Raw genomic sequence first — 57,671 nt, 5'->3', positions numbered from 1 at the left:
GCTTGAGGTTGCCCATCGGGTCTTTGAACTGCGGAGCGGACAGGGTGTTGTCCTGCCAGATTTCAGCCGTTGGGCAGTCGTGCAGGATCATGTTCATCTTGGCCAAGGCGCAGGTGGCGTTGTCCATTTCTTGGCCGTAGATGGCCAAGTCGAGGCCAGTGGTGCTCTTGGCTTCGTCGTGGGCTTTGAGCAGCAGCGAGCCCGAGCCGCAGGTAGGGTCGTAGATGCTCTGTTTGCTGTCGATGGCACCGGCCAGGCCGATCACCTGGGCCATGATCCGTGACACCTCGGCAGGGGTGTAGAATTGCCCCTTGCTCTTGCCGGACTCGGTGGCGAAGTGGCGCATCAGGTATTCATAGGCGTCACCGAGGATGTCGTCGCCTTGGGCGCGGTTATTGCGGAAATCCAGGCCGGGCGATTGGAAGATCGAGACCAGATTGGACAGGCGGTCAACCATGTCCCTGCCCTTGCCGAGCTTCTCCTGATCGTCGAAATCAGCCACGTCGATGACGCCGGTGAGGTTGTTGGCCTCTGCCAGCTTGGCGATGATCTCGTTGAGCCTCTCCCCGACATTAGTTTTGCCTTTTGCCGCCACCATATCGGCGAAGCTGCCACCTTCCGGCACCTCGATCAGCGAGTTGGGGTCAGCGGCGTACTTGTCCGACACGTACTTTACGAACAGCAGCACGAGGACGTAGTCCTTGTACTGCGAGGCATCCATCCCCCCACGCAGCTCGTCGCAGGATTTCCAAAGGGAGGAATAGAGTTCGGATTTCTTGATGGCCATATGGTTCGTTGCGTCCGTTTTTAATAATAAGTTTGTAAGTTCGGCACTACAGCTGCTCCGCAGCAGGAAGAGTGTTCCCGCTTGTCGGGCGCGAATCAGAGTGACCAGAAGTCGCTAGATAACTCAGTCTGCCGGGTGCGCAGCCGCTCTATTTCAGCCTGGATTTCAGCCTCCTCGTCGAACGCCCGAACCATCGGCTGCATAACCTCAACTGAGGGCATGGGAATTTCCAATTCCTTGAGTGCCGAGAGCTGAAGTGATGGAATCGAGGCACCGACTGCCATGCGGCTCAGTAGCCCTTGGCCCATGGCTGACCGCAGATAAATTAACAGTGCTTTTGGCGGATAGATTTCGGGGAATCGGCTGCGCAAAATCACCAGAGACTGACCTGTTATCCAGCCATCCTTCCCTGAGTCTGGGACAATGCCGGCGATGCTTGTTTTGCCAACGACCCCTTTGAATGTCATCAGGACATCATTAGGCCTGATGAAGTATGAATTTGCCTTGGGGGAATCGAGGTCAAATTGCGTTTCTTTGCTGGCGTGTTGGATGTAGCCGTACTGCGGGATGTCTTGAGCCTGTACTTCCCACACCTGCACACCGCGTGAAGCAGTCGTGTGCTGGCGCGGACGGATGATGTCAAACAGTTCGCCCAGTTTACGGGTTTCATAACGTGTCAGTGTCTCGTTTAGCTTGCGCGCCGACTCATCTAATACATAACGGTTGACCTCAAGGCTGAAGTCATTATCAGCAATCTGGCTGATCGGAATGCTGGCCGAAATAGCAGAAGTGTTCTGGTTCGCGATCAATGCCAGCAGATCAGGAATATTCTTCAGCGCACAACGCTTTTTCGCCGAAAGCTCACGGAATTCGTCAGTGTCCGCGTTGACGAAGCGGATGACGTCAGTCCGACGACTTTTACTCAATACAAGAATGGTTAGTGGGATTGAGATATGGCTACAGAGGCCGCCAGGTAATGCGATGACGGCGTCTAGATAGCCATGCTTAAGCAGATACTCGCGCAGTTGTTTTTCCGCACCTTTACCGAACAGCACGGAATTTGGAACAGTGACCACGATACGGCCCTTGGTCTGAGCCAAGAGGTGTTGGATATGAAGAACGTTACCAATCGGCGTTTTCTCTTCAAACCGTCCCCATAGGTCATTTCCTGCAACCTCTGGTGGATAGCGAAGCCCCATGGGGGGAGCACAGACTGCCGCTTCAAACTGGATCAGCTTGCCTTTTTCAAGAGCAGCGGGCGCTTGTATTGGGTTGGTGGGGTGCAGCTTCCAGCCAGTTGTGTTGATCAGACTAAGTATTTGCGCAGCCGTTGTGGGCATCTGGGACTCAACCCAAACCATGGCGTTACGTCGTACAACACGTGCCGCAATCTGCCCAGCCCCTTCCCAAGGAACGTACACGGTTTGCTGTGGGGTGAGTTCCAAAAGAGCGACCAGCAGGTCACACAGTGTAGGGTTGTACCCAAAAAACTCTGTGTGAACGTCAGCTGCCCAGAAAGAAATGTCATCCATCATCAGGGTATCGAGTAAACCTTGAGTCTCCAAAGCGCGAATCTTTTGTATCAGGGGTGAAAGATCACGCACCCCATGTATCTGCCAGGCACTTTCGTCCAGGAACGGAAACGGCGCATCTGGCTGTAATTGACGCAGTGCCGCGATTTGTTCGACGAGCCCTTGATCCGCCACTGTCTCGAAGCGGAGTTGCACTGGAACAGTTGGGTCTTTGGACAGCTTTTGCCAGCACAGCAGTTGAAGAATCAGCGATAGGGAGGCATGAGACGTCAACGCCAGTCCACGTATCGAGTTCATCAGCTGGGTGAAAATCTTTTCGTTCATACTGCTTCCTGAAAGAGGTCGAGTAGGCGTTTAGGCGCGTTGTGTGCAGTTGTAGGTGGTAATCAGCGCATCTCCTTCCGCCACTACCACGACACCTCCCTTATCTTGGATCTTCATCAGTAAGCGCTTTACGTTCTCTAAATCAGCCAGGCGTTGCTTGGCTTCCTTGGTACCGATGATGAACTTGTCCTGATCCACAGTGCCGTTAGCAAGCACGCAATCAATCATTTTGAGCGGAATGCCACTCTGAGCTTGGTGGGCTTTGCAGTGGTGAGTGGCGTGCATGCAGAGTGCTCTTGGTGGCTGACCATGAGCCTAATGTAGTAAAAAGTTCTTCATGTGTCAATAAAGCAATTATTGCTTTTTTTGTTGTTGTGTTGCTTACTCTGTCTGTACGTTTAGGCCGTCACTGGTTGTGTAGGCACAGGAATAGTCAGTACGTCAGAAATACGCTGGCGCCATACCTTTAGAGTTCCACCGTCAACACCTTGATCCCCAATGTTTCACAGAATCGCCTGACGGCGGTCAGTGAGCGCCAGAGTCTGACCGGTTCACGCCTTGACCGCACCGGTAGCCACTTGCTGCCAAGGCGCAATTCCAGCCGCCAGGCCTCGCCATTGCGCAGCACGCGAAACTCCCGCGCCGCGCCGGTCTCGACCAACGTAGTCAGGCCTTCCTGCTCGATGGCTTTCCTCATCAGTCGCTCCTCCCATTCCAGCGTGACGCCAGACCACACCTTTCTGGTATCGCGTAGGTCTGGGTTTCGGTCGCCAGTAGCGTTGCTACGGTCGACCGCACCCGCCCACCTTATGGGGGCAGATTTAACGTAATTGCCAATTACACGCAGCCTGCCGACTCGACGAAATGCCCGCGTGGCGGAAAACGCAGTTCAAAATTACTGCCGATTAACTTCAATTCGTGCGCATCGGCCACCGACGTTTCCCAGCCAGGGAAGTAACTGTGGTCAAAGGCCAAAGCCCGGTGCTTCAGACGTTTATACAGGGGTAGCTCGCCCAGAAAGGCCGCCAGCAGCAGGGCCTCTCGGATAATGTCCTTCTGCGTGGGCCCCGAGCGGTACAGCGCGAGGTCAGCGGCGTGTTCATAATGGACTTTGGCCGACTCCAGTTGCCCGGCGAGTACATGCCAGCGTCCTTCCAACCATTCCATATAGTAGCTGCTGCTCTCCACCATAGCGGTGGCATTCAAGAGTTGCCTAAACTCATCCAGGGCGCGTCGAGTACTGGCCATGGCGCCGGGTGGCTTATTGGACGTGCGTTGCAAGGTAGCTTGCAGCAACAACCCGCTTTCAACCACCGGGCGTTGCTGCTTGGCCGCTTGGATATTTTGCATCGACAGAAGCTTGCCAATATCCACCGTGGGGAAATTGCTGAGCACCGCTCGCAACATGAGGTCGCGCAAATTGCCGTAAGGCTCAGCCTCCCCGGCCAGATAGCTCAGCATTCGCGCGGTGATCAACCATTCACGACCCGCGTGTATAAACTGCGTTCGGTGGGGGTAGCGCCTCAACAGTTTTTGAGTGATCAGGGCGATGCTGTTGAGCGAGGGCAGCTGTGTCCCGGCTCGCCAACGCTGTAGGTCCTGACGACCATTTTTGTTGATGCCGATTGAGTCCGGGTATACATGATGGCCGAGCTGCTTTGGCTGGATACCCAACTCGCTTTCAAACCAATCAAATACCACATCGACTACTTGCCGCTGACTGTCCAGCAAGGCCACCATCGGCGGACTGGGCAGGGCTTTATGCATCGCGAGCAGGCAGGAAGCGGCATAGGGCGCATACAGGTGGATCATTAACGTGGGCAAACTTTGTTGCCGGGTCAGCGCGTCCAAGGGGATTGACTTGACCAAATGGACATAGCGGTCGTGAAGGGTCTCTACCGCTGCCATGATGAAGTGGGCAAAGGTGTCACCGGCCCGTTTTGACAGGGGGTCCCAGATGAACGCTTCACGTAGCTGCGGAATAAGCTGCCAGTCAAAATCTCCTTCCCTGGCCAGCCGGTCTATCTGGCGGTTGCTGGATTTGGTATCCAGGGCTCGGGCCAGTAAGCGGTAGCATTCGCCCAGTCGTGGGTAAGGAGGTATTGGGAAGGTGGGGCTGATCATGGGCAAAGGCTCCAGAAGACGCATGGGCGGTTCGCATCCCTGCGAAAGACGATCCTTAAAGCGTTTATGCCTTGGGTCCCTGCCCACGATTGCCACCGGATTTTCCACCAGGGACCTTGCTGGGCCAGTTTCCTCCTGGGAACCGGTTGGCGTCCGTCGGCCGTGGACCACCTTTCGCACCGCCACTGGCTGGTTTATTGCTGTTGCCCTTTGCCATGTGGCGGTTAATCACGAGTGAGTGCTTTTGCATGGTGTGTCTCCTACAGAAGTAGCAGGATGGCTACGGCTACGAATATAGGAATTACCGCCACAGAAGACCGCGCGCGACTGGTCAAATTTTTGCGGCGAGGGTTGAGGCGCGGACGCCCATGCGTGTCAGATAGCGTGCCCCCGCCAGGATGACGGGGGTTAACCGTACAGTGCATCGCTGGCGGATTCACACCCACCGGCACTCACAGCGACCAAAGCGCCGAGGCGATTTGCGATTGCTTCTGACGCAATCGGTCAATCTCCCCTTGCACGGCCGACTCTTCCTCCAGCGCTTCGCTGGCCATGCCCTGTTGCACGATGTTCAGCATCGGGATTACCAATTCTTTAAGCGCCGAACCCTGAAGGGTGGGCGTGCTACTACCCACTACCAGTCGGCTGAGTTGGGCTTGTCCTATGGGCGAGCGTAAGTAGACCATCAGCGCCCCAGGATCGTACTTTCCCGGGGATCGCGCGCGCAAAATAACCAGCGACTGGCCGGCGACCCAGCCTCCGGCAGCGCTGTCCGGTGCGGAGTTCACGATGCCGACCTTCCCCACCGCGCCTTTGATGCAGAGCAGAACGTCGTGGCGCTGAATAAAATAGCTCAATGCTTTAGGCGTGCTCAGATCGAACAATGAGTCTTTGCTGGCACCCTGCACATGGCCGTAGTCCGGAAGATCCGCCGCCTGAATTTCTTTGACCGGTACGCCTTGTAGGGTCGTGGCGTACTGGCGGGCGCGAACGATTTCGAAATGATCGAGCAAATTGGTCGTGGGTTGAGTGGCCAGCAGGACGTCCAGTTTGTGCGTCTGCTCGTCAAGTAAGTAGCGACTCACTTCCAGGTTGCATTCGTCCCGTGGAATGTCGTTGACGGCCATTTTCACTGCCATGGCATTGTTGTCGCGATCTCTCACCGTTCGCAGCAGCTCCGGCAGTCTGACCAGCTCAGTGCGTTTTTTAGGCGCGCTGGCCGTGAACTCATCCGTTACTTTCACGAATCGAATGGTGTTGGACGGTGTCACGGTATCGAGAATCAGCACTGAAGCGGCGGCGGCAGATCCGGCAAACAACCCGCCCGGCAAAGCAATGACCGAGTGGATCATGCGCTTCTGAAGCAAATCAGCTCGAAGCAACCGTTCAGCGCCCGCATTGAAGAGCACACTGTTGGGAACGACCGCAATGATTTTGCCACTGGTCTGCGCGAGGAGATGCCGCAAGTTCAACACAATGCTCGACTGCGTCTTTTCCGGAAATCGCGCGTGTGGATCATGTTCCACATCCGTGGCGGTGTAACGCCGTCCGTGTTCGAGGATGCACAGGCTGACCGGGAAAGTTTTGAGTTGGCCCTGCTCAGTCAAGGTGGGCATTAACACGGGGTCGTTCCGGTGAACATCAGGACGCGCACCATTCAATTGTGCCAGCACCAGTTCTGCCGCCACTGGCGCGGAGGATTCCGTCCAGCAATCAATGTTTTTCCGGATACAGCGCGCCGCCAGTTGGCCGGAATTTTCCCACGGTAGGTAGACCTGGGCCGGTGAGTCTGAGGTCGCGAGTGAAACCAGGAACCTGGCAAGACTGGGGTCGTAAGCGCTGTGTGCCAAGTTCCGATCGGACGACCAGTACAGCACATCATCCGCATTCCACTCGCGCAGCTGCCCTTGCTCCTCCAGCCGCATGGCCTGTTCGATCAGCCGCGGCAGGGGCTGTGAGAGCGTGGGTTCGGTCTTCGCAAGCGTGTGACCCAGTTGCGGGGAAATCAACGGTTGCACACGTCTGAAGTTGTCTGCTTGCGCGTTCGGGGACAGCTCACGTTGACTGGACAAGCTGAGATCGGCGGGCAATTGACCGAGCCGCGACAAACGCGCCCATGCCGTGATTTGCAGAGCCAGTAGGGTCGCGTCGGCCGCCGGGAACGCCGTAGCTCCGCCGACCAATGTGTTGAAAATTTGCTCGTCCCGGGTCATAGACGTCACATGCGTGTAGAGAAGATAGACGCACAAGGCTAGTCGCAATCGCTTCGCCAGTCAAAAAGTATTGACTACTTTTTATGAGATGGTTACACTTCTCGCCATCGGGGAAGGATCGGCTAGCGTTTTCCAGTGGGGTGTAGGTGCTTTTCCCGACTTGAATGGCGCCCTTTCTAACGCTGTTATTCAGTGCATCTTTGCGAAGTGCTGAGTTTTATATCAGCGGACGCATGACCGCTGGTCTTAAAGATTTTAGTGGTTTTGGTTTTATTATATTGCATTGATATTTAAGGATTTTTTCAATCAGTTGAAATGCCTATAGAAATTTTGTTTGATTGTTTTTGTATGTATTACAGTATTCAAATTTTATAGTTACTTAGATATTAAGTCATTTGACTTTCTCCTACGGCGATTAACACTTTGTGCATCGTAGGAGCACCCGCATGATCCGAGATACCGATAGTCCAACTTTCGCCAGAGATGTTGCCCGCAGAGTTCGGCGCGGCCGACGTGCACTTGTGCTCAAGTCCATGAAGAGTAAGGGTGGCGATTTGCGCGTTGAGAGCGCGCTTGAACGCGACATTGGCCTGATGCTGGATATTGATCCACGTGTAACCGAACTTGCCGCGCAACCCTTCACGCTCGAATTGCAGAGCAACACCGTACTGCCTTCTCGCCAGCATTATCGCCCACGGCCAGGCGTCAAACCGCGCTTCTACACCCCCGATTTCCTGTGTCGGCTGGATGATGGAAGCGTATTGGCCATTGAGGCCAAGCACTCTCGATTCCTCGAAGCGTTCGAAGCTAAGCGTGAGGCGATCGAGAACTGCCTGAATTCGTACGGTATTGGCTTCATGCTCGTGTTGGACACCGCCGTTTCTCCTACGGTCATGCAGGCGCTGCCTAGCCTGCACTTGCTCCGAGCGGGCTATCTTGAGCCACTTCGTGCCACAGCGGAGAGAGAGATCAGCGCCCTGCTCAACTCCGCAACCTGCTGGTCGGTTGAGGAGCTTGCCCTGCGCTTGACGTCTGGCCGCGTCGGCGTGCTTGCGGGCCTTCTGGCGGGCCTGTTGAGCGCCGACTTTTCCAAATCGCTCTTCTCGCCCACCAGCGAGGTGCACGCGGCCTATGGCGATCTGTCGCACTTTCAGCTTTTGCAGGTGCGCCCATGAGTCGCGCGCTGGCGGTCGATAGCATCATCTTGGAGCGCGACCAAGTGCGCCGGGTGGTGTCCATTCGCCCCGAAATTTCCCAGATCGTTTTGCAAGGGTCGCTAGGCGAAGAGTTCGTGTTGAGAATCGACGATTTTCAGCAACGGTTCGCACAGGGTCAGTATCGCCGCAGCTACGGTCCAACAGTATCCGCTGTCCAGCCCATGCCGGTGCGCAACCTAACGCAGACGGAGCGTGGTGGACTCGACCAACGACTAAAGCTGCTCGAATACATTAAAGAGGCGCGTCGTGATGGCTGTTCTTGGACGGCAACGATTGAGCGTCTTCAAGCCCACTGTGTCGAGCAGAACCTGCCCCTACCCTCCATACGGACGATTCAGCGCTGGCGCAAATCGTCCGCGCTTGCTGGTTCAACGGACCAACTGGCACCCCGTTTCAGTGCCCGTGGTAACAAACGTCGGATGCAGACCCCGGATGATCTGGATTTCGAAGAAACTGTGGTCGATGAAATCATGCGGTCGTATTTTCACACCGACAAGTTCAACGTCACCCAGATCACCAAGTTGGTGAATGATCAATGTCGGGCACGCGCAGCCCAACGCAATACTCGATTTCGTGGGATTTCGCGCCGCAGTGTTTCTCGTCGTATTCGTGAGTTGGAGCAGACGCTTATTGCCCCTGGCCGCGTTTCGAAAGCCACATACGATCAGGAGATGCGAGCGGCCATCCGCAAGTTGTTGGTGGAACGCCCCTACGAACGGGTGGAAGTCGATGCTACGCCCCTGGACATTTTTTGCTGTGATGTTCACGGCAAGCTGATTGGCAGGGCTAACTGTTATGTGGGTATCGACGTGGCCTCCGGTGGGGTAGTCATGGTGAAATGTTGCATCGCGAAACCCTCGCAGGACTTTGTGCTGTCGGCGTTGGAGTTTTGCTTTTCGCCTAAAGGCGAGGCATTCAGCCAGCGCTACGACCTGAATCACCCGTGGTTGGTTCCGGCGGCGATCGAGACGATGGTGCTCGACAATGCACAAGAGCATCACGGCGGTCTGGTGTTGAGCGCACTGCGCTACTTGAATACCACCATCGACTATCCGATGGCTGGAAAGCCCCAAGCCAAGCCCTTCATTGAGCGGTTCTTCGGCACGCTGAAAGCCGGCCTGATCAATACGCTGCCAGGCTCCACCAAGTCCCAGTCGAAATTCGAGCGTGATCCGATTGGCCGTGCGATGAAGGAGCGCTTGTATACCGTCCAGGAGTTGGAGGCCTTGATCATCAAGTGGGTCGCAGACGTGTATATGCAGACGCCTTCTCAACGTCTGGAGTACCGCTTTGAACCGGGCTGTTCGCCGGCACGGGCCATGGAGTTGTTGAAACAACGCTACGTCCTGATACCACCACCGGATCCTGAAGAGTTTAGGAATGCTTGCTTGCGCTACAACGTGGATGAACTAACGCTTAGCCGAGAGGGTGTCTGTTACCAAACCATGACGTACAACAGCCCTGAATTGAGCAAGCTGTACCAACGCAGGGGGCAAAAAACCAAGGTCAAGGTGCGATTCAATCCGCTCGACTGCCGCTCGGTTTTTGTGGTCGACCCCAGCGATGCTGGCGTATTGATCGAAGCCCACAACCGCCTAACGGGCATGCCTCTAATTAGCTTTGAAGAGGCTCGAAAGATCCGCCGTGCACTTAGGAAGTCCGATGCCGAACTGTCGGGCGAGAACTATCAGATCGAGCATATGCAAATGCTCCGGGGAATACGTGAACGGGCAGCTGGGGGGCGCATGAAGGATCAGAATCGCGCTGCCCGAAGTCTGGAGCGCGAAGAAAAGCGGCTTGAGGCGCAGCGTCAAGAACCGCCCCGGCCAGTTGTTGAGGCGATCACTGAAACACCGTCATCGGTGGCCACGCTCACGGCTGCGCCGCGCCGTAAGAAATCAGGCCAAGGAGACGCCGAATGAATGCGCTGGTGAAGTACGAGTTGATCGAGCACGCCACATTCAGTCAGGCATTGGACCGTTTGGAGTCGACGGTCAGGCGCGGCCTGGCCGGCGAATCGTTGATTCTGCCGATCTTCGGCCCGACTCGGGTGGGTAAGAGTGAATTGGTCAAAACAGTGTTGGCAGACCATCCACCAAATGTTGTTGGGGGGATTCGGCAGATGCCGATCGTGCGGGTGGTGACGCCGGTTAATCCGACCCGTCGCTCGTTGCCTATCGCCTTGCTGGAGGGCTTGGGTTCCCCCCGCTACAGCCGTTCCAGCTCGGAGGAGCTGACCCGGATGGCCTGCGAGCTGATCAAGATCACCCAGACGAGAGTCCTGGTCTTCGACGAAATGCAGCATTTTGCCGAGCGTGGTTCTCGCACCGCCGCCCGGGAAGCGGCGGACTGGTTGAAGGTGCTGGGCGAAGAAATGAACCTGACCTTGGTACTCACCGGATTGCCCTTGGCAAACGAGGTTTTGACGCGCAATGAACAATTGCGCGACCGCGCTGAAGCCGTGTTCGAGTTTCGGCCTTACAACTGGAACGATAGCAGTGAGCAATTGGCATTTCGTGGTGCTCTGTTGTCGCTGAGTGAAGCCTTTAGCGACGCAGGCTGGAGCGTGCCCGATGCCAGGGATCTGGACTATGCCAAACGTGTGTATGCGGCCTGCCTCGGTCGGATTGGCATGTTGGTGAAGTTGTTTCACGCTGCGGAGCACTTGGCCAAAGATCACTGCATCACTCTGAAGACCCTGGTTCGCGCCTATGCCGAAGCGGTGAATACCCGGTTTCTTGAGTTCAACCCGTTTGAAGGCAACCCGCCTGTAGAAAGCCTCCTCGGACAGGGCTTCGCCAAGATGCTGATCGAGTCGCACATGGCCATGCCTAAAGGCGTACTTCAAGGAGTGAAGCCATGAGTTTGATCGTTCGCCTTCAACCACATTCTGACGAGTCCCTGCATGGCTTCCTGAGGCGTGTGAGTGAGCATAATTGGGCGCCAGGGGTTAAGTCGCTCTTGGCCAGCTTCGGGATGAAATTCCGTTTGACCTACAGTGAGACTGAGCTTGCCCGACTCGCAGCGGAGTTGGACGTCGATGCCGTGGATTTGGCTATTCGCCAACTGGCTCCAGACAGCAGCAACGTGATGCTCCGACCGAAATACCAGTGTCGCAATGGCGACAAAGTCTGTCCCCAGTGTATGGCGGACAAGCCTTATCAACGCCTCGGGTGGAACCATGTACTGGTGACCGCTTGCCCACGTCACAACATCCAACTTGTGGCCAGTTGCATGGCCTGTGGCCAAGGTATCAATGCTGACAGTCCGCTTGATCGCTGTGCGTGTGGTCAGGCCTACGCCCTGGGCCCAACCGTCGCGGCCAGTGAGGAGTCGCTGGCGCTGTCAGCCTTCCTGCTGGGCATTGAGCACCCGGCACGGCACTCGCTACCACCGGCATGGCGCACGGGCTCACCGCCCGCCGATCTGGTCGACCTCCTTTACCTGCTTGGTAAGCACTTCACGGCTAAGAGCGATGAGGTTTCCGTGACCAAATCCTCGCGCGGCAAAGCGTCGGTCGGTGCATTGATCGTATCGGTGCAAATCGGCTTTGGCCTCCTTTGGTCATGGCCGACGCGCTTTGATGAGGCCCTGGGCGCTCGCCTGGCTAGTACCGAAGGCCCCGGTCTGGCCAAGCGCTTGGGCGGTTGGTACCGCGAGCTGCATCAGCGCTATACCGATCCCGCGTATGACTGCCTACGGCAAGCGTTGGTCCAGCACCTGTCGCTCAACTTTGACGGGCACCTTAACCTGAGAATCAGCACCATCGATCCCCAGCACCTACAGGACAAGTGCTGGCTGTCTTCGGAAGAAGCTGGACGCCTGATCGGCATAGGCTCGGAGCTGGTGCGATCTGCCGTCACCACAGGAGAGATCAAGGGCAAAGTGACCGTTAAGGGCAAGAATCGATTCGTGTCGATTCACCGCGAGGTGGTGCAGAAAGTGCGCCAAGACCGCCTGCGGTTTCTGGCCACCACTGAAGTCCGTCGTCGGCTAGGTGTCAGCAAGCTGGTTTTTGAACGGCTCATGCAATCTGGAGCCTTGGACAGACAAACCAAGTCTCAACGTCCGCCACTGGTTTCCGCAGAATTTCTGGCGGCGGATGTCGAGGCGCTGGTGGTTCGTCTTCATCAGGGTATTCAGCACCGGGAGGTTGATCAGTCGGCGTGGACTGGGCTCCAAGATATTTCAATCCGACGTGGTATCCCGGATCGAGCTATTTGCCTGGTCCTGCAAAAAATACTGCATCAAGAGATCCTCCCCGTGGCGGTCATCGCCGGAGTACCCGGCATCTCTGGGCTTCGCTTCGACCTGGCTGAACTCAAAGCCTGCTTTGAAGAGGAACAGCCAGAGCTGCTGTTGAGCATCACCCAGCTCGCACGTCTGCAAGGTTGGAAGCATGAGTCGATCAAGGAATGGATTGAGACCGGCCTTCTGGGCGCTCGCCAAGAGTCACTCAACGGCAAACCGCATTGGGTGATTCCCCTGGCTGATCTGTTGAAGTTCATGTCGGAGTTCGCAGTGCTCGCCGATCTTGCCCGCCGAACCAACACCCGGTCGATTTGGCTGTTGAATCGATTGAAGCCCGTAGGGGTTCAGCCTGCGCTGGCCCCCAGAACGGGTCAGGGAACTCGCCGTGGCATGTTGCTTCGCATCGACGATCTGGTAAGCGCTGCGCAGTCCAGCAAACGCGCGCAACCCAGTGTTTGTACCGGGTCAGCGTAACGCGATGGTGGGCGTCGGGCGCAACGGGTTGCGCAACATCGCCCAGCCTGTGATCGCTGAGGCCTGGGTTAAACCGGTCGTTCAGGAGGCAAGCAATGTTCAGCACCAGCCGTTATGCCTTACGCCAGTTGGCACGCGCTACGCGTACTGAATTCGAGGGGCCGGTCACGGGTTACATCATCAATGCGCGGATTGTCGCCTGTTGCTGTGTGGGGCAGGTATACGGTCATGTCAGAGCGAGAGCCGATGGCTGGTTTCAAGATGGGCATACCATCCGCACCTCCGATATTTTCCGCCTCGAAGAATGCCGACGTCATTGGATTTGTGAAACGGAAAGTGGCAGCCGGTATGTGATTGCCAGTTTTGCCCCAGCGGGTGGCCGTCGATCGTTGGGTGTGTTCATCCAGATCTTGCAGAAGGGGTTTCATCCGACCGCTCGCCACCGTCATTGAGGGCGAAGGTTTGAAGGTTCAAGGCCGTTCCCACGTCAGTATCGCCGTGTATGGCTGATTCGGCGGTGGGAAGCCGCCTTGAGGGTAGTGCGCCGCGCCGTGATAGGTCGATTATCAGGTCAGGGGACAGCATGAAAGGGTTGCGTAAGTTGACGCCGCATAAAAAAAGCCTGTTGCTCACCGCCCTGCTGGAGAACTACCCCGAAGCGCTCATTACGGGGTACGTGCTGGACGCCTACATCAGCAGCTATTGCGTGGTCGGACGGGTGTATAAAAGCCCTACCTACCCCGACGGGACCTTGATCCTGTCCGAGCCAATCACTCAGGTCGTTGAGTACACACGCCGGTACCTGATCGAAACCTGTGAACACGAATGTTTTTTGGTGGTGAGCTTTCACTCTCATGGCGGGCGACAATCGTTGGAGCATTTGCTGACTTTGTTCAAAACGGCCGCGAGGCTCGGCTCGCGTTACTGCCTGCATTGACGCGGCCTATCCAGGCAGGGGGTGAACATGCGCTATTGGAGCGTTGACGGCTGTGCCGAGGAAGCAGGCTGGGTACGCTTGGGAATCCCTGCACAAGGCGATGCACTGCTGAGCCTGATTCGAGCAGGTTTTCCCTTCTGCATCCTTGAGCGTGTGGGCCATGAGTTCCAGCTGACGCCGAAGCAGCTACGCGAGCGACTGGCGATACCCGCTTCAACGCTGCGACGTCGACGTCAATCGGGACGGTTTACGCCCGGCGAAAGTGATCAGCTCTTTCAATTGGTTGTGGTCCTCACGCGCGTCTACGCCCTATTTGAAGGCAATGTAGCTCAAGCCCAGGAATGGATGGGCAAGCCGATGTATGGCCTCGGTGGCCGTTGCGCAAACGACCTGCTCGGCACTGAGGTGGAGCGACACGCGCTACTCACGTTGGTGGGGCAAATCGAGCACGGGGTTTTCAGCTGAAGTCGGTGATTTCATGTTGCGCCTGCCTCGCCTTGGGTCGTTGCGGCGAGTGGACCTGAAGGCACCGGATGGAATGGCGCCTGACGGCGTTCACCCCTGTTGAGGATTAAATCATGAGCACAGTTGTTCTTCGTCGTTGGTACGGGGCGCTGGTTTTTACCGTGCCAAAAGCGTTTGTGTTGGAAAACAACCTGGTGGCCGGTTCAGCCATGCACTGCGCCGTGTTCGAGCACGACACCTTGGTGCTCAGGTCGGTACGCCAGCAGCTGACGCTGGGTGAGCTGATCGCAGATACCCCGGCAGATGCACGGGTGCCAGGTTGGTCGTCCTAGGCCCATGCCACGAGCGGGGGAAGAACTAACGCTGCGGGGTCTGGTGATGAGGCTTCGCAGCGGTTTGGCTCCTCTAGCGGGTGGCGACGGCGGCGTCGAAGGCACGCTGAAGATCCGTAGATGAAAACGGTTGGGAAATGTGTTCCCGGTTAAAGGCGCCTAGCGGCATAAAGGGTTTGTGATTGGCGCCGCGATAGGTGTTCACGTTGCCATTGGGGAAACACACCTGGTAGTTGGGTTGTATGCCCTGCCCCATTGTCCCGAACTGTACGGTCGCGCCTTTGTCTGGTGGCAGGTTCTGCATAACACGGCCCAACCAAATTTTGCCAAGTAAAGTGAGGGCGTCAACAGTCCATTGGAGCGTGTTCATCGCGGAGTTCCTCTTCAGGGGGTAACAGGTGTGGGAAGCGGATTTAGACGGCAAAAAGTGCGAGGCTTCACGCCTGGGTTGACGGCGTCAGCAGTTGCGCTTCGATGTGAAATGCCTCCTCCACCGATAGGCCGTTCATGATGTTTTCGATAATGGCTTCGCGCAGGGCGCGAATGTCGCTCGGGTAATGGTGTGCCGGGTCGTGGTAGTGGGCGGCCATCAGCTGTTTCGCTTGCTCACGGGGGACACGGCGCAGAGGCGTGACCGCTTTTTCACTGTGTTGGCCGTACAGGTCAAACGCTTGATCGACCGTCGACCAGTCAAAGGCAAAACAGCGTTGTTGTTCGGCGAGGCAATCGTGCTGCCACATGGCACTGCCGGGGTACTGGTCCCCGGCGCTGACGATGATCAAGGTCAAACGCGGCAGCTCGCGCGCTGCCACAAAGTCGTAGATCACCCACAGAATTCGTCCCATGCGCACCGGAATCAGATTGGCTACGCGTTGATCATCCGGGTAGCGACGCTGGGCGCGCTCGATCAGTTGCTTGTAGGTTAGGGTTTGGCGAGCGGTGGCCAGTTCGATGAGCAGCGGGTACAGCAGGCGGGCGAGTTGGACATCCAGCAAGGTACGAGCCATGGTGCATTCCTTTAGGGGCGTAACGTGAGGCGCTACGGGGCGGTAGGGCGCCATCGCCGTCGCCTCGAATTAAACGGTAGGGGCTGGTGAGGCCGAGGATTATTCCAGCGCCAGCTCTATGGTGACTTTACCGTTGTGGGTCTCAAGCTTTACGATAGTGCACGCGCTGAGGCCGATGCCCAACAGCGTCTCCAGCCCCTCTTTGATGCAGGTTTGGACCGCCAGCGGGGTGACCGCGCGCAGGGCATCGGCGGCGTTGCCAGCCGCGGGTCGTACGGCCGCCCCCGCCGGTGCAGTGAGGAGGCTCTGGGCAAAGTTCACCAGGGCTTGAACCCGTGAGGCTTGGCCCGAGTTGTTTTCGCGCCAGCGGCGCACGCCCTGTTCGGTCACATCGGCCGCTTCACCAATTTTTTTATAGGACAGGTGGGTGTGGGCTTTGATGCTCTCGACCAAGGCGGCGGTGCCGTGGGTCAGGTCACCCTCGGTGGTGAGTTGGTTTAGAGCGGCTTGGATGGTGTCGACCATGGGGGATGTCCTGTTGGGTAAACGGTTGATATAGTCAGTACGGTACGTGATCCATGTACGGCTGTCAACGTCTGTTTATCAACACTTTGGTTTACAGATATACGAGCTTTCCCCTGTGACGGGCGAGGTAGGCTTGGGCCCGCTTACAGGAGCCGAGGGGGCCTGACGGCCGCCCGGGTGCGTGGCTAGGCGCGGAACAGGGGGATTCGAACCGCACTGCGCATAATCGGATTTCGGTTCAATCAGCTGTAGGTTCATCCACTGGGGGGATCAGCGAATGGGGCAACTGTATGATCGCGAGCAGCTGCTGGCGGAGGTCTGGGCCGAACCCCTGACCGTGATCGCTCACCGCTACGGCCTGTCGAATGTGGGTCTTGCCAAACTGTGTACCCGTTTAAACATTCCGCGCCCCGCCCAAGGGCATTGGGCCAAGCGGGCGGCGGGTAAACCGGTGCCGGCTGTCCCCGCTTTGCCGGCGTACACCGGTGCACCCAGTGCCTTGCGACGCCCCACTCGCCCATCGACTCCGTATTCCCCTCCTGCCGTCGATCCTCGGTTGGCGGCGGTGATTGAATATGAGGCGCGAGCGGAAAACCGCATCCGCGTAGTGACGTCGGTGCAGGGGTGGCACCCCGTGGTGGCGGCCGCCCAGGCGTCGCTGCAACGCCCCAGAATTGATGCGCGGGGGTTGCCGCAAACCACCGCGGGCACCTTGGATATTTCCGTCTCGCCGGCGTTGCTGCCGCGCACCTTGTGCGTGGCCAATGCCCTGTTGCAAGCCCTGGACGTGCGGGGTTATGCGCTGTCATCGGGGCGGCAGCGAATAGAAGTGAAAGTCTTGGGGGTGGCGTTGACCGTCCGTTTTTATGAGCCCACACATCGCCTGGACTATCAGCCCAGCGCCACAGAACAGGCGGAAGCCGCCGCTGGTGAGGCGGGGTATTGGCCGAAGTGGCAGTTTCAGCCCACGGGCAAATTGCAGGTGATTGTTAGCGACGGTTTCGGCGGAAAAGTCAGTGATTCCAGCGCCCGTTCGGTCGACGATCAGCTCAATCACGTGATCGTGCTGATGGTGACCCGAGCGGTCGAGGCCCTTGTGCGCGAAGAGCGGTACGCGGTGGAGGCAGTTGAGCGCGAGGCAGTCCGACAAGCTCATGTGCAACGCCAGCACGTGCAAGCATTGGAGCGGGCGCGCTTAGCCGAATTGGAAGACCAGGCGCTACGCTGGCAGCGCGCCGCACGTATTCGGGAGTACCTTACGGCGCTGGAACACCACCAGGGTGACGAGATTGATGCTGAGCAGCGGTCGTTGCTGCACTGGGGACGAAGTATGGCCGATTGGTTGGATCCGCTCACGCCCAGCGCCACGTCTTTCCTGGATGAAGACACGCCGCCGCCGTCTTGAGGAAAACAGGGCCATGACGGACCTGCCCCCTGTCGAACGAACCTCGAGCGGCATCGGCCTTTGCGCAAATGTTCCCGCGCAATCAGGCGCTGCATGTTGAGCAGGCGGCGGCGAGGCGCCACTGGAACACGTGGTATCAGAAGTTGGATGCGTTGCAAAAGGCCGAAGTAGGCGCTGCGCTAGCCACTCGCGCCCAGCAGATTGCGGCGCAAGTGGCCGATCTTGGCGGTTTATCCTCCTTCCACCGGAGGATTGGGAAATTGCACGGACGTGACCACCCATTTGCATTCGAACTGACCAGGACGCATCGTAGCCATGACAGGCCGACACCGACACTGAGCAATCGGCGGTGATAGGCGGCCAAGAGCGGACGCTCGTACACCAGGTAATGCACTGAAGAGAAAAGCAAGAATGACTGCACTTCTGGCCAGTAGACTAGCCACCCAGCCTGTGCCTGGGCTTACGTTTAATCCTGATCGCATGATGCGAATAGCTGATTAAGTCTCTTCGCGATGTTGTCATTGCTGGCCAGCTTACTCCCGACCTTGCTGGCCAGGAGAATCACGGCACCATTCACGATCAATCCAATGGCATTCAAAATGGTCGCAAATGCGGAATACAGCCAGCGACCAGAGGTCAGAATAAACAGGGGCAAGGGCGAATATATGCTAAACCCTAGGTAGATCCATAAAGGCCCACAGCCGATACAAGGCTATTGCTGCTGAGTAGGTAGGGGAATATTCTCCCTGCCTCGCGACATCGACAATTGTCGGCTGGGCTCGGGCTCCTAGGAGCTATCTCCTATGTTGCGTTCAATAAGGAAGCTGTTTTTATGTCAAAACGGATGACGAATTTGCTAGAGGAGAATGGCAGGTGAGCAAACATCGCGAACATAAAACTTTGATGGATAGACTGAAAAGCTATTACCAAGGTGCCGAGCGTGAAGCAGCAAAAACAACGCCTTTCTACGTCACGGGAGATGGCGTAATGTTTGCTGACCCAAAAGAGGTGATTCGCTCGCAAGCTGTGCAAAATCAGCTTTCAGCATTCGAATCTTTGAGGACGGAGATTCAAGACAAGAAGAGCGATCCTAGAAAGTGCGGTGCACAAGGCGATTAAATCAGGCGTTAATCGCCTCCTAAGGATAGGTTGATGCTCAAAGCAGCGCTGGCGTTTTTCCCCTTGATAGCTGGCTATCTTTTTGTAAGCACATGGCATCAAACTAGATACCTTATAAAACGTGAAGACTCTCAGAAGGTCTATATCAGGGCCGCATTCTGGGGTATTTGGCTATTCCTTCTCGCTTTCGCTTTTCTCACCTCGGTCAAACAAAAGATAGAGCCATATCTGGCATTCGTAAGGGAGTGGGCAGACCTGGCAATACTTCAGGAGCCCAGTGACCGGCCGACAGATACAGCGTTTTGGCTCCTCGTTCTGTTTTCCACATTGTTTCTAGGGATGATTGGTGGCTATTTCCTCAACTGGCTGTTAGCGCTCAAAACCATTTCTGGACAAGAATTTTTCCGACTGCTCGTACGTCGGATCAAAAACCGTGATCACCAGTTTTTTGGGCTGATTTATGCCTATTCCAACCGGACTGCGCTCAAGACAGCAGTGCGTGTGCTGAATGCTGATCTTGAGATTATCTTGATGAGGTCATTAGAGTTGACCATTCCAGTATCCGTGACCTTGGGGAACGGTAAGGTATACATAGGCTATGTGACCGGAGCGATTGATCCGGGTGACAAACGCGACATGCTTAGGATCTTGCCTGTGGTGAGCGGCTATCGTGCTGGAGAGGAAATGAAGCTTTGTTTCACCACCTGGTACATAAATGTGTATCAGCGATTCAAGAAGGATGAGTCACTTAACCATTTGAACCCCGAGTTGTTTGAGGTGGCCTTTCCTTTAAGCGAAATTAAAACCATCAACCTGTTCGATATCAAGGCATACCAAGCCTTCCAGCAGGAAAATGATTCGCCCGCTTGATCTACCTCACTCTCTGGCGTCCTGAGCCGTCATCTGCGCCGATTTTACTGGTTTGTCGGAGGGGCTTCGACACGATTGACTATCGGCAGAGAACGGCCAAAAGCGACCCTTCGTAACAGGCAGAAACCGGCCAATTCAGTCGCTGACGAACGTTAACCTAAAGGGACAGCTTCGCCCTCTTAAGGAGGCGAAGCGAATGACTTTAACCACAATTATACGCTTCCGAATAGTTGGCTATATAACTCATGTATGGTTTTCAACTCAACAAAGCTACCTTTGTTCAATATGCGGATATTTGGCCTTTCTAATTTTAACCCGGTAGCATCACCTTTTGTATGCTTGGCGGTTTTTAGATTTTCTAGGCTAGCTAGTGGCTGGCCGGGGCTAGCTCCAAAATAATAATATGGCCCGAGATCAAGTGTTTCTTTATTGAAGTAAACTAAAACTACGCAGCCAGATGGTTTCTTTGCCAGCGAAATATGGATTTTATGTGTTGCCGTAGTCGACCCTATAAATGTGGCTTTGAGTTGAATGTGTCTAATAATGCCATTTGCTTCGGCAATAATATCGTAGCCAGATCTGTCGACCTCGGGTTTAGATATTTCGAGACTCAAATTTTTGGTTTTCCATGAAAATTTCAGTAACTCACCAATGAGCAAATGCTCGATTAGCTTTTCACGATATGAAGAGTGCAGCGAGTGCTCAGTCATTTGGGGGAGCCTGTGATCGAGTAGGGCCTAATGGTTAAGCTAGGTGCCGGCTTCGTCAATAGCAGCCCTGTGTGAGGGGCAGCTTTGGGTCGTTATGAGTCTCTCAGCTTCGATCTTTGGTTGGTCAAATCCCCTGCAATCGGCGGTCAAGTCCAAAGCAAATGACCGGTCAGGTCGATTGCAAGCGCTTGGTCTGGTCAATTGCGCCGCAATTACGCAAGGATTAACAAACACGATTCGACACTCGCCTGAATCGGTCACTCCCGTTCAGGCTTTCTGGCGTCGGAGCTGACCGCGTCCATGATTGCAGTCAACTCAACCAGGAGTTCGCCGTGGCAACGGTTTAAGTAGCCCGATAGGGTTTCATTGCGCAGCAGACGGGCGAGATAACCCTTGGCAACCACCAAAAACAGCATCGTCTCCCCCAGCGTGTCCTCCACGACCTTGTAATCGTGAAAGAGCTTTTCCATCTCTCGCTCCATCCTCGCCAGTTCTTCGACGCTGACCTCGGCGGCGAGCTTGGTTTTTTTTTCGATCAACATGTCCGGGCGTGAAGCGGCAAGTACCATGTCGGCGTAGGTCTGGGTGAAGCAGTTGGCGGACACCATCAGCTCCACGGTTTCAATTTGGCGTATGGGTTTCATTTTTCTTAATGTGCGGAATACGCCTTGGCTGACCATTTTGACTTTGAGCATTTCCACCACTTCGGGCGCAATGCCATCGAGCAAGCGCTGCCGTTCATGGATGCGCTCAATGTTGATGCCCAAGACCTTGGCGATCAGGGCGGGGGAAATGCCTTTACGCACAGCGGTGAGAATCATCTTGTGCTCTTGCACGGGAGTTAGGCGGTTGATCTGCCGGTTGTAGGTGAAGCCTTCGTCATCGATGGACAGCAGGCACAGTGCCTCCGTGGCGCCCAGCGCTTTAAGTGCGTGCAGGCGAAGATGACCGTCGAGCAACACGAAGGCTGCCGCCCCTTCCACATTGGTCTGCTGCCGATGCACTGCCAACGGTTCAATGACGCCTAACTCCCGAATCGAGGTCAGGATCGTTAAGTATTTTTTGGTCTGTTCGATATCCTTGTCCACAGCTCGGGTCGGCAGAATTCGGTCGAGGGGGACCGGGATGATCTGCCGCTCAAAACCTTGTTTCACCTGACCCATGATCACCCTTCCCCTTGAATACGGTCAGCCAGCGACTTAGGCATGTCCGCGATATTTTCGCTGCGCAGCAGCGTGCAGAAATAGTCGTCGGCCAGCAGGCGGCGCATGGCGGTGACGATGATCAAGACTCGCTGTTCATTGATGTCGGCTTTTTTGAGCATGACTCGCTGACGCCTGACTTCGGTCTGGTAGGTACTCAGAAGTTTTTGCGGCGTTGTCGGTTGCTCGGCGGCTGATCGTCGTTGACCGTAGTGTTTTCCTAGAAATCGACGCCTATCGATCAGACGTCTGACCTTAATCAACTGCTCGCCTTTTAAGACACCGGTTTCATAGGCTTCCACCATCGCGACCTGTACTTCGGTATCACTCGACCTGGCCACCATTGTCGCGAGTGTGATGGGTAACCAGCCCTTTTCGACTGCGGCGATGAGCCGCTCCTCTCCCTGACGCAAGAGCAGGAGAATGGCGTTGATGTAGGTGGGGTCCAGACTTGTCTTCATGCTGATCTGTTTGGTGGTGTAGCCACGGTCAGACAAGATTTGAATGGAGTAGAGCAAGTCTTTGTTCGTGTGCTTACGGCGAGCGAGGTTTTCGACCAGGCTGATGAGAAACCGGTCGGCTTCACTGGCACTGACGACGACACAGGGAATTTCTCGCTCGCCCAGCGCACAAAAGGCTTCGTATCGGCCTTGTCCGCAGACCAGTTCGAAAAACCCAGTATTGTCTTGATCGCTGCTGGGGGTGACTGTAATCGGTCGCTTCAGGCCCAAGCTCGCGATGTTTTCGACCAGCTTGGCAAACACCTGTTTGTTGCGCGCACGGGGATTGAGGACGCGGATACGATCCAGGCTGACCATTTGGACGGTTGTCGCTTCGCCTACATGGTGTGGGCTTCGAGGGTGTTGCGGCATATTCATGCGGCTCTCCCCACGACAGTGCGACGAGACAGTTGCGCGAGTGCTTCGAGGCTGTCGTAGCGATAGATTTCCAGGTTGGAGGCGTTGGACTCACTCAGACGAATGTTGGGCTGTTGAATATCGAGGGTTGGCAGGATGTAGTAATCGCGGGCGATCTCTTCCCCCGGCTCCATACGGACGGCAACGGTGATATCCGGTGAGAGGCCAAGATCAAAGCGTATTTTCCAACGATTAGCTCCCGAGCCACTGCGCTGGCAGCGGCACAGGACAAGAGAAATCAGCAGTTCTTCGTTGACTTGGAGCAGGTCGCTTATGGGGTCGATGGCGACTCGTCCTCCGACTTGCTGTATGTGCTCCACCGTTCGAGCCAGCAGCAGGGGGTGCATCAGTCGAAGTTGATGGTTGGCGGCGACGTAGTCGTAGTCCCGCGAAGGGGTGTAACCAATGAGCGAATACGTACGCAGAAGACTGCCAAATCGATATTGATACGCCGTGCTGGAGGGGCAGTCGTCAGACTCATTGATGATCAGGCCGGATAAATACCCGGCTTTTTCGTACAGTTTTTTAAGCCGCTCCAGCATTTCGGCGTCGGGCATGCGGTAGCTGCGTGACTGGATGATTTCATGGGCGGCGGCGAACAGTATGTGATCGACTAAAGCAGGAAATACACCGTCCGCGCGTATCCACTGGTCTGGATCGTTCCGCACATGTTCTTGTTTAAGTTTGAAGGAGGACCGGTTCCAGACATTGTTGCCGATGTACTTCTCGTTGGTCAGGACCTGATGGACGCCCCCTTTGGTCCACGGCCTGGCTAATTCATTCTGGAGTCCTCGACTGTTCAGTTGTTGAGCGATCTCCGTTTCTGAGTAACCGGCTTCAACAAACCGTTGGTAGATCCAATGAACGGTTGCAACCTCCTCCGGCGGTCCGGGAACAAGTCTTACGCGGTCGGTTTGGATGCTTTTGTGTTCGCCAATCGCAAGTTCTGCTTTGGGGTTGCCAACCGCATCCACCAACTGACGCCTGAGCCCGTAGCCTGCCATCCCCCCTTGCCGATAGCCCAACTGGATAAGCCGGGATTGTCCCGCAAAGACTTTGACGGACAGCTCCCGACTGTACTCGCCAGCCATCATTCGCTTCAGGCTTTTGACGATGTTAGAAACGGGTGAGCCGTCATTGGAAAACTGTTCCGCGCAGTAGTGGACCGAGACACCTGCTTGTCGGCAACGGACTTCGAAGCTGGCAGCTAAATCCGGATCTTGAAAGCGGCCCCAGCGGCTGACGTCATAAACAAGAATGGTCGAATAACCGCCTACTCCGCTCTCAACATCACTGAACAGTTGAATCAACGCATCACGTCCTTCCAAGCGAAGACCACTTTTTCCAGCGTCGGTATAAATTCTGACGATTTCGAGAGAATGCGCCGCTGCGTAAAGCTTGATGGTGTCGAGCTGGTTTTCAGTTGAGTACTGCTGATGTTCTGTGGACATCCGGACATAAGCCGCTGCCAAACCTGGGTCTTGGTGTGAGTTTTCTGAGTGAGCACTTTTACGACTGCGCATACGCAATAGCCCCTGCGTGCATCCACACTGGACGTGCGCCGTTGGGGCGTACCCGTTCTGCTGCTACTCAAGCAAGCGGTGTGTCTTTCAACCATAGAGGATCAAAGGGGGAAAAATGTTTCCTAAAAAGGGCAAAACTTTTCCGAACAGACAAGAGTATGCGTCGGGGTTGGCGGTAGCGTTACAAGGTGAGTTGGGTTCGACGCACCAGGCCGTGAAGACACTCATGAGGTGGACGAACGCAAACGAACGAACGGCCAAAAACTGGTTAAAAGGAACTTGCGGCCCTCGTGGCGAACACTTGGCGCGTCTTGTTCAACACTCCGATGCCGCCTTGGCTAGCTTCCTAGAGATGGCCGAGCGTAACAGTGTTGTAATGCGCACCACGCTTCCGTCACTGAGGATTGATCTGATGCGGGCAGTGGATGCGATTGACTGCTGCTTGTCGGTGGTGACCGAACCTGAGCCGGACTGAAGTGATTGTGTTTTGGACTTTAATGGAGGCCTGCTCATCTAAGCTCTCCGAGCATGCCATCAACCAACTCACGACAAGATGTTGTTGAGCACTAGCCGTCGTCCTTCTCAAATATAAGTGGCAGCTACGAAGCGCTATCGCGAGCATTCCCGCTGCTATGCTGAATTTTTTCGAAGGAGTCGAAACCATGGCAGCTGAGTATTCGTTACAGGAAGTTCTAGAAAGGATTTACCACAACCAGTTGGCCTTGGAGGCGGCTGTGATGGAGCTAACGCTCTGGGTGGAGCAGCGTGGCTCAGCGGAGGTTGGAGGGAATGTTCGAGGTGCGCTGGAGGCGATAGGTGAAAACGCCGGTCATATCAAGCAGGGCCTGGCCCGACTGAAGAATCTCAACATTGGCTAACAGCCATTTGCTTCGGAATTGACCAGCTCATCTCGTGATCATGACCGTCTGAGAACTCTCCGAAGCTCGACTACGAATCCGGGTTGATAGAGCGGTTTACCGATGCGACGTTGGTTACCCTTGGGGTTGTGGACTCATCGAGTAAGGAGGCCCTGATGCAGTTGTTCAGCTACAAGATGACTCATGACACTGGATTCGCACCTAACCCGTTTGGTTGGACACTTACCCTTGCGACCTGTAAACCCATGATGCGTCGGGCCAAGCATGTAGGTCAATGGATTGCAGGTTTCACGTCAATGGCACTGACCGGTGATCGCGTCGGTGAAGAGCGATTGATTTACCTTATGCGGGTTGGCGAGAAGCGTCATTTGCGTGATTACTTCAACGATCCTCGTTTTCAAGACAAGATTCCGGACATGCAATTGTCTGGGCCTGTACCCAAGGCAGGAGACAATATCTACCGTCCCTTAGTAACTGGCGCATGCGAGTTTTCACACTTCGAACAACTCAAGAATCCAAACCACTGGGCCGATTCTGGGCCTAGCGTATTCGACCTAAAACGAGATATTTCAGGTCAGTACGTTTTGGTGGCAGATACGTTTTACTACTTTGGCGCTCACGCAATTAGCATTCCCGCCGAGTGTCGGCCATGGTTACCGAAGGGGCAGTCAGCACACGGGCGTTTGACGCCACCTGAACAGGCCTTGCGTTTCATCCAATACATTAAAGACTGCTATCAGCCAGGGCGACATAGCAACCCGACGAATTGGCCGGAAGACGAAGTGCTGACCAGAACTCCCTGTGGAGAACGTCGATGCGGATCATCTTAAGTCGAAAGGGTTTTGATTCAGCTGCCGGTGGTTGCCCCAGTCCAATCCTACCGGATGGACGCTTGTTTTCCCTACCTATTCCAGACAAAGCTTCGTCTATTGGATATTCCGATATCCAGTTCGATGGGCTTGATGTGGGCGAGCTGGTTGCGCAATTAACAGATGATCCGAAGCGTATGCGACATTTCGCCCATCTGGATCCCGATTTGCGTCACACAGCGTTGAAACGGCGGCCTGGATGGCGGCCTCTACTCGGTCAGACTGGTAGTGCACAGGGGCACCTGCTCAATCAAAAGGTACAAGCTGGGGATATCTTCATTTTTTTTGGTTCTTTCCGAACCGTCGAAAAAATTGATGGTGTCTGGCGATTCATTAGAAGTGAACCCGCTCGGCACGTTATTTGGGGATGGCTTCAAATCGGAGAAGTTTTGAAAGTGGATGATTTAGCTGATACGGCCATTCCCTGGGCGCGCTATCACCCCCATTTCTCTTATGGTAAAGACAAGGCGAACACACTGTATTTGGCAGCTGACCGTTTGGTTTTTGATGGGCAGCTGACGAATACTCCTGGTGCAGGGGTGTTTCCCCGTATTCATGAAGCCCTGATGCTCACAGCACCAGGTGCCAAGAATCCAACTCGATGGCGGTTGCCGTCTTGGTTGTTCCCTAGTGACGGAATATCTATGTTGAGCTTCCATCCAGACCTGAATCGTTGGACTTCCGATGGGGAATTCTGTCTTCTCAAAAGCGCAGCGCGAGGGCAAGAGTTTGTGTTTGACTCCAAAGGAAAGCCGGAGCCCATCGCGTGGATTAAGGGACTGCTTGAAGTCGTTGGACATTAGAGACGCCGCTCAAGCATCGTGGATGCGAGATCAGAATCTTGGACTTTTGATAACCGCTATGTTTCTGTTGGATTGAGGTCAGCAGCGCTGGGTTGTGCGCTGGTTCTGCATGGTAGAGGTGGAAAGCTGTGACAGACGCCAATCTGCTGGCGACATTACAAGCTGAGAACGCGAGGCTAATTGCCTTGCTTGACGCTCATGGGATTGATTGGCACCTGCCTGTTGAGCCGGTGAAGATACCGGTTGCTCAAATTGAGGCTTCGCGGCTGCTCAATACAGATGCCAAGGTTGACCTATTCAGAAACCTGTTTCGCGGTAGAGCCGACGTTTATCCCATCCGTTGGGAAAGTAGGGCCGGCAAGTCAGGATACGCGCCAGCCTGTGCTAACGAATGGCGCCCTGGGGTTTGTGAGAAGCCGCGAATCAAATGTGGCGATTGCGGCAATCGTCAATTGCTGCCGCTGACTGATGAGGTGATTTTTCGTCACTTGGCAGGCGACGTGGTGGTTGGTATCTATCCTTTGCTCCCTGATGACACCTGTTACTTTCTGGCCGTCGACTTCGATGAAGCTGAATGGCGTGATGATGCCCGAGCTTTTGTTCAGTCGTGTCATGAGCTAAATGTCCCAGTGGCATTGGAGATTTCACGCTCAGGCAATGGTGCTCATGCGTGGATTTTTTTCGACCGTAATGTTTCTGCTTTTGATGCACGCCGCCTAGGTGCTTCGATCATCAGTCATGCCTGTGAGCGTACTCGCCAATTGGCACTCAGTTCCTATGATCGACTGTTTCCAAACCAGGACTATATGCCGAAGGGTGGCTTTGGGAACCTCATTGCTCTGCCTTTGCAAAAGCGTGCAAGGGCGCAAAATAACAGCGTATTTGTAGATGAGTCACTGGAACCTCATTCCGATCAATGGGCCTTTCTAGCCTCCGTTCAGCGGATGAGCCCTGGGGATATTGAGCCGGCTATTATCCGGGCGATGGGTAACCGTGATCCTGTAGGCGTCGCGTATGTCGAGGACGAGGGGGATGCAGAGCCTTGGAAAGGCCGCGATACGAGATCGCATAAGTTGACTTGCCCGTTACCTGCGTCTCTCCGTATCACATTGGCAAACCTGGTGTACTTCGAAAAATCGGAGTTACCGCAACCCTTGGCAAACCAGCTTGTCCGACTCGCGGCATTTCAAAACCCTGAGTTTTACAAAGCCCAGGCAATGCGAATGTCCGTCTGGAACAAGCCTCGGATCATTGGCTGCGCGCAAAATTTCCCTAAACACATCGCCTTACCACGTGGATGCTTGGATGCAGCTCTGGAGCTTCTGGAGGAAAATGGAATCACCGCTGAATTCCAAGATGAACGCTTTGCGGGTGACCCCATCGACGTGAGTTTTCTCGGCACGTTGCGTTCTGATCAGGAAGTTGCGGTCAGCTCGATGCTTAGTCATGACGTCGGTATTCTGTGTGCGCCGACAGCATTTGGCAAAACCGTAACTGCCGCCGCGTTGATAGCGAAGCGTAGTGTTAATACATTGGTGCTCGTGCATAGGACTGAGCTGCTACGGCAATGGCAAGAGCGTTTGCATGCATTTCTGGGTGTTGGCAATGAAGTCGTGGGTACTATCGGTGGTGGAAAGGCTAAACCCACAGGTGTCATCGATATCGCTGTAATGCAGTCTTTATCGCGAAAAGGTGAGGTCAGCGATACGGTAAAAAACTACGGCCAGATCATAGTTGATGAGTGCCATCACGTGTCAGCGGTCTCGTTCGAGTCGTTACTGAGAAGTGCTGTTGCAAGGTATGTGGTGGGACTTACAGCAACTCCAATACGACGTGATGGGCAGCAACCTATCATCTTTATGCAATGCGGACCGGTCCGGCACTCTGCTACTCGACCGGCAAGTGCCCCTCATGATTTGTCTGTGGTGCCCCGATTACTTTCCAAGCCCATTGTCGTCCCCGATGGCTCAGGGATTCAGGATGTATTTCGACGTTTAGCCGACGATGTCGAGCGTACAGCCAAAATTGTCTCCGAGGTTGAGCTAGCCTTTAGCCAAGGTAGGAAGATTTTGGTGCTGACTGAGCGTACTGAACATGTGGATGCACTTGAGACTGAATTGAAGGGGCGCGTGCACAACCTTTTTACACTTCATGGGCGTGTGCCAAAAAAGCAGCGAATCGCCCGCATGCACGATCTTGACTCGCTGCCACCTGATGCTCCACGCGTCCTCGTTGCAACTGGAAAGCTAGTTGGTGAAGGCTTCGACCATCCAGCATTGGACACATTGGTGCTGGCAATGCCTATCTCTTGGAAAGGAATTCTTCAGCAATACGCAGGCCGGTTACATCGAGCGCATGCCGATAAGGCCGACGTGCGAGTGATTGACTTTGTAGACGCGGGTAATGTCGCGTTGATGAGGATGTGGGATAAGCGGCAGGCGGGGTACAAAGCGATGGGATACCGAATGGCTGACTCTCTAGCCACTATGGACTTGCTCTAGCAGCACAGTCGGTCCCTTGGATTTCGATTTTGGATGCAGGCAGCAAGCTCCTTCAGTATGGTAAGGATGCCGGTTCCGGAAACGACATTTAATATGGTCAAATAACCGCAAAACGACACTAATTACGGCTCATCTGCGACATTTATGGTGCCCATTTTCCACGTGGAGCCCTGATTCCACCTAGGGTATCCATGACACTTAATATGCCCATCGACATCCAGATTGTAGGTGGTCAAAGTTAATTGCTGCTTCGGTCGAAGTTAAGCGACTTGGCCAAAGCCCCTGACGTCAAGTTGGGACAGAAAACCCCGATAGACCTGCTGGTCTATCGGGGTTTTCTTTTGGCTACCCTCCTCTATTTGAGTTGGTAAACTGCTGCGATTTGGCGCTCGTGGCGCCTACCATTATTCAAATGGAATTCTTTGTCCGCCCTTGCAGCCCTGCTCAACACCTACCGCTCTGCATCCGTTACTGAGCGCGAGAAAGGCGCCTACTTCGAGGCGCTGATCTACACCTAACTATGCAACGAAGCGACCTGATCTCCAGCTATCGCTAGACGGGATTAGAGGCTGCTTCCATATGGTTGCGACATAAGATGACGCGCTCCTGCGCCAGAATGACGCTACATTCGGTACAGGAAATGCCTCATGTCCATACGTCGTCGTTCGGCCAGTTCTACCACCCTCCGCGCATCAGGGCCACACTCCTCCGATACGTGTGCGCTGTCACTGAAATGGGTGTTTATGCTGATGCTCGATCTCGGCGGACACCGAAACTTCATTCAGCGACATCATTTCAACGACGATGAAATCGCTGCAGAGCTTGGCCTGCAAGAGTTGGTCGATGCAGACGATTTCAGCCCCGCGCTGGCTTTGCGCCGACTCAAGCGCGAGCGCCTGGCCTTCGACCTGGCGTTCCCCATAGTAGGTTACCCGGACAGGCTGCAGGCGAATGTACAGGCGCTCGGCCAGTTGATCGGGTTGGATGCCGTCGAGCAGCGCATACTGGCTTTCTGCGTACTGCTGCATACCGATCCCTGCCTCAACGATGCCTCAGACCAACTTGGCGCGCTCGGTTTCAACCGAACAATGAGGGTACTGTCCACACTTATCGACATCCCTCAAGAGGATCTTCTTCCCTACCTGGCCAATGAGGGGCGGTTAGCTCGTGCCGGACTGATTGAGGTCAATGCGCGATCTTGCACCGTGAGCACCCTGAGCAGCCGCTTGGTCATTGAAAGCTCTGACTTTCTCCAGCAGTTGCGCTTCGGCCATGGGCAACCCATTGAACTGTTCAAGTACGCCTTCCGTCTCAGCCCGCTCGGCCATTTGAGCGAGAAGGACTACCAGCATCTGGGACGCTCCCTTGAAATTGCCACCACCTACCTGAAAAAAGCCTTAGCCGAAGGTCGCCATGGCGTGAACATTCTGTTGTACGGTCCGCCCGGCACCGGCAAGACCCAACTGAGTCGCCTGCTTGCCCGCCTGCTAGGGGCTTCGCTCTATTAGATCGCCTGTACCGACAGCGACGGCGACCCAGTCAGCGCCCATCAGCGTCTGTGCGCCCTGCGTTCGGCAATGAGTGCATTGCAGTCGCAGAAGACCCTATTACTACTAGATGAAATTGAGGACATCTTTGGCACCTCGCCATTGCCTTTTTCTGGCAAGAGCAAAACCCAGAAAGGCTGGATTAATCGCATGCTGGAAGAGAACAGCCTGCCCTGCTTCTGGCTGAGCAACGACATTGAGTGCTTGGACAACGCCTATATCCGCCGCTTTGACGTGGTAATCGAACTGCCAAACCCACCCAAGAGTCAACGGGAACAGATTGTCCGAGAGTGCGGGGGCGATCGTCTGAGCGAGGTACTGGTGGATAAACTGGCGGAGCATGAGGAGATGACCCCCGCCGTAATCGCCCGGGCGGCTCGCATCGCACGTAGCCTGCACCCACGCGCGGGAAAGCGCCTGGATGCCACGGTCGAGTGCCTGGTGGATGCGACGCTAAAAGCCCAGGGCTTCGAGCAACTGGGCCGTCACCATGTGCAGCAGCTGCCGAGCTACTACTCCCCGAGTCTGATCAATGCGGATTTTCCCGTCGACGGATTGATTGACGGCCTACGCAAGCACCCGGTGGCGCGCCTTTGCTTCTATGGCCCTCCAGGGACAGGCAAGACGGCCTTTGGCCACTGGATTGCCCAAGAGCTGGAGAAACCGCTGATGGTGAAGCGCGTGTCCGATCTTGTTTCACCTTATGTGGGCACGACAGAGCAGAACCTGGCCAGGGCCTTTGAGAAGGCCAGTGAGGAACAAGCGGTATTGCTGCTCGACGAAGTCGACAGCTTCCTACAGGATCGAAAAAAAGCCACACAGAGCTGGGAAGTCACGGCCGTCAATGAAATGCTCACGCAGATGGAGAGCTATCGAGGGCTGTTCATCGCCTCGACCAATCTGATGTGCGACCTCGACGAAGCCTCGTTGCGCCGATTCGATTTAAAGATTCATTTTGGCTTTCTGAAACCCCTTCAGATCCAGACGCTGTTCAATGCACATCTACAAACCCTAAAACTCAAGGACCCTGCCAAAGCCAGCGGTTTGCGGCTCTCGAGGGAGGCTAATTTGACTCCAGGTGATTTCGCCGTGATTGCTCGGCGCGCGCGCTTCAAGCCATTTGCCAGCGCAGAAGAGGTTGCTCAAGCCCTGCTTGCGGAAAGCCGCCTCAAGATGCCCGTGCAGCGCCCTATCGGTTTCGTGAACTAGCTGTTTCTACCCGGTCTCCTGCCACTGGGAAAAGGTTGAATGGTAGAGCGAGCAGATGTCCGCATCACCAGGCCGCCATAATGTCCAATTGCCACATATATTGGTGAGGATCATCATGCTTGCCTCACTACAACTGACAGGGAGCCAGTCTTGCCATCTTCATCAGTACACGACGCCACAACCCGGCAATGGGATTTACTGCAGAAAATCCCTTCTCGTAGCCCAGGGCTTACCACGACGGAATTGCTTGATGGAATGCAGGAGGCTGGATACCAAATCAGTAAGCGCACCATCGAGCGTGACCTGGTCGCGCTATCCAGACTATTCCCGCTGCAGTGTAACGATAAAGGCACCCCTTATGGATGGTACTGGGCTGAGGGGGCCAGTGTGAGCTTGCCAGGCATAAGCATGGGCGAGGCCCTGAGTCTCGTCTTGGTCGAAGATGCGATCCGACCGCTCTTGCCAGGTAGCATGTTGAGGGCATTGGAACCGCGCTTCCGGTTCGCCAGGAAAAAACTGGAAAGCCTGGCGGAGGACAACCAGACAGTACGCTGGCTAGGCAAAGTTGCGAGTGTCAGCCCCGATATGAGCCTTCTGCCACCGAATACGCCAGACAACATCCTGGAAACCTTGCGGGCTGCTTTGCTGCAGGAAAAACAACTGCAATGCCGCTATTACTCGGCCCACAATGATAAAGAACGGGAGATGGTTCTCAATCCTCTCGCCTTGGTGCAGCGGGGGCCCATCACTTATCTGATTGGTACCGCGCCACCCTATGCCGATGTCCGCCAGTACGCTATCCATCGTTTTCGTCAGGCCGAAACTCTGCCGAGTCCCGCTCAGGGCCTGGATGGCTTCGATTTGCAGGAATACCTGGCCAGTAATGCTCTTCAGTTTGGCAGTACTGCCAAAATCAGCCTGCAGGCACGGCTCAGTGACAGCCTAGTGCGCCTGCTTCGGGAGACACCTCTGTCATCCGATATGACCCTGGAAAAACTCACGGAGGGTTACCGTCTGCGGGCAACTATCAGTGATACGTGGCAATTGCAGTGGTGGATTCTCTCCCAAGGCGACGCTCTGATAGTTGAAGCACCGCAATATCTGCGTGAGCAGATCGCCACAAAACTCAAACAAGCGGCGGCTCAGTACGAGGGTTGTCACGAGGTGGGCCAAGAGGCCTGTACTTAGCCTACAGCTACGAATAGCTCGTTCTTCACGACCATGCCCTCTACTGCAGCATAAGGCTTTTCTGGAGCTTTCAATGAGTGATCTCTCCACCCTCCTCTCGTCTGCACTATTAGATCGAGGGTTTCTAATAGAAACCAACGGTCAAGATATCTACTTGACGGATAATGCTTTTTTACGCGATGACCATGGCGGTAGTCGTCGCCGTCAACAAGTCGGTCATGACCAGGCGGACAGTGAGTTTCTTCGGGAAATGCTCGCGCAACTCGATCTGGGTGGCCTAAAAAAAACGCCGTCCACCAGCCTGCCATTGCGCCTGGAAGCAGTTGATCAGTGCCTGGCGCCTTGGCAAGTCGCTAAGCTGTTTGGCTCATGGCATGTGCAACGGGAGTCCGGTGGTAATTTGATCGACGCTCGACCAAGCAATTTCAAACGCCGTGCGCATGGTCAGAAGATCTCTGTCGCCGTGCTGGACACGCATATTGCTCTGCTGGTCAAAGGGTTGTCTGCAGCGGGTTGTTTCACCTATTCGGCCTGTGAAGGCCATGAAAACCATGCCGTGACGGGTGCGCTCCCACTGCATGTGGGGCTTGTCGGTCAGATCAATACGGCTTGGGCACTGCAACTGCTGGCGGATGCCAAGAGAGCAGGCATCATAACGCCAGATCTATCCATCCAGGGCGACATGCTGCGGGAAAGCCAAGCATCGGTCGAGAGCGAGCAGCGTGACCTAGGGAAGGTTCGTAACCAAGCAATCACTCTGGGCCGCTATCTTTATATCCACCGGCTGCGTCTCCGTAGCGAGCGTTTGCTCTGGGCAGTGCAATATCAACCACCTATTTCGCAAGCTGCCGACAAAACTGGTGAGCTCAGATTGGCCGAAAAAAAAACGAGACGGTTTCGTGTTCGCTTAAGCGATGCGGATGACTATGCCATTGAGTTCACAGTCGACAACTACAAGACTCTTGAAGCTGAGTGTCGAAAGGCATTGCAGGCATGGTTAGTGCTCCGGCGAGACTCCGCACCTGCCCATGTGTCAGTACGGGCCGCCAAGTTGGAAACCCCGCATGTGTGGAAAACCCCTTGGGGTGACTCGAAACCTGTGTGGTTGAAAGTCTCACCCCTGAAAGCTCAGCAGCACGAAATAAGTGAGTTGAAAATTCTGACCCGACGCCGGGCGAAGTCTAAGAGTGACTCCGTCGAAACCAGCTGGTTAGGCCTGTGGATGGGAATACGCGAGGCTTTCCCTGAGGATTTTTTGACATCGTGAGGAGCTCGCTTTGACAGCAGGTTAGCGCGCTGAGTTTATGAGTATCTCTGATGTGTTGCGAAGAGCGGTATTAAGACGCCTCACGCTAATCTGCGCCCCAACACATTGGTGATCAGTGGGTGTGCTTGAACAACCTTTCAGCGCACACCACAGGTTTCGTGCTCGAACAGTAGAGCGAGCGCCGCAACCTGTCATCGCAACTGGCGCAAATGCACATCACACTGGTCTATGGTCAGTCCTCGGCCAAGTACTTGGCCGACGTTTCGCGAACGAAATCACCAAGAGCCCATACGGGTGAAATGCAGCAAGGCGAAACCGGCCTGCACAACATCGCCTCAGCATCGTCGGCGACCACCACGGCCATCGGGTATTCGCCAAATCCGTCAGTCCACATCTGCTGCCAGTGTGCACGGCCAGCTCGCTGGACGAATTATAGATGGGGGGGTTGACAGCATATTTTAATACTGTACTATTTGCCTCCCGCTAACGAGCAACCTGAAGTTGCTTGAAGCTTAAGTAATTGATTTTATTAATAAAATCAGTGGCTTTTAAGGGTGTTGTCTGAGGGGTCGCTGTCAAATGCGCGCCTCGGTTGAGACGAAAGATCTTAGCCAACCGCTCTTTAACAACTGAATCAAGCAATTCGTGTGGGTGCTTGTGGAGTCAGACTGCTAGTCAACAGATTATCAGCATCACAAGTTACTCCGCGAGAAATCAAAGATGTAACCAACGATTGCTGAGCCAAGTTTAGGGTTTTCTCAAAACCCAAAGATGTTTGAACTGAAGAGTTTGATCATGGCTCAGATTGAACGCTGGCGGCAGGCCTAACACATGCAAGTCGAGCGGATGAAGAGAGCTTGCTCTCTGATTCAGCGGCGGACGGGTGAGTAATGCCTAGGAATCTGCCTGGTAGTGGGGGACAACGTCTCGAAAGGGACGCTAATACCGCATACGTCCTACGGGAGAAAGCAGGGGACCTTCGGGCCTTGCGCTATCAGATGAGCCTAGGTCGGATTAGCTAGTTGGTGAGGTAATGGCTCACCAAGGCGACGATCCGTAACTGGTCTGAGAGGATGATCAGTCACACTGGAACTGAGACACGGTCCAGACTCCTACGGGAGGCAGCAGTGGGGAATATTGGACAATGGGCGAAAGCCTGATCCAGCCATGCCGCGTGTGTGAAGAAGGTCTTCGGATTGTAAAGCACTTTAAGTTGGGAGGAAGGGTTGTAGATTAATACTCTGCAATTTTGACGTTACCGACAGAATAAGCACCGGCTAACTCTGTGCCAGCAGCCGCGGTAATACAGAGGGTGCAAGCGTTAATCGGAATTACTGGGCGTAAAGCGCGCGTAGGTGGTTTGTTAAGTTGGATGTGAAAGCCCCGGGCTCAACCTGGGAACTGCATTCAAAACTGACAAGCTAGAGTATGGTAGAGGGTGGTGGAATTTCCTGTGTAGCGGTGAAATGCGTAGATATAGGAAGGAACACCAGTGGCGAAGGCGACCACCTGGACTGATACTGACACTGAGGTGCGAAAGCGTGGGGAGCAAACAGGATTAGATACCCTGGTAGTCCACGCCGTAAACGATGTCAACTAGCCGTTGGGAGCCTTGAGCTCTTAGTGGCGCAGCTAACGCATTAAGTTGACCGCCTGGGGAGTACGGCCGCAAGGTTAAAACTCAAATGAATTGACGGGGGCCCGCACAAGCGGTGGAGCATGTGGTTTAATTCGAAGCAACGCGAAGAACCTTACCAGGCCTTGACATCCAATGAACTTTCCAGAGATGGATTGGTGCCTTCGGGAACATTGAGACAGGTGCTGCATGGCTGTCGTCAGCTCGTGTCGTGAGATGTTGGGTTAAGTCCCGTAACGAGCGCAACCCTTGTCCTTAGTTACCAGCACGTAATGGTGGGCACTCTAAGGAGACTGCCGGTGACAAACCGGAGGAAGGTGGGGATGACGTCAAGTCATCATGGCCCTTACGGCCTGGGCTACACACGTGCTACAATGGTCGGTACAGAGGGTTGCCAAGCCGCGAGGTGGAGCTAATCCCACAAAACCGATCGTAGTCCGGATCGCAGTCTGCAACTCGACTGCGTGAAGTCGGAATCGCTAGTAATCGCGAATCAGAATGTCGCGGTGAATACGTTCCCGGGCCTTGTACACACCGCCCGTCACACCATGGGAGTGGGTTGCACCAGAAGTAGCTAGTCTAACCTTCGGGAGGACGGTTACCACGGTGTGATTCATGACTGGGGTGAAGTCGTAACAAGGTAGCCGTAGGGGAACCTGCGGCTGGATCACCTCCTTAATCGACGACTCAGCTGCTCCATAAGTTCCCACACGAATTGCTTGATTCATTGAAGAAGACGAGAGGCCAGCTTTTAAGGTGGTCTGCTTCGTTAGAGTTTAGAAATGAATATTCCAGTGTGAATATTGATTTCTAGTCTTTGATTAGATCGTTCTTTAAAAATTTGGGTATGTGATAGAAAGATAGACTGAACGTTACTTTCACTGGTAACGGATCAGGCTAAGGTAAAATTTGTGAGTTGCTCTTTATTGAGCAGCGCGAATTTTCGGCGAATGTCGTCTTCACAGTATAACCAGATTGCTTGGGGTTATATGGTCAAGTGAAGAAGCGCATACGGTGGATGCCTTGGCAGTCAGAGGCGATGAAAGACGTGGTAGCCTGCGAAAAGCTTCGGGGAGTCGGCAAACAGACTTTGATCCGGAGATGTCTGAATGGGGGAACCCAGCCATCATAAGATGGTTATCTTAAGCTGAATACATAGGCTTAAGAGGCGAACCAGGGGAACTGAAACATCTAAGTACCCTGAGGAAAAGAAATCAACCGAGATTCCCTTAGTAGTGGCGAGCGAACGGGGACTAGCCCTTAAGTGGCTTTGAGATTAGCGGAACGCTCTGGAAAGTGCGGCCATAGTGGGTGATAGCCCTGTACGCGAAAATCTCTTAGTCATGAAATCGAGTAGGACGGAGCACGAGAAACTTTGTCTGAATATGGGGGGACCATCCTCCAAGGCTAAATACTACTGACTGACCGATAGTGAACTAGTACCGTGAGGGAAAGGCGAAAAGAACCCCGGAGAGGGGAGTGAAATAGATCCTGAAACCGTATGCGTACAAGCAGTGGGAGCAGACTTTGTTCTGTGACTGCGTACCTTTTGTATAATGGGTCAGCGACTTATTTTCAGTGGCGAGCTTAACCGAATAGGGGAGGCGTAGCGAAAGCGAGTCTTAATAGGGCGTCTAGTCGCTGGGAATAGACCCGAAACCGGGCGATCTATCCATGGGCAGGTTGAAGGTTAGGTAACACTGACTGGAGGACCGAACCGACTACCGTTGAAAAGTTAGCGGATGACCTGTGGATCGGAGTGAAAGGCTAATCAAGCTCGGAGATAGCTGGTTCTCCTCGAAAGCTATTTAGGTAGCGCCTCATGTATCACTGTAGGGGGTAGAGCACTGTTTCGGCTAGGGGGTCATCCCGACTTACCAAACCGATGCAAACTCCGAATACCTACAAGTGCCGAGCATGGGAGACACACGGCGGGTGCTAACGTCCGTCGTGAAAAGGGAAACAACCCAGACCGTCAGCTAAGGTCCCAAAGTTATGGTTAAGTGGGAAACGATGTGGGAAGGCTTAGACAGCTAGGAGGTTGGCTTAGAAGCAGCCACCCTTTAAAGAAAGCGTAATAGCTCACTAGTCGAGTCGGCCTGCGCGGAAGATGTAACGGGGCTCAAACCATACACCGAAGCTACGGGTATCACTTAGGTGATGCGGTAGAGGAGCGTTCTGTAAGCCTGTGAAGGTGAGTTGAGAAGCTTGCTGGAGGTATCAGAAGTGCGAATGCTGACATGAGTAACGACAATGGGTGTGAAAAACACCCACGCCGAAAGACCAAGGTTTCCTGCGCAACGTTAATCGACGCAGGGTTAGTCGGTCCCTAAGGCGAGGCTGAAAAGCGTAGTCGATGGAAAACAGGTTAATATTCCTGTACTTCTGGTTATTGCGATGGAGGGACGGAGAAGGCTAGGCCAGCTTGGCGTTGGTTGTCCAAGTTTAAGGTGGTAGGCTGGAATCTTAGGTAAATCCGGGATTCTAAGGCCGAGAGCTGATGACGAGTGTTCTTTTAGAACACGAAGTGGTTGATGCCATGCTTCCAAGAAAAGCTTCTAAGCTTCAGGTAACCAGGAACCGTACCCCAAACCGACACAGGTGGTTGGGTAGAGAATACCAAGGCGCTTGAGAGAACTCGGGTGAAGGAACTAGGCAAAATGGCACCGTAACTTCGGGAGAAGGTGCGCCGGTGAGGGTGAAGCACTTGCTGCGTAAGCCCACGCCGGTCGAAGATACCAGGCCGCTGCGACTGTTTATTAAAAACACAGCACTCTGCAAACACGAAAGTGGACGTATAGGGTGTGACGCCTGCCCGGTGCCGGAAGGTTAATTGATGGGGTTAGCTAACGCGAAGCTCTTGATCGAAGCCCCGGTAAACGGCGGCCGTAACTATAACGGTCCTAAGGTAGCGAAATTCCTTGTCGGGTAAGTTCCGACCTGCACGAATGGCGTAACGATGGCGGCGCTGTCTCCACCCGAGACTCAGTGAAATTGAAATCGCTGTGAAGATGCAGTGTATCCGCGGCTAGACGGAAAGACCCCGTGAACCTTTACTATAGCTTTGCACTGGACTTTGAATTTGCTTGTGTAGGATAGGTGGGAGGCTTTGAAGCGTGGACGCCAGTTCGCGTGGAGCCATCCTTGAAATACCACCCTGGCAACTTTGAGGTTCTAACTCAGGTCCGTTATCCGGATCGAGGACAGTGTATGGTGGGTAGTTTGACTGGGGCGGTCTCCTCCTAAAGAGTAACGGAGGAGTACGAAGGTGCGCTCAGACCGGTCGGAAATCGGTCGTAGAGTATAAAGGCAAAAGCGCGCTTGACTGCGAGACAGACACGTCGAGCAGGTACGAAAGTAGGTCTTAGTGATCCGGTGGTTCTGTATGGAAGGGCCATCGCTCAACGGATAAAAGGTACTCCGGGGATAACAGGCTGATACCGCCCAAGAGTTCATATCGACGGCGGTGTTTGGCACCTCGATGTCGGCTCATCACATCCTGGGGCTGAAGCCGGTCCCAAGGGTATGGCTGTTCGCCATTTAAAGTGGTACGCGAGCTGGGTTTAGAACGTCGTGAGACAGTTCGGTCCCTATCTGCCGTGGACGTTTGAGATTTGAGAGGGGCTGCTCCTAGTACGAGAGGACCGGAGTGGACGAACCTCTGGTGTTCCGGTTGTCACGCCAGTGGCATTGCCGGGTAGCTATGTTCGGAATAGATAACCGCTGAAAGCATCTAAGCGGGAAACTAGCCTCAAGATGAGATCTCACTGGGACCTTGAGTCCCCTGAAGGGCCGTCGAAGACTACGACGTTGATAGGTTGGGTGTGTAAGCGCTGTGAGGCGTTGAGCTAACCAATACTAATTGCCCGTGAGGCTTGACCATATAACACCCAAGCAATTTGCTGACCTGAAAAGGCACCAGATTGCGGTGTGTGAAGACGCAATGAACCGAAAGTTCGCAACGATTCACAAAAGCCGCACAAACTATCGCATACCCAATTTGCTGAAGCGTCGAAAGACGGTTCGGTACCCGAATTTCTTGACGACCATAGAGCATTGGAACCACCTGATCCCATCCCGAACTCAGCAGTGAAACGATGCATCGCCGATGGTAGTGTGGGGTTTCCCCATGTGAGAGTAGGTCATCGTCAAGATTAAATTCCAAAACCCCTATCTGCGCATGCAGGTAGGGGTTTTGTTTTTGTCCTCGAAAAAGCATCCTGAGATTGGTACGGATGAAATGATTTGTTCGGTGCCAAGGCCTGCATGACGCCTGCGATCATGGGTTTTTCTTTAGGTTGGGAATAGCGTCCGTTCTGGAACTGATTTTGTCCCTGCAGCGAGTGTCGCCGAACACTCGCTGCGCTCTCCCCTCCCGAGCGTTTTCCAAACAAAAAAACCAGCGCATTGCGCTGGTTTTTTTTCGGACTTTTCCGGGATTCGGGATTCGGCGTAACGCGCCTGAAAAAAACGTGGTGTTGTCTTGATGATAGATGTTATACATATAACATGTTTAACGATAATGACACCGCAATAACAATCCCTCGATCGGTGCGCTGACATGTCTACAGAAAAGAACAGCTTCCTTCAGTTGCTCGAGCAAGAGTTCTCGAACCTGACCCCGACTGGCAAACGCATTGCCAGTTACCTGTTGGGAAACCCGGATCAGCTACCGTTCGAGTCGGCCGACAGCATCGCGCAGCAGGCTTCCACCACTGGCATTTCCGTGGGGCGTTTTTTCCGTTCGCTGGGTTATCAGAACATCGATGAGGTCAAACAGAGTCTGCGCGGCGAAGCGCCGGCGTCGTGGTTGATCACCGACCGGATCGGCGCCTTTCGCACCGAAAGCACTCGAGAAGACGCACTCGACCGTTCCATGAGTCGCGAGATCGAGGCCATCCGGCACGTTTATGGCCTGGCGCGCAGCGGTGCCTTCGCTGAAATCGTGCAGCGCATCTACGAAGCCGATGCGGTATTCATTCTCGGCATCCAGTCGACCCGCGGGATTCTCACCGCGTTTCATAGCCACCTCGAATACATCCGGCCCAAGGTTTATTACGTCGACGGCTTGTCCGGCATCTACGCCGAAACCCTGAATTCCGGCTTTGCCAACCCCTACGCAATCATTTCGGATTTCCGGGCCTATTCCAGTGTGACCCGGACCTTCTGCGACGCCGCCATCGATAACAACCTGCCCTTGGCCCTGATCACCGATCTGCAATGCCCGTGGGCACGTGACTACCCGCTGGATCTGCTGCAACTCAAAACCGATGTCGGGCAGTTCTGGGACTCCCCTGCCCCGCTGGCCTGCCTGTTGAACCTGATGGTATCGGCCGTAGCGGAAAAGTTCGGCGACCGCCTCGATGAACGCCTGAGCAAAAACCGACAATTGCAAAAAGCTTTCGGCCAGTTCGAAGGCTAGATCCATCCAATCCCAACTGGAGTTTTTGCGTGAACAACAGCCCCCTTGTAGAGATTGATGCCGAGCGATATCAGGTGCAAATCGATCTGATCTACGCCAGTGCCGACAATCTGGCTGGAAAGGTGATTTACCCGAGTGCCCGTTGCCTGCTGCATCGCCAAGCGGCCGACTGCCTGGGCAAGGCCAGTGAACTGGCGCGGCTGGCAGGTTACACACTGCGGATTTATGACGCCTACCGTCCACCTTTCGCCCAGTTTCTATTGTGGGAGGCATTGCCTGACGGTAACTACGTGCGCGATCCCCATTTGGGCTCCCACCATAGCCGTGGCGTGGCTGTGGATTTGACCCTGGTGGGCAGCGATGGACAGCCGCTGGATATGGGCAGCGCCTTCGACACCATGGAAGAGAAGTCCCATCAGTTCTACCCGGACCTTCCCGTTCACGTGCAACGCAATCGTCTGCTGTTGCTGGGAATCATGCTCGCGTCCGGGTTCTGCGCAATTCCCACTGAGTGGTGGCATTACGAACTTCCGGATGCCGATGATTACCCCTTGCTGGACGACAACCAGACCACGTTCTCGAACAACTAAAACCGCAACAAACCGATAACGAAACCACAGAGTTTCGCAGCCAACGCAACGCGATAACAACAAGCGTTACCTGCTTCACCTGCAACTGCCCGGTTATAGCTTTTATAAAAAACCTGACGTACTTCCATACATCGAATGATTAAGGAAACCGGCATGACCCCAATGAACACCGTGACCCGAAAAACCTCTCCACGCACCAGCAAGCTGCTGCTTGGTCTACTGTGCAGCGCGATGAGCCTGGGCGCCTGGCAAGCCGCTTCGGCAGCGACGGCTCAGGACACTCTGGTCATCGGCAAGCCCGCCGACCCACAAACGCTCGACCCGGCGGTAACCTTCGATAACAACGACTGGACCATCACCTACCCGTCCTATCAGCGTCTGGTGAGCTACAAAACTGACGGTGACAAGAGCAGCACCGAAGTGACAGGGGATCTGGCGGAAAGCTGGACCGTGTCGCCGGATAACCTGGTCTGGGAGTTCAAGATCAAGCCTGGCAACAAGTTCGATGACGGCACCGCAGTGGATGCTGCTGCCGTGAAGTTTTCCTTCGATCGCCTGATGACCCTCAAGCAAGGGCCGTCCGGTGCATTCCCGGAGGACATGGTGGTGGCGGTGATCGACCCGCAGACTATCCGCTTTACGCTTAAAACGCCGTTCGCCCCCTTCCTGTTCGTCCTGGCCCACAACGGCGCCTCGATCGTTAACCCGCTGGTGGCCAACAAGGGCGCCGAAACCAATGCCTGGCTGTCCAGTCACACCGCAGGCTCCGGTCCTTTCCGCCTGACCAGTTGGCAAAAGGGCCAGTCCGTCACGATGGAGCCGAATCCCTACTTCGCCGGTCCCAAGCCTGCGTTCAAGACCGTGATCCTCAAGACGATTGCGGAGCCCTCCGTGCGTCGGCTGCAACTGGAGCGCGGGGACCTGGATATCATCGAAGACATGCCCGAAGACCAATTGGGCGCACTGGGCGGCAAGCCCGGCGTAGTGGTCAAAGATTTTCCTTCGTTGCGCGTCACTTACCTGTACCTGAACAACAAGAAGGGTCCTCTGACGGACGTCAACGCCCGTCGCGCGATCACCGAAGCGGTGGACTACAACGGCATCGTCAAGGGCATTCTCAAGGACAAGGCCAAGCTGCTGAACGGGCCGATACCGGATGGCATGTGGGGCTACGACAGTTCGCTGCCAGTGATGAAGCAGGACCTGGCCGCCGCGAAGAACAGCCTGGCCAAGGCCCCTCAGAAGATCACCAACCTGAACTACATGTACTCGGACAAGGACGCCAACTGGGAACCGATCGGCCTGACCTTGCAGGCGGCCCTGGCCCCTCTGGGCATCAACCTCAAACTGGAGAAAACCGCCAACGCCACCCTGCGTGAACGCGTTGGCCAGGCCGACTACGACATCGCGGTGGGGACCTGGAGCCCGGACTTCGCTGACCCGTACATGTTCATGAACTTCTGGTTCGACTCCAAGATGCAGGGCCTGCAAGGCAACCGCTCGTTCTATAGCAACCCGGAAGTCGACAAGCTGATTCGCGAAGCGGCCGCTGTCAGCGACACCGCCAAACGCGTCGAGCTTTACCAGACTGCGCAGAAAAAGGTGCTCGACGACAGCGTCTATGCCTACCTCTATCAGAAGAGCTACTCCCTGCCGATGCGTGATTCGGTCAAGGGCTACGTGTTCAACCCCATGCTCGAACAGGTGTTCAACCTGGGAAGCATGAGCAAGTAAACATGCTCCTTCGCGCCAGCCCCCGGCGGCTGGCGCGGCTTCTGATTTCGTCGCTCGTGTAACTGAGGTGCCAGATGGCCTTCCTGACATTGTTGCGCAAGCGCCTGCTCGGCTTGATGTTGGTCGTGTTCGGTGTTTCGCTGATTACCTTTTCAATTTCCCACTTGATCCCGGGCGACCCTGCCCGATTGATCGCCGGCGACCGCGCCAGCGACGCTCTCGTGGCCGGCATCCGTCATCAACTTGGATTGGATCTGCCGCTGTATCAACAATACGGTCGCTACCTGATGGATCTGTTGCACGGGGACCTGGGAACCTCGATACGCACCAACCGTCCCGTCCTGGAGGACTTGCAAGCGTTCTTCCCGGCCACACTGGAACTGGCGTTGGTCGCACTGACGTTGGCGATTCTGGTCGGTGTGCCGCTGGGCGTGTTGTCAGCGGTTTACCACAACCGGCTGATCGATCAGATCGCCCGGACCCTGGCGGTCACCGGTATTTCCACCCCGGCCTTCTGGCTCGGCCTCGGTGCAATCGTGTTGTTCTACGGCCATCTGGGCTGGCTGCCCGGTGGTGGCCGGCTATCTGAAGGGCTCTCGCCGCCACCGACGATCACGGGTTTTTACCTGATCGACTCGCTGCTGGCGGGGGATGTCCGACTGTTTCTCGATGCGGCCGAACACCTGATTCTTCCAGCCGCAACGCTGGGCTTCGTGACCCTGGGGGTAGTCGCCCGGCAGATCCGCTCGGCCATGCTGGATCAATTGGGCGAGGACTACATCCGCACCGCGCGCGCCTATGGCCTGTCCCGGTGGACAGTGATCCTGCGTCACGCCCTGCCCAACGCCCTCATCCCTTCGGTGACCGTCCTTGGGTTGACCCTGGGTGATTTGTTGTACGGCGCGGTACTGACCGAAACCGTATTTGCCTGGCCCGGCATGGGGGCCTATGTGGTCAAGTCGATCCAGTCGCTGGATTTCCCGGCGGTGATGGGCTTTGCGATTCTGGTTTCGTTCATCTATGTCCTGTTGAACATGGCTATCGACCTTTTGTATCGCGTGATCGACCCACGCATCGGCGAGGTGAATTGAAATGTCTGTGACTCTGACGGCGGCACGTGGCCCGCGCAGGGCTGAAAAACTCGCCTACCTGGCTTACCAGATCCGCCGGAGCCCGCTGACCATGGCGGGCCTGTTGATCACTTCTATCGTACTGCTGTGCATGATCTTCGCGCCCTGGCTCGCCAGCCACGACCCGAATGCACTGAACCTCGGCGAACGCCTGGCGCCGCCATCCGCCGACCATTGGTTTGGCACTGATGAAGTGGGTCGCGACCTGTTCAGCCGGGTGCTGTTCGGCAGCCAGCAGTCGGTGGGCGTCGGCCTGTTCGTGGCTTTCGCCTCCTGTTTCATCGGCGGGCTGCTAGGGTGCTTTTCGGGGGTGATCGGTGGGCGTTTCGACGCCTTCATCATGCGCCTGATGGACATCATGCTTTCGGTCCCGTCACTGGTGCTGATCATGGCATTGGCGGCCGCATTGGGCGCGAGTCTATTCAACGCCATGCTGGCCATTACCCTGGTGCGAATCCCATCCTACGTACGGCTGGCCCGTGGCCAGGCCTTGAGTATTCGACAGATGGGGTACGTCAAGGCCGCCCATACGTTCGGGGCCGGACGCTGGCACGTGGTGCACTGGCACGTGGCGCGAAACGCAATGCCGCCCTTGCTGGTGCAACTGAGCCTGGATATCGGTAGCGCCATCCTCATGGCCTCGGCCCTTGGATTCATCGGCCTGGGCGCGCAACAGCCAACCGCCGAGTGGGGCGCAATGGTCGCCACCGGGCGCAATTACATCCTCGATAACTGGTGGTATTCGACCTTTCCAGGCATGGCGATTCTGATCACCGCAACCGGTTTCAACCTGCTGGGCGATGGTGTACGCGACCTGCTCGACCCACGGCAACAGGGGAAATGACAATGCAGACTTCGAGCCCAGTGCTGGCCATCGACAATCTGAGCCTGGAATTCCCGGCTTACAAAAACAATGTGAAAGCCTTGAACGGCGTGACGTTGCACGTCAATCCCGGCGAAATCGTCGGCGTGGTGGGCGAGTCCGGGTCGGGCAAGTCGGTCACGGCCATGCTCAGCATGCGTCTGCTGCCCGAGCGCAGCTATCGCATTACCGCGGGCAGCCTCAGCATGCTCGGCCGCGACATGCTCACAACGCCTGAAAAGGAACTGCTGCAGATTCGCGGACGCGATGCGGCGATGATTTTCCAGGAGCCGATGACCGCCCTGAACCCGACCCGGCGCATCGGTCGACAAATGCTCGATGTGATCATCCATCACCAGAAAATCAGTGCGGCCCAGGCGCGGCTCAAGGCGATTGCCCTGTTGCGCGACATGCACATCGCCAGCCCCGAGCACGTATTGGAGAGCTACCCGTTCGAACTGTCCGGGGGCATGCGTCAACGGGTGATGATTGCGCTGGCGTTCTCCTGTGAACCGCAACTCTTGATCGCCGACGAGCCGACCACCGCGCTCGACGTCACGGTGCAACGCCAGGTGCTGTTGCTGCTGCGAGAAAAGGCCAGGCAACGGGGGACTGCCATTTTGCTCATCACCCATGACATGGCATTGGTGTCGCAGTTCTGTGACCGGGTGTATGTCATGTACACCGGCGCTGTGGTCGAAGAAGGCCGCACCGTCGACGTGATGAACAATCCGCAACACCCTTATACCCGTGGGCTGCTCAGCGGCCTTCCGGAAATGGTGGAGCCGGGCCAGCCGTTGCTGACCATTCCCGGGCAAGTCCCCAACCTCGCCTCTTTACCCGAGGGCTGCACGTTTCAGGAGCGGTGCTCTTACGCCATGCCGGTCTGTGCCAAACGTCCTACCCTCAATGCCATCAACGACCAACGTAAAAGCGCTTGCTGGTTGCCCGTCAAGGAGCTTTCGTGATGAACAATGCTGTCCTTCATAGGGCTATCGACATGGCTCCCCCGATTCTTCAACTCAACGATGTTCGTGTGCGTTTCCCCGTCAGTAACGACTGGCTGGGTCGGCCGCGAGGCTTTGCTCACGCTCTCAATGGCATTGATCTTCAGGTACGAGCGGGCGAAACCCTGGGGATCGTGGGTGAGTCAGGCTGTGGAAAAAGCACATTGGCGCAATTGTTGATGGGCTTGATTGCGCCCAGCAGCGGCGATTTGAGCTGGGCCAGTCGCACCGGCAGCGAAGGCCGCAACAACGTGCAGATTGTGTTCCAGGACCCCCAGTCTTCGCTCGACCCGCGTCTGCCGATCTGGCGAATCATCACCGAGCCACTGTACGCCCGGGGTCATGGCGATCGGGCACAGATGCGTGAGGTGGCAGCCAAGGTCGCGTCCCAGGTCGGTATCCGACCGGAATACCTGGATCGCTTCCCCCACCAGTTCTCCGGCGGCCAGCGTCAGCGGATTGCCATTGCCCGGGCCCTGTCCTCCGACCCGGATATTATCGTCCTCGACGAACCTACATCGGCGCTGGATATCTCGGTTCAGGCGCAGATCCTCAACCTGCTCGCAGAGCTGCAACGCGCCCGCAACCTGACCTACATCCTGATTTCCCATAACGTGTCCGTCGTGCGTCATATGGCAGACCGGGTTGCGGTGATGTATTTGGGGCAAATCGTCGAGCTGGGCCAAGCTGCCCAGGTGCTCGATCAGCCACGCCATCCCTATACCCGCCTGTTACTCGAAGCAGTTCCACGACTGGGCGTTGCGCTGCATGAAGAGCAGGTGGCGGCGCCTACCGAATTGCCGGGTAACCGTCATCTGCCGACTGGCTGCTTCTTTCGAGATCGGTGCAGCCTGTGCACCGTTGGCTGTGACAAACCCCAGGTCCTGCAGGGAGACGAGCGGCAGCGGGCGCGGTGTCATTTACAAGGCTGATTTCCTGTCGGCGGACAGCCTGTTGTGGCGCATAAAAAAACCGGCTTTATTAGCCGGTTTTTTTGACCTTCTGGAAAACCTATGCACATTTTTCAGAATTTTATGAAGTTAAGAAATATATAGTTAAATCATAGTCTTAACAGAAAAGTGTGGCCTGTATCAGCAAAACGGCACACAGGTTATCCACAGAGCTCAGACAGCCACTTGATCGCTGGCCACCGGGGCTTGTGGGGCGGGTGGAAGTGATCCCATTTCCCGTTGCATCTGCTCGTTCCAGGCCTGAACCCGATCGTTAAGCTCGGCAATGGCGCGCGGCCCGCTACCCTCGGCATGCATCGGCTTGCCGATGATCACGGTAATGACACCTTGCTTCTTCGCCCAGCCGGTTTTTGGCCAGAACTTGCCGGCGTTGTGGGCAATGGGCAGCACCGGAAGTGCGGCATTGACCGCCAGTGCGGTGCCGCCGCGAGAGAACTTCCCGATGGTGCCGTAAGGGACCCGTGTTCCTTCAGGAAAGATCAGCACCCAGACGCCATCCTTGAGCAACTCATCGCCCCTCTTTGCGACTTGCCTGAGTGCGGCTTTCGGGTTGTCACGGTCGATTGCAATCGGTCGCAACATGGCCATGGCCCAGCCGAAAAAAGGGACATACAGCAACGAGCGCTTGAGCACCTGGCTCAACGGCTCGAAGTAGGCCGAGAGAAAGAATGTTTCCCAGGTGCTCTGATGGTTCGATTGAATCACGCAGGGCTGGTCGGGCACGTTCTCGGCGCCTTTCACTTCGTAACGGATACCCAGGAACACCTTGCTCAGCCACAAGGCGCAGCGGCACCAGTAAACGTTGATGAAGCGATAACGCGCCTTGAATGGCAAAAACGGCGCGACAAAAAAGCTCAGGCTGCACCACAGCAACGAACTGGTGCCCAGCAGCAGGTAAAAGAGGAAGGTTCTGATGGCCTGCAATATCGACATGGTGACGTTTACCGTTGCGGGAACTGCCCGTCCTATATAAAGCGCACTTCCCTTTCATCCCTGGTCAGGACCAATCGAAGCGCACACTTACTCAAGGGCATGTGTGGATAAGTTCTGCGGCTATTGCCGCCAGATCGTCAAAAATCAATGTGCCTACCGGAAGGGTCTTGCCCAAAGTCTTCACGCCTTTTCCGGTCTTTACCAAAACTGGCTGAGAATCGACGGCTTTGGCAGCTTCCAGGTCACCGAGACTATCGCCGACGAACCATAGATTAGTCAGCGATACGTTGTAATGTGCGGCGATGTTTTTCAACATCCCGGGTTTTGGCTTGCGGCAATCACAGCCATCGTCCGGCCCGTGCGGGCAGTAGACGATGAGGCCGACTTCACCGCCCTGCTCTGCCACCAGCGAGCGCAAGCGCTCGTGCATGGCGTCCAGGGTGGCGATGTCGTAATAGCCGCGAGCGATGCCGGACTGGTTGGTAGCAACCGCTACCGTCCAGCCGGCCTTGCTCAACTGCGCGATGGCTTCGATCGACCCGGGGAGCGGTATCCACTCCTCCACTGACTTGATGTAAGCGTCGGAGTCGTAGTTGATCACCCCGTCCCGATCGAGTATCAGCAGTTTCAAACAGTCTTACCCCAGCAACGAAATATCGGCGACGCCGAGGAACAGGCCACGCAGACGTGCCAGCAACGCATAACGGTTGGCGCGAACTTTCGCGTCTTCCGCGTTGACCATCACGGCTTCGAAGAACGCATCCACCGGCTCGCGCAAGGCGGCCAGGCGTGCCAGCGATTCGCTGTACTGACGCGCTGCGGCCATAGGCTGAACCGCCTGGTCTGCCTGCTGGATCGCCGAGTACAGGGAGAACTCGTTGGCATTATCGAAGTACTTGGCTTCCACGACGGTTGGCACGGAGCCTTCCACCTTGCTCAGCAGATTCGAAACGCGTTTGTTCACGGCAGCGAGGGCAGCGGCTTCCGGCAGCTTGCGGAAGGCCTCTACCGCTTGTACGCGCTGGTCGAAGTCCAGGGCCGAACCCGGCTTCAGGGCACGCACCGACAGGTAGGTCGCGACGTCGACGCCTTCGTCCTCGTAACGGGCACGCAGACGGTCGAAGATGAACTCCAGCACCGCGTCGTTCAGGCCGGCAGCCTTGACCTTGGCACCGAAGGCATTCACGGCGAAAGCCACGGCGTCGTTCAGGTCTAGGTCGAGTTTCTTGTCGATCAGGATGCGCAATACGCCCAATGCGGCACGGCGCAAGGCGTACGGATCTTTGCTGCCGGTAGGCAGCATGCCGATGCCGAAAATACCGACCAGGGTATCCAGCTTGTCAGCGATGGCCACGGCCGCACCGGTCAGGGTGGTCGGCAGCTCGGCGCCGGCACCGCGCGGCATGTATTGCTCGTTCAGTGCCAGTGCAACGTCTTGTGGCTCGCCATCGTTGAGGGCGTAATAGTAGCCGGCGACACCTTGCATCTCCGGGAACTCGCCGACCATTTCGGTCGCCAGGTCGCACTTGGACAGCAGGCCGGCGCGAGTCGCCCACGCGGCGTTGCCGCCGATGCGCTGAGCGATGAACGCGGCCAGTTTGGAAACGCGTTCGGCCTTGTCATAGACGCTGCCGAGTTTTTCCTGGAACACCACGTTTTGCAGGCGCAGGTTGAAGTCTTCGAGTTTCTGCTTCTTGTCTTGCTTGAAGAAGAACTCGGCGTCGGTCAGGCGTGGACGAACCACTTTCTCGTTACCGGCGATGATCTGCTGCGGGTCTTTGCTCTCGATGTTGGCCACGGTGATGAAACGTGGCAGCAACTTGCCGTCGGCATCCAGCAGGCAGAAATACTTCTGGTTGTCCTGCATGGTGGTGATCAGGGCTTCTTGCGGTACGTCGAGGAAACGCTCTTCGAACGAGCACACCAGCGGCACCGGCCATTCAACCAGCGCGGTCACTTCGTCGAGCAGGTCCGGCGGCACGATCGCCGTGCCTTCCTGACGGGTGGCCAGCTCTTCGGTGCGCTTGCTGATGATGTCGCGACGCTCGTTGGCGTCAGCCAATACATAAGCGGCACGCAGGTCAGCCAGGTAGCTGGACGGCGAACCGATGCGCACGCTTTCCGGATGGTGGAAGCGGTGACCACGGGAATCGCGGCCGGCCTTCTGGGCGAGGATGGTGCAGTCGATGACCTGGTCACCGAGCAGCATGACCAGCCATTGGGTCGGGCGAACGAATTCTTCCTTGCGAGCACCCCAGCGCATGCGCTTGGGAATCGGCAGGTCGTTCAGCGAATCTTCAACGATGGTCGGCAGCAGGCTCGCGGTCGGCTTGCCGGCGATGTTTTGGCTGTAGCGCAGTTTCGGGCCACTCTGATCGATTTCGCTCAGATCGACGCCGCACTTCTTGGCAAAGCCCAGTGCCGCTTGGGTCGGATTGCCCTCGGCATCGAACGCGGCCTGGCGTGGCGGGCCATCGAGGTTGATGCTGCGATCGGGCTGCTGAGTGGCCAGCGAGGTGATCAGCACGGCCAGGCGACGTGGCGCGGCATAAACGGTTTTGGTCTCGTAGTTCAGGCCGGACGCTTGCAGGCCCTTGTCGATGCCGGCCAGAAACGCTTCGGCCAGGGTGTTCAGGGCTTTGGGTGGCAGTTCTTCAGTGCCCAATTCAACCAGAAAATCCAGAGCACTCATTGTGCAGCCTCCAGCTTGGCCAGTACTTCATCACGCAGGTCCGGGGTTGCCATCGGGAAGCCCAGCTTGGCGCGAGCCAGCAGGTAGGCTTGCGCGACGGAACGCGCCAGGGTGCGCACACGCAGAATGTATTGCTGACGCGCGGTCACCGAGATTGCCCGGCGCGCATCCAGCAGGTTGAAGGTATGGGACGCCTTCAACACCATTTCGTAGCTTGGCAACGGCAGCGGCTGGTCGAGTTCGATCAGGCGCTTGGCCTCGCTTTCATAGAAATCGAACAGTTCGAACAGCTTCTCGACGTTGGCGTGTTCGAAGTTGTAGGTCGACTGCTCCACTTCGTTCTGGTGGAACACGTCGCCGTAGGTCACTTTGCCAAACGGACCGTCAGCCCAGACCAGGTCGTAGACCGAGTCCACACCTTGCAGGTACATGGCCAGACGTTCGAGGCCGTAAGTGATCTCGCCCGTCACCGGGTAGCACTCGATGCCGCCCGCCTGCTGGAAGTAAGTGAACTGCGTCACTTCCATGCCGTTGAGCCAGACTTCCCAGCCCAGACCCCAGGCACCGAGGGTCGGCGATTCCCAGTTGTCTTCGACGAAGCGGATGTCGTGCACCAATGGGTCCAGGCCCACGTGCTTGAGGGAGCCCAGGTACAGCTCCTGGAAATTGTCCGGGTTCGGCTTCAAGACCACCTGGAACTGGTAGTAGTGCTGCAGACGGTTCGGGTTTTCGCCATAGCGGCCGTCAGTCGGGCGACGGCTTGGCTGCACATAGGCGGCGTTCCAGGTTTCCGGGCCAATGGCGCGCAGAAATGTTGCGGTGTGGAAAGTGCCGGCGCCTACTTCCATATCGTAGGGCTGAAGTACCACACAACCTTGCTCGGCCCAGTATTGCTGGAGGGCGAGGATCAAGTCTTGGAAGGTACGCACGGCTGGCGTAGGCTGGCTCACGAATTCACCTGTTTCTTGGGCTGCGATTTAAAGAGCGGGAGTATACCCGATTCATTGCTGCGCACGCCCCCTGGAGCCTTATGCCACGCTGCTTTTGGTGTTCCGAAGATCCGCTGTACATGGCTTATCACGATCAGGAGTGGGGCACGCCGCTACGCGATGCGCAGGGATTGTTCGAGTTGCTTTTGCTCGAAGGGTTCCAGGCCGGGCTTTCCTGGATCACCGTTTTGCGTAAACGCGAGCACTATCGCCGGGTGATGTATGGCTTTGACGTGCAGCGCGTGGCGCAGATGAGCGACGCCGAAATCGATGATTTGATGCTCGATCCGGGCATCATCCGCAATCGTCTCAAACTCAACGCGGCCCGGCGCAATGCCCAGGCCTGGCTGGCGCTGGAAGACCCTGTCGAGTTTCTCTGGTCGTTTGTCGGCGGCGTTGCAAAGATCAATCATTTCAAGGATCGCACCGAAGTCCCGGCCATCACGCCCGAGGCGGTGGCGATGAGTAAAGGCCTGAAAAAGGCCGGCTTCACCTTCGTTGGCCCGACCATTTGCTACGCCCTGATGCAGGCTTCGGGCATGGTCATGGACCACACGCGCGATTGCGACCGCTACGCGCTGCTGGCGAACGGCGGTTAGAATAGCCGCCTCGCGCACAGCACAAGATCAGGAGTGACCTGTGGATAAGTTTAAAGGCGCCTTGCTGGTAGGCGCTCTGCGGCTGTTTGCCCTGCTCCCGTGGCGGGCGGTGCAGGCTGTCGGCTCGGCGATTGGCTGGGTGATGTGGAAAACCCCTAACCGTTCCCGCGACGTGGTGCGGATCAACCTGTCCAAATGCTTTCCGGAGATGGACCCCGCCGAACGTGAGCGTCTGGTCGGCCAGAGTCTGAAAGACATCGGCAAGTCACTGACCGAGAGCGCCTGCGCCTGGATCTGGCCGGCCCAGCGTTCCATCGACCTGGTGCGTGAAGTCGAGGGGCTCGACGTTCTGAAGGATGCACTCGCCTCCGGCAAGGGCGTGGTCGGCATCACCAGCCACCTGGGCAACTGGGAAGTGCTCAACCACTTCTATTGCAGCCAGTGCAAACCGATCATTTTCTACCGTCCGCCCAAATTGAAGGCGGTGGATGAATTGTTGCGCAAGCAGCGGGTACAACTGGGCAACAAAGTGGCCGCTTCCACCAAGGAAGGCATCCTCAGCGTCATCAAGGAAGTGCGCAAAGGTGGTGCAGTGGGCATTCCCGCCGACCCGGAACCGGCCGAGTCCGCCGGGATCTTCGTGCCGTTCTTCGCCACTCAGGCACTGACCAGCAAATTCGTACCGAACATGCTCGCGGGCGGCAAAGCGGTCGGCGTCTTTCTGCACGCCCTGCGCCTGCCAGACGGTTCAGGCTATAAAGTGATCCTCGAAGCCGCGCCAGAGGCCATGTACAGCACGGACACCGAGGAATCCTGTGCCGCCATGAGCAAGGTGGTCGAGCGTTATGTGCGGGCGTATCCAAGCCAGTACATGTGGAGCATGAAGCGCTTCAAGAAGCGTCCGCCCGGCGAAGAGCGCTGGTATTGAAACAATTGGCACAGTCTGTGGATAACTTGTAGGAGCGGGCCTGCTCGCGATGGACCTGAGGGCACCACGGGGAATCAGACTTCCCGCGTCATCGTTCACGACCATCGCGAGCAAGTTATCCACAATACGTTCATAAGGGCGCAGTAGATGTCCGAACAACGCAAATCATTTCGCATCAAGATCAGTCATGACAGCTTCGGCGAATGCCTGGGCCAGACGCGCAATCTGTCGGCCACGGGTGTCTACGTCAAACATCCGGCCTTGTCGGCTCTACCCAGGGGCGCGGTGGTTTACGGACAGGTGCAGGGCTTGCCCGCCGGCGCGCCGCGTGTGCGCATGGAAGTGGTGCAAGTGGATGCCGAAGGCATTGATTTGCGTTATCTCTGATCAGTGCGCCTGCCGATCGAGCTTTTTCAGGAATACCGTCATTTCTTTCTCGGCCTGTTTGTCGCCATGGGCTTTGGCGGCCTCCAGGCCTTGCTCCCAGGCCTGTCTTGCGGCGGGATAGTTCTCCAGGGCCTGATGGGCCTTGCCCAATAGCTTCCACGCGGCCGAATACTTCGGATCAATCTCGACGCAACGCTGGAAATGCTCCACAGCCTTGGCGTTCTCCCCCAGATCCAGGTAGCCCTTGCCCAGGCCGAAGCGCAGCAATGAGTTATCCACACCCTTGGCGAGCATTTTTTCCAGGGATTCGATCATCAGTGAATTCCTTGTTGAGATTATTCAGGGATATCTATGTGTCCTGTGGATCGCATTCGCGGGCAAGCCCACTCCCACAGTGTTTTGCGGCGAACACATAGGTTGTGTACGCCTGGATTCCTGTGGGAGCGGGCTTGCCCGCGAAGAGGCCAGTCAGGCCACTGCAGAATGTCGATCAGAAGAAACTGAGTCCCACATGGAACAGCTTCTCCACATCCCGAATATGCTTTTTATCCACAAGGAACAGAATCACGTGGTCGCCAGTTTCGATCACCGTGTCATCGTGGGCAATGATCACTTCTTCGTCGCGGATGATCGCGCCGATGGTCGTGCCCGGCGGCAGGCCGATGTTCTCGATGGCTTTGCCGATGACCTTGCTCGATTTCGCATCACCGTGGGCAATGGCCTCGATGGCTTCCGCCGCGCCCCGGCGCAGTGAGTGCACGCTGACGATGTCGCCACGGCGCACGTGGGCCAGCAAGGTGCCGATGGTCGCCAGTTGCGGACTGATGGCGATGTCGATGTCGCCGCCCTGAATCAGGTCGACGTAGGCCGGGTTGTTGATGATGGTCATCACCTTCTTCGCGCCCAGGCGTTTGGCCAGCAGCGACGACATGATGTTGGCTTCGTCGTCATTGGTCAGGGCCAGGAAGATGTCCGCATCCGCGATGTTTTCTTCTATCAACAAGTCGCGGTCGGAGGCACTGCCCTGCAGCACGACGGTGCTGTCGAGGGTGTCCGAGAGATGGCGGCAGCGTGCCGGGTTCATCTCGATGATTTTAACCTGGTAACGGCTCTCGATGGCTTCGGCCAAGCGCTCGCCGATCTGCCCGCCGCCAGCGATGACGATGCGTTTGTAGCTCTCGTCGAGACGGCGCATTTCACTCATCACCGCGCGAATGTTCGCTTTGGCGGCGATGAAAAACACTTCGTCGTCCGCTTCGATCACCGTATCGCCCTGCGGCAGGATCGGGCGATCGCGACGGAAAATGGCCGCCACGCGGGTTTCGACATTCGGCATGTGCTCGCGCAACTGCCGCAATTGCTGACCCACCAGCGGTCCGCCGTAATAGGCCCGTACCGCGACCAGTTGCGCCTTGCCCTCGGCGAAGTCGATCACCTGCAACGCACCCGGATGCTGGATCAGGCGTTTGATGTAGTTGGTGACCACTTGTTCCGGGCTGATCAACACGTCCACCGGAATCGCTTCGTTATCGAACAGTTCGGAGCGCGTGAGGTACGCCGCTTCGCGCACGCGGGCGATTTTGGTGGGGGTGTGGAACAGGGTGTGGGCCACCTGGCAGGCGACCATGTTGGTCTCGTCACTGTTGGTCACGGCCACCAGCATGTCGGCGTCGTCCGCTCCAGCCTGGCGCAGTACCGTCGGCAGTGAGCCGCGACCCTGGACCGTGCGGATGTCCAGGCGGTCGCCGAGATCGCGCAGGCGCTCGCTGTCGGTGTCGACCACCGTGATGTCGTTGGCCTCGCTGGCCAAATGCTCCGCCAGCGAACCGCCGACCTGCCCTGCACCGAGGATGATGATTTTCATCCAGTCACTCCATTGAATCCGTTAACCGCGCGCGGCGGCGATCTTGATCAGCTTGGCGTAATAGAAGCCATCGTGGCCGCCTTCTTGTGCGAGCAATTGGCGACCATGGGGTTGCTTGATGCCGGCCGCCGTCGCGAGGTCCAGTTCTCGGGCGCCCGGCGTGCGGGCAAGGAACGCTTCGATGACTTCGGTGTTCTCGGTCGGCAGCGTGGAGCAGGTGGCGTAGAGCAAAATGCCGCCGACCTCCAGGGTTTTCCACAGGGCATCCAGTAGCTCGCCTTGCAGCAGCGCCAGTGCGGCGATGTCATCGGGCTGGCGGGTGAGCTTGATGTCCGGGTGACGGCGAATCACGCCGGTGGCCGAGCACGGCGCGTCCAGCAGGATGCGCTGGAACGGCTTGCCATCCCACCAGGTGGCGGTGTCGCGACCGTCGGCGGCGATCAGCTCGGCGCTCAGGCCCAGGCGTTCGAGGTTTTCACGCACGCGTACCAGGCGTTTGGCTTCCAGATCCACGGCCACCACGCCCGCCAATGCCGGCTCGGCCTCGAGGATGTGGCAGGTTTTGCCCCCCGGTGCACAGCAGGCGTCCAGCACCCGTTGGCCGGGCGCCAGGTCAAGCAGATCGGCGGCCAGTTGCGCCGCTTCATCCTGCACGCTGATCCAGCCTTCGGCGAACCCGGGCAGGCTGCGCACGTCGGTGGCGGCGTCGAGGATGATGCCGTCACGGCTGTAAAGGCATGCACGGGCGGCGATACCGGCCTCGCTCAGCAAGTCGAGGTAGGCGTCGCGGGTGTGATGGCGTCGATTGACGCGCAGGATCATCGGCGGGTGAGCATTGTTCGCCGCGCAAATGGCTTCCCATTGTTGCGGCCAGAACGCTTTCAGGGATTTTTGCAGCCAGCGCGGATGGGCGGTACGCACTACCGGGTCGTGTTCCAGCTCCGCCAGCAGCGTTTCGCTCTCCCGTTGGGCGCGGCGCAGCACGGCGTTGAGCAAGGCTTTGGCCCAAGGTTTTTTCAGTTTGTCAGCGCAACCGACGGTTTCACCGATGGCGGCGTGGGCCGGCACGCGGGTGTAGAGCAACTGGTAGAGGCCGACCAGCAACAAGGCTTCAACATCGGCGTCCGCTGCCTTGAAAGGCTTCTGCAGCAGTTTGGCCGCCAGCGCCGACAATCGCGGCTGCCAGCGTGCGGTGCCGAACGCCAGGTCCTGGGTGAAACCGCGATCGCGATCTTCGACCTTGTCCATTTGCGTAGGCAGCGAACTGTTGAGAGAGGCTTTTCCGCTGAGAACAGCAGCCAGTGCCTTGGCGGCGGCCAGACGCGGGTTCATTGAGCGTCCGCCGTTTGACCGAGGACGGTGCCCACCGCGAATTTCTCACGACGGCTGTTGAAAAAGTCGCTGAAGTTCAGCGCTTTGCCGCCGGGCAATTGCAGACGGGTCAGGCACAGCGCCTGCTCACCGCAGGCGACGATCAGCCCGTCCTTGCTGGCGCCGAGGATTTCACCGGGTGTGCCCTTTCCTTGCGCGAGGCTCGCGGCCAACACTTTCAGCGCTTCGCCGTTCAACGTGCTGTGGGTGATCGGCCATGGGTTGAAAGCACGGACCAGGCGTTCCAGCTCAATCGCCGGGCGGGTCCAGTCGATGCGGGCTTCGTCCTTGTTCAGCTTGTGCGCGTAGGTAGCCAGGCTGTCGTCCTGCACTTCGCCTACCAGCGTGCCGGCAGTGAGG

51 protein-coding genes and 3 rRNA genes (2 of these 54 only partly in view) are annotated in these 57,671 nt (G+C 56.2%); 33 read left to right on the top strand and 21 right to left on the bottom strand.

Annotated features, from left to right (window positions below):
- From BLV61_RS15415 to BLV61_RS15390, 6 genes are all read right to left on the bottom strand, one after another.
- Positions 1-787: the start of a type I restriction-modification system subunit M gene (locus tag BLV61_RS15415; RefSeq protein WP_090466244.1), read on the bottom strand. Its footprint begins 1,613 nt before the window's first position; 787 of the gene's 2,400 nt are visible here — the first part of the coding sequence; it begins with the start codon at positions 785-787; its stop codon lies beyond the left edge, outside the window.
- A gap of 95 nt (positions 788-882) precedes the next feature.
- The gene (locus tag BLV61_RS15410) at positions 883-2,643 is read right to left on the bottom strand and encodes an N-6 DNA methylase (RefSeq protein ID WP_090466242.1); all 1,761 of its coding nucleotides are present in this window, start codon (positions 2,641-2,643) and stop codon (positions 883-885) included.
- Between the two features lie 30 nt (positions 2,644-2,673).
- A complete protein-coding gene (locus BLV61_RS15405) occupies positions 2,674-2,928 on the bottom strand; it encodes a DUF4258 domain-containing protein (protein WP_090466240.1) in 255 nt (84 codons plus the stop codon).
- A 181-nt stretch (positions 2,929-3,109) separates the two neighbouring features.
- A complete protein-coding gene (locus BLV61_RS15400) occupies positions 3,110-3,340 on the bottom strand; it encodes a hypothetical protein (protein WP_090466238.1) in 231 nt (76 codons plus the stop codon).
- A gap of 140 nt (positions 3,341-3,480) precedes the next feature.
- Complete coding sequence (locus BLV61_RS15395) at positions 3,481-4,767, bottom strand: hypothetical protein (protein ID WP_090466236.1); 1,287 nt, start codon at positions 4,765-4,767, stop codon at positions 3,481-3,483.
- Between the two features lie 452 nt (positions 4,768-5,219).
- The gene (locus tag BLV61_RS15390; protein ID WP_090466235.1) at positions 5,220-6,980 is read right to left on the bottom strand and encodes an N-6 DNA methylase; all 1,761 of its coding nucleotides are present in this window, start codon (positions 6,978-6,980) and stop codon (positions 5,220-5,222) included.
- 446 nt (positions 6,981-7,426) lie between these two features.
- Here BLV61_RS15390 and BLV61_RS15385 point away from each other — a divergent pair, with 446 nt between their 5' ends.
- From BLV61_RS15385 to BLV61_RS15350, 8 genes are all read left to right on the top strand, one after another.
- A complete protein-coding gene (locus BLV61_RS15385) occupies positions 7,427-8,155 on the top strand; it encodes a TnsA endonuclease N-terminal domain-containing protein (RefSeq protein WP_090466233.1) in 729 nt (242 codons plus the stop codon).
- Complete coding sequence (locus BLV61_RS15380; RefSeq protein WP_090466230.1) at positions 8,152-10,119, top strand: Mu transposase C-terminal domain-containing protein; 1,968 nt, start codon at positions 8,152-8,154, stop codon at positions 10,117-10,119. Before BLV61_RS15385 ends, BLV61_RS15380 begins: the two co-directional genes overlap by 4 nt.
- Positions 10,116-11,060 (top strand): TniB family NTP-binding protein, encoded by a 945-nt coding sequence (locus BLV61_RS15375; RefSeq protein WP_090466228.1) that lies wholly within the window; start codon positions 10,116-10,118, stop codon positions 11,058-11,060. The genes BLV61_RS15380 and BLV61_RS15375 overlap by 4 nt, the downstream gene beginning before the upstream one ends.
- The gene (locus BLV61_RS15370) at positions 11,057-12,922 is read left to right on the top strand and encodes a TniQ family protein (RefSeq protein WP_090466226.1); all 1,866 of its coding nucleotides are present in this window, start codon (positions 11,057-11,059) and stop codon (positions 12,920-12,922) included. Before BLV61_RS15375 ends, BLV61_RS15370 begins: the two co-directional genes overlap by 4 nt.
- Positions 12,923-13,017: 95 nt before the next feature.
- Positions 13,018-13,374: a hypothetical protein gene (locus tag BLV61_RS15365; RefSeq protein WP_090466224.1), complete on the top strand. Its 357-nt coding sequence runs from the start codon at positions 13,018-13,020 to the stop codon at positions 13,372-13,374.
- Between the two features lie 131 nt (positions 13,375-13,505).
- On the top strand, positions 13,506-13,859 hold the full coding sequence (locus BLV61_RS15360; protein WP_090466222.1) for a hypothetical protein: 354 nt from the start codon (positions 13,506-13,508) through the stop codon (positions 13,857-13,859).
- Positions 13,860-13,886: 27 nt separating this feature from the next.
- Positions 13,887-14,324 (top strand): antitoxin Xre-like helix-turn-helix domain-containing protein, encoded by a 438-nt coding sequence (locus BLV61_RS15355; RefSeq protein WP_090466220.1) that lies wholly within the window; start codon positions 13,887-13,889, stop codon positions 14,322-14,324.
- A 113-nt stretch (positions 14,325-14,437) separates the two neighbouring features.
- Complete coding sequence (locus BLV61_RS15350) at positions 14,438-14,656, top strand: AbrB/MazE/SpoVT family DNA-binding domain-containing protein (RefSeq protein WP_090466217.1); 219 nt, start codon at positions 14,438-14,440, stop codon at positions 14,654-14,656.
- Positions 14,657-14,729: 73 nt separating this feature from the next.
- On the opposite strand, the gene BLV61_RS15345 is transcribed toward BLV61_RS15350, so the two are convergent.
- The 3 genes from BLV61_RS15345 to BLV61_RS15335 all read right to left on the bottom strand — a co-directional run bounded on the left by BLV61_RS15345 (position 14,730) and on the right by BLV61_RS15335 (position 16,188).
- Complete coding sequence (locus BLV61_RS15345) at positions 14,730-15,026, bottom strand: hypothetical protein (protein ID WP_090466214.1); 297 nt, start codon at positions 15,024-15,026, stop codon at positions 14,730-14,732.
- A gap of 67 nt (positions 15,027-15,093) precedes the next feature.
- Positions 15,094-15,663, bottom strand: a complete 570-nt coding sequence (locus BLV61_RS15340; protein ID WP_090466212.1) for a hypothetical protein — start codon at positions 15,661-15,663, stop codon at positions 15,094-15,096.
- A 99-nt stretch (positions 15,664-15,762) separates the two neighbouring features.
- Entirely contained in the window at positions 15,763-16,188 is a 426-nt protein-coding gene (locus BLV61_RS15335; RefSeq protein ID WP_090466211.1) for a hypothetical protein, read from the bottom strand.
- Positions 16,189-16,465: 277 nt separating this feature from the next.
- Between BLV61_RS15335 and BLV61_RS15330 the strand changes: the two genes are divergently transcribed.
- From BLV61_RS15330 to BLV61_RS15315, 3 genes are all read left to right on the top strand, one after another.
- A complete protein-coding gene (locus BLV61_RS15330; RefSeq protein WP_090466208.1) occupies positions 16,466-17,593 on the top strand; it encodes a hypothetical protein in 1,128 nt (375 codons plus the stop codon).
- Between the two features lie 873 nt (positions 17,594-18,466).
- The gene (locus tag BLV61_RS30930) at positions 18,467-18,712 is read left to right on the top strand and encodes a hypothetical protein (RefSeq protein ID WP_139213633.1); all 246 of its coding nucleotides are present in this window, start codon (positions 18,467-18,469) and stop codon (positions 18,710-18,712) included.
- A 33-nt stretch (positions 18,713-18,745) separates the two neighbouring features.
- On the top strand, positions 18,746-19,582 hold the full coding sequence (locus BLV61_RS15315; protein ID WP_090466204.1) for a hypothetical protein: 837 nt from the start codon (positions 18,746-18,748) through the stop codon (positions 19,580-19,582).
- 212 nt (positions 19,583-19,794) lie between these two features.
- Here BLV61_RS15315 and BLV61_RS15310 read toward each other — a convergent pair whose 3' ends face one another.
- The 4 genes from BLV61_RS15310 to BLV61_RS15295 all read right to left on the bottom strand — a co-directional run bounded on the left by BLV61_RS15310 (position 19,795) and on the right by BLV61_RS15295 (position 23,934).
- Positions 19,795-20,292 carry a hypothetical protein gene (locus BLV61_RS15310; RefSeq protein ID WP_090466202.1) on the bottom strand — a complete coding sequence of 166 codons (498 nt, stop codon included), beginning with the start codon at positions 20,290-20,292 and terminating at the stop codon, positions 19,795-19,797.
- 257 nt (positions 20,293-20,549) lie between these two features.
- Positions 20,550-21,455, bottom strand: a complete 906-nt coding sequence (locus BLV61_RS15305) for a plasmid partitioning protein RepB C-terminal domain-containing protein (RefSeq protein ID WP_090466200.1) — start codon at positions 21,453-21,455, stop codon at positions 20,550-20,552.
- Between the two features lie 2 nt (positions 21,456-21,457).
- Positions 21,458-22,372 (bottom strand): plasmid partitioning protein RepB C-terminal domain-containing protein, encoded by a 915-nt coding sequence (locus tag BLV61_RS15300; protein WP_090466197.1) that lies wholly within the window; start codon positions 22,370-22,372, stop codon positions 21,458-21,460.
- Positions 22,369-23,934: a recombinase family protein gene (locus BLV61_RS15295; RefSeq protein ID WP_090466195.1), complete on the bottom strand. Its 1,566-nt coding sequence runs from the start codon at positions 23,932-23,934 to the stop codon at positions 22,369-22,371. Before BLV61_RS15295 ends, BLV61_RS15300 begins: the two co-directional genes overlap by 4 nt.
- A 115-nt stretch (positions 23,935-24,049) precedes the next feature.
- On the opposite strand from BLV61_RS15295, the gene BLV61_RS15290 reads away from it, so the two are divergent.
- From BLV61_RS15290 to BLV61_RS15200, 19 genes are all read left to right on the top strand, one after another.
- A complete protein-coding gene (locus BLV61_RS15290) occupies positions 24,050-24,409 on the top strand; it encodes a hypothetical protein (protein ID WP_090466193.1) in 360 nt (119 codons plus the stop codon).
- Positions 24,410-24,596: 187 nt separating this feature from the next.
- Positions 24,597-24,812: a hypothetical protein gene (locus tag BLV61_RS15285; protein WP_090466191.1), complete on the top strand. Its 216-nt coding sequence runs from the start codon at positions 24,597-24,599 to the stop codon at positions 24,810-24,812.
- A 155-nt stretch (positions 24,813-24,967) separates the two neighbouring features.
- Complete coding sequence (locus tag BLV61_RS15280) at positions 24,968-25,642, top strand: Nmad2 family putative nucleotide modification protein (RefSeq protein ID WP_090466189.1); 675 nt, start codon at positions 24,968-24,970, stop codon at positions 25,640-25,642.
- Positions 25,627-26,484, top strand: coding sequence for an Nmad3 family putative nucleotide modification protein (locus tag BLV61_RS15275; RefSeq protein ID WP_090466187.1), 858 nt, complete (start codon positions 25,627-25,629; stop codon positions 26,482-26,484). Before BLV61_RS15280 ends, BLV61_RS15275 begins: the two co-directional genes overlap by 16 nt.
- A gap of 128 nt (positions 26,485-26,612) precedes the next feature.
- Positions 26,613-28,985: a TOTE conflict system archaeo-eukaryotic primase domain-containing protein gene (locus tag BLV61_RS15270; protein ID WP_090466185.1), complete on the top strand. Its 2,373-nt coding sequence runs from the start codon at positions 26,613-26,615 to the stop codon at positions 28,983-28,985.
- A gap of 647 nt (positions 28,986-29,632) precedes the next feature.
- Positions 29,633-30,493 (top strand): AAA family ATPase, encoded by an 861-nt coding sequence (locus BLV61_RS31945; RefSeq protein WP_341865088.1) that lies wholly within the window; start codon positions 29,633-29,635, stop codon positions 30,491-30,493.
- Between the two features lie 69 nt (positions 30,494-30,562).
- Positions 30,563-31,741, top strand: coding sequence for an AAA family ATPase (locus BLV61_RS31940; protein WP_341865087.1), 1,179 nt, complete (start codon positions 30,563-30,565; stop codon positions 31,739-31,741).
- Between the two features lie 150 nt (positions 31,742-31,891).
- A complete protein-coding gene (locus tag BLV61_RS15255; protein ID WP_090466183.1) occupies positions 31,892-32,929 on the top strand; it encodes a helix-turn-helix transcriptional regulator in 1,038 nt (345 codons plus the stop codon).
- A gap of 73 nt (positions 32,930-33,002) precedes the next feature.
- Complete coding sequence (locus BLV61_RS15250) at positions 33,003-34,196, top strand: hypothetical protein (RefSeq protein WP_090466180.1); 1,194 nt, start codon at positions 33,003-33,005, stop codon at positions 34,194-34,196.
- 777 nt (positions 34,197-34,973) lie between these two features.
- Positions 34,974-36,510 (top strand): 16S ribosomal RNA (locus tag BLV61_RS15245).
- A gap of 313 nt (positions 36,511-36,823) precedes the next feature.
- Positions 36,824-39,715: ribosomal RNA gene (locus tag BLV61_RS15240) — 23S ribosomal RNA — on the top strand.
- Between the two features lie 155 nt (positions 39,716-39,870).
- A 5S ribosomal RNA gene (gene rrf, locus BLV61_RS15235) occupies positions 39,871-39,986 on the top strand.
- Together the 16S, 23S and 5S rRNA genes form the textbook arrangement of a ribosomal RNA operon.
- 407 nt (positions 39,987-40,393) lie before the next feature.
- Entirely contained in the window at positions 40,394-41,254 is an 861-nt protein-coding gene (locus BLV61_RS15230; RefSeq protein WP_047535648.1) for a MurR/RpiR family transcriptional regulator, read from the top strand.
- Between the two features lie 29 nt (positions 41,255-41,283).
- On the top strand, positions 41,284-41,844 hold the full coding sequence (gene ddpX / locus BLV61_RS15225; RefSeq protein ID WP_090466177.1) for a D-alanyl-D-alanine dipeptidase: 561 nt from the start codon (positions 41,284-41,286) through the stop codon (positions 41,842-41,844).
- Between the two features lie 153 nt (positions 41,845-41,997).
- Positions 41,998-43,578, top strand: coding sequence for an ABC transporter substrate-binding protein (locus BLV61_RS15220; RefSeq protein ID WP_047535655.1), 1,581 nt, complete (start codon positions 41,998-42,000; stop codon positions 43,576-43,578).
- Positions 43,579-43,652: 74 nt separating this feature from the next.
- The gene (locus BLV61_RS15215; protein WP_047535659.1) at positions 43,653-44,669 is read left to right on the top strand and encodes an ABC transporter permease; all 1,017 of its coding nucleotides are present in this window, start codon (positions 43,653-43,655) and stop codon (positions 44,667-44,669) included.
- Position 44,670: 1 nt separating this feature from the next.
- Positions 44,671-45,552, top strand: a complete 882-nt coding sequence (ddpC, locus tag BLV61_RS15210; protein ID WP_047535662.1) for a D,D-dipeptide ABC transporter permease — start codon at positions 44,671-44,673, stop codon at positions 45,550-45,552.
- 2 nt (positions 45,553-45,554) lie between these two features.
- A complete protein-coding gene (locus BLV61_RS15205) occupies positions 45,555-46,538 on the top strand; it encodes an ABC transporter ATP-binding protein (protein WP_047535672.1) in 984 nt (327 codons plus the stop codon).
- On the top strand, positions 46,538-47,509 hold the full coding sequence (locus BLV61_RS15200) for an oligopeptide/dipeptide ABC transporter ATP-binding protein (protein ID WP_090466175.1): 972 nt from the start codon (positions 46,538-46,540) through the stop codon (positions 47,507-47,509). Before BLV61_RS15205 ends, BLV61_RS15200 begins: the two co-directional genes overlap by 1 nt.
- Before the next feature lie 192 nt (positions 47,510-47,701).
- Here the strand turns inward: BLV61_RS15200 and BLV61_RS15195 are convergent, their stop codons facing one another.
- The 4 genes from BLV61_RS15195 to glyQ form a co-directional block, all read right to left on the bottom strand.
- Entirely contained in the window at positions 47,702-48,481 is a 780-nt protein-coding gene (locus tag BLV61_RS15195; protein WP_090466173.1) for a lysophospholipid acyltransferase family protein, read from the bottom strand.
- A 91-nt stretch (positions 48,482-48,572) separates the two neighbouring features.
- Positions 48,573-49,112, bottom strand: coding sequence for a D-glycero-beta-D-manno-heptose 1,7-bisphosphate 7-phosphatase (gmhB, locus tag BLV61_RS15190; RefSeq protein ID WP_047535681.1), 540 nt, complete (start codon positions 49,110-49,112; stop codon positions 48,573-48,575).
- A 6-nt stretch (positions 49,113-49,118) separates the two neighbouring features.
- On the bottom strand, positions 49,119-51,173 hold the full coding sequence (gene glyS, locus BLV61_RS15185) for a glycine--tRNA ligase subunit beta (protein ID WP_047535683.1): 2,055 nt from the start codon (positions 51,171-51,173) through the stop codon (positions 49,119-49,121).
- Positions 51,170-52,123 (bottom strand): glycine--tRNA ligase subunit alpha, encoded by a 954-nt coding sequence (gene glyQ, locus BLV61_RS15180; RefSeq protein WP_003213601.1) that lies wholly within the window; start codon positions 52,121-52,123, stop codon positions 51,170-51,172. Before glyQ ends, glyS begins: the two co-directional genes overlap by 4 nt.
- A gap of 80 nt (positions 52,124-52,203) precedes the next feature.
- Here glyQ and tag point away from each other — a divergent pair, with 80 nt between their 5' ends.
- The 3 genes from tag (at position 52,204) to BLV61_RS15165 (ending at position 54,076) form a co-directional block, all read left to right on the top strand.
- The gene (gene tag, locus BLV61_RS15175) at positions 52,204-52,761 is read left to right on the top strand and encodes a DNA-3-methyladenine glycosylase I (RefSeq protein ID WP_090466171.1); all 558 of its coding nucleotides are present in this window, start codon (positions 52,204-52,206) and stop codon (positions 52,759-52,761) included.
- A gap of 40 nt (positions 52,762-52,801) precedes the next feature.
- Positions 52,802-53,689, top strand: coding sequence for a lysophospholipid acyltransferase (locus BLV61_RS15170; protein WP_047535688.1), 888 nt, complete (start codon positions 52,802-52,804; stop codon positions 53,687-53,689).
- 147 nt (positions 53,690-53,836) lie between these two features.
- Positions 53,837-54,076 (top strand): PilZ domain-containing protein, encoded by a 240-nt coding sequence (locus tag BLV61_RS15165; RefSeq protein ID WP_047535691.1) that lies wholly within the window; start codon positions 53,837-53,839, stop codon positions 54,074-54,076.
- On the opposite strand, the gene BLV61_RS15160 is transcribed toward BLV61_RS15165, so the two are convergent.
- From BLV61_RS15160 to fmt, 4 genes are all read right to left on the bottom strand, one after another.
- Entirely contained in the window at positions 54,077-54,394 is a 318-nt protein-coding gene (locus tag BLV61_RS15160) for a tetratricopeptide repeat protein (protein WP_161793959.1), read from the bottom strand.
- A 172-nt stretch (positions 54,395-54,566) separates the two neighbouring features.
- Positions 54,567-55,940 carry a Trk system potassium transporter TrkA gene (trkA, locus tag BLV61_RS15155; protein ID WP_090466168.1) on the bottom strand — a complete coding sequence of 458 codons (1,374 nt, stop codon included), beginning with the start codon at positions 55,938-55,940 and terminating at the stop codon, positions 54,567-54,569.
- Between the two features lie 21 nt (positions 55,941-55,961).
- A complete protein-coding gene (gene rsmB / locus BLV61_RS15150) occupies positions 55,962-57,272 on the bottom strand; it encodes a 16S rRNA (cytosine(967)-C(5))-methyltransferase RsmB (RefSeq protein ID WP_090466167.1) in 1,311 nt (436 codons plus the stop codon).
- Positions 57,269-57,671, bottom strand: the 3' end of a protein-coding gene (fmt, locus tag BLV61_RS15145) for a methionyl-tRNA formyltransferase (protein WP_090466166.1). 557 nt of this gene lie beyond the right edge of the window; the window shows 403 of its 960 coding nt (coding positions 558-960); its start codon lies beyond the right edge, outside the window; the stop codon is at positions 57,269-57,271. Before fmt ends, rsmB begins: the two co-directional genes overlap by 4 nt.

It is taken from the genome of Pseudomonas mohnii, assembly GCF_900105115.1.
Lineage (GTDB): Bacteria > Pseudomonadota > Gammaproteobacteria > Pseudomonadales > Pseudomonadaceae > Aquipseudomonas > Aquipseudomonas mohnii.
This window is presented reverse-complemented; position numbering and strand designations above follow the sequence as displayed.

Excerpts from the sequence above, each read along its gene's own strand:
- BLV61_RS15410 (WP_090466242.1), bottom strand. The coding sequence starts at position 2,643 with ATGAACGAAAAGATTTTCACCCAGCTGATGAACTCGATACGTGGACTG.
- BLV61_RS15405 (WP_090466240.1), bottom strand. The coding sequence starts at position 2,928 with ATGCACGCCACTCACCACTGCAAAGCCCACCAAGCTCAGAGTGGCATT.
- BLV61_RS15400 (WP_090466238.1), bottom strand. The coding sequence starts at position 3,340 with ATGAGGAAAGCCATCGAGCAGGAAGGCCTGACTACGTTGGTCGAGACC.
- BLV61_RS15395 (WP_090466236.1), bottom strand. The coding sequence starts at position 4,767 with ATGATCAGCCCCACCTTCCCAATACCTCCTTACCCACGACTGGGCGAA.
- BLV61_RS15390 (WP_090466235.1), bottom strand. The coding sequence starts at position 6,980 with ATGACCCGGGACGAGCAAATTTTCAACACATTGGTCGGCGGAGCTACG.
- BLV61_RS15385 (WP_090466233.1), top strand. The coding sequence starts at position 7,427 with ATGATCCGAGATACCGATAGTCCAACTTTCGCCAGAGATGTTGCCCGC.
- BLV61_RS15380 (WP_090466230.1), top strand. The coding sequence starts at position 8,152 with ATGAGTCGCGCGCTGGCGGTCGATAGCATCATCTTGGAGCGCGACCAA.
- BLV61_RS15375 (WP_090466228.1), top strand. The coding sequence starts at position 10,116 with ATGAATGCGCTGGTGAAGTACGAGTTGATCGAGCACGCCACATTCAGT.
- BLV61_RS15370 (WP_090466226.1), top strand. The coding sequence starts at position 11,057 with ATGAGTTTGATCGTTCGCCTTCAACCACATTCTGACGAGTCCCTGCAT.
- BLV61_RS15365 (WP_090466224.1), top strand. The coding sequence starts at position 13,018 with ATGTTCAGCACCAGCCGTTATGCCTTACGCCAGTTGGCACGCGCTACG.
- BLV61_RS15360 (WP_090466222.1), top strand. The coding sequence starts at position 13,506 with ATGAAAGGGTTGCGTAAGTTGACGCCGCATAAAAAAAGCCTGTTGCTC.
- BLV61_RS15355 (WP_090466220.1), top strand. The coding sequence starts at position 13,887 with ATGCGCTATTGGAGCGTTGACGGCTGTGCCGAGGAAGCAGGCTGGGTA.
- BLV61_RS15350 (WP_090466217.1), top strand. The coding sequence starts at position 14,438 with ATGAGCACAGTTGTTCTTCGTCGTTGGTACGGGGCGCTGGTTTTTACC.
- BLV61_RS15345 (WP_090466214.1), bottom strand. The coding sequence starts at position 15,026 with ATGAACACGCTCCAATGGACTGTTGACGCCCTCACTTTACTTGGCAAA.
- BLV61_RS15340 (WP_090466212.1), bottom strand. The coding sequence starts at position 15,663 with ATGGCTCGTACCTTGCTGGATGTCCAACTCGCCCGCCTGCTGTACCCG.
- BLV61_RS15335 (WP_090466211.1), bottom strand. The coding sequence starts at position 16,188 with ATGGTCGACACCATCCAAGCCGCTCTAAACCAACTCACCACCGAGGGT.
- BLV61_RS15330 (WP_090466208.1), top strand. The coding sequence starts at position 16,466 with ATGGGGCAACTGTATGATCGCGAGCAGCTGCTGGCGGAGGTCTGGGCC.
- BLV61_RS15315 (WP_090466204.1), top strand. The coding sequence starts at position 18,746 with ATGCTCAAAGCAGCGCTGGCGTTTTTCCCCTTGATAGCTGGCTATCTT.
- BLV61_RS15310 (WP_090466202.1), bottom strand. The coding sequence starts at position 20,292 with ATGACTGAGCACTCGCTGCACTCTTCATATCGTGAAAAGCTAATCGAG.
- BLV61_RS15305 (WP_090466200.1), bottom strand. The coding sequence starts at position 21,455 with ATGGGTCAGGTGAAACAAGGTTTTGAGCGGCAGATCATCCCGGTCCCC.
- BLV61_RS15300 (WP_090466197.1), bottom strand. The coding sequence starts at position 22,372 with ATGAATATGCCGCAACACCCTCGAAGCCCACACCATGTAGGCGAAGCG.
- BLV61_RS15295 (WP_090466195.1), bottom strand. The coding sequence starts at position 23,934 with ATGCGCAGTCGTAAAAGTGCTCACTCAGAAAACTCACACCAAGACCCA.
- BLV61_RS15290 (WP_090466193.1), top strand. The coding sequence starts at position 24,050 with ATGTTTCCTAAAAAGGGCAAAACTTTTCCGAACAGACAAGAGTATGCG.
- BLV61_RS15285 (WP_090466191.1), top strand. The coding sequence starts at position 24,597 with ATGGCAGCTGAGTATTCGTTACAGGAAGTTCTAGAAAGGATTTACCAC.
- BLV61_RS15280 (WP_090466189.1), top strand. The coding sequence starts at position 24,968 with ATGCAGTTGTTCAGCTACAAGATGACTCATGACACTGGATTCGCACCT.
- BLV61_RS15275 (WP_090466187.1), top strand. The coding sequence starts at position 25,627 with ATGCGGATCATCTTAAGTCGAAAGGGTTTTGATTCAGCTGCCGGTGGT.
- BLV61_RS31945 (WP_341865088.1), top strand. The coding sequence starts at position 29,633 with ATGTCCATACGTCGTCGTTCGGCCAGTTCTACCACCCTCCGCGCATCA.
- BLV61_RS31940 (WP_341865087.1), top strand. The coding sequence starts at position 30,563 with ATGAGTGCATTGCAGTCGCAGAAGACCCTATTACTACTAGATGAAATT.
- BLV61_RS15250 (WP_090466180.1), top strand. The coding sequence starts at position 33,003 with ATGAGTGATCTCTCCACCCTCCTCTCGTCTGCACTATTAGATCGAGGG.
- BLV61_RS15230 (WP_047535648.1), top strand. The coding sequence starts at position 40,394 with ATGTCTACAGAAAAGAACAGCTTCCTTCAGTTGCTCGAGCAAGAGTTC.
- BLV61_RS15220 (WP_047535655.1), top strand. The coding sequence starts at position 41,998 with ATGACCCCAATGAACACCGTGACCCGAAAAACCTCTCCACGCACCAGC.
- BLV61_RS15215 (WP_047535659.1), top strand. The coding sequence starts at position 43,653 with ATGGCCTTCCTGACATTGTTGCGCAAGCGCCTGCTCGGCTTGATGTTG.
- ddpC (WP_047535662.1), top strand. The coding sequence starts at position 44,671 with ATGTCTGTGACTCTGACGGCGGCACGTGGCCCGCGCAGGGCTGAAAAA.
- BLV61_RS15205 (WP_047535672.1), top strand. The coding sequence starts at position 45,555 with ATGCAGACTTCGAGCCCAGTGCTGGCCATCGACAATCTGAGCCTGGAA.
- BLV61_RS15200 (WP_090466175.1), top strand. The coding sequence starts at position 46,538 with ATGAACAATGCTGTCCTTCATAGGGCTATCGACATGGCTCCCCCGATT.
- BLV61_RS15195 (WP_090466173.1), bottom strand. The coding sequence starts at position 48,481 with ATGTCGATATTGCAGGCCATCAGAACCTTCCTCTTTTACCTGCTGCTG.
- glyS (WP_047535683.1), bottom strand. The coding sequence starts at position 51,173 with ATGAGTGCTCTGGATTTTCTGGTTGAATTGGGCACTGAAGAACTGCCA.
- tag (WP_090466171.1), top strand. The coding sequence starts at position 52,204 with ATGCCACGCTGCTTTTGGTGTTCCGAAGATCCGCTGTACATGGCTTAT.
- BLV61_RS15165 (WP_047535691.1), top strand. The coding sequence starts at position 53,837 with ATGTCCGAACAACGCAAATCATTTCGCATCAAGATCAGTCATGACAGC.
- trkA (WP_090466168.1), bottom strand. The coding sequence starts at position 55,940 with ATGAAAATCATCATCCTCGGTGCAGGGCAGGTCGGCGGTTCGCTGGCG.
- rsmB (WP_090466167.1), bottom strand. The coding sequence starts at position 57,272 with ATGAACCCGCGTCTGGCCGCCGCCAAGGCACTGGCTGCTGTTCTCAGC.